At 72.7% G+C, this 55,775-nt stretch carries 54 protein-coding genes and 3 pseudogenes (2 of these 57 running past the window's edge); 33 read left to right on the forward strand and 24 right to left on the reverse strand.

Annotated features, from left to right (window positions below; genetic code table 11):
- The 4 genes and pseudogenes from IE252_RS10520 to IE252_RS10535 all read right to left on the reverse strand — a co-directional run.
- On the reverse strand, positions 1-334 hold the start of the coding sequence (locus tag IE252_RS10520) for a cytochrome P450 (RefSeq protein WP_190089085.1). It extends 905 nt beyond the left edge of the window; only the first 334 of its 1,239 coding nucleotides appear in the window; it begins with the start codon at positions 332-334; the stop codon falls past the left edge of the window.
- Positions 331-915 carry a cupin domain-containing protein gene (locus IE252_RS10525; RefSeq protein WP_190089086.1) on the reverse strand — a complete coding sequence of 195 codons (585 nt, stop codon included), beginning with the start codon at positions 913-915 and terminating at the stop codon, positions 331-333. Before IE252_RS10525 ends, IE252_RS10520 begins: the two co-directional genes overlap by 4 nt.
- A gap of 49 nt (positions 916-964) precedes the next feature.
- Positions 965-2,161, reverse strand: coding sequence for a cytochrome P450 (locus IE252_RS10530; protein ID WP_190089414.1), 1,197 nt, complete (start codon positions 2,159-2,161; stop codon positions 965-967).
- A 150-nt stretch (positions 2,162-2,311) separates the two neighbouring features.
- Positions 2,312-3,352: pseudogene (locus IE252_RS10535) on the reverse strand (type III polyketide synthase); the annotation flags it as partial.
- Between the two features lie 210 nt (positions 3,353-3,562).
- On the opposite strand from IE252_RS10535, the gene IE252_RS10540 reads away from it, so the two are divergent.
- The gene (locus IE252_RS10540; protein ID WP_190089087.1) at positions 3,563-4,354 is read left to right on the forward strand and encodes an SDR family NAD(P)-dependent oxidoreductase; all 792 of its coding nucleotides are present in this window, start codon (positions 3,563-3,565) and stop codon (positions 4,352-4,354) included.
- A 24-nt stretch (positions 4,355-4,378) separates the two neighbouring features.
- On the forward strand, positions 4,379-4,744 hold the full coding sequence (locus tag IE252_RS10545) for a cupin domain-containing protein (RefSeq protein ID WP_190089088.1): 366 nt from the start codon (positions 4,379-4,381) through the stop codon (positions 4,742-4,744).
- Here the strand turns inward: IE252_RS10545 and IE252_RS10550 are convergent.
- Together IE252_RS10550 and IE252_RS10555 are read right to left on the reverse strand one after the other, a co-directional pair.
- Complete coding sequence (locus tag IE252_RS10550; RefSeq protein WP_190089089.1) at positions 4,729-5,118, reverse strand: MerR family transcriptional regulator; 390 nt, start codon at positions 5,116-5,118, stop codon at positions 4,729-4,731. The two genes, IE252_RS10545 and IE252_RS10550, sit on opposite strands and share 16 nt — an antisense overlap.
- A 45-nt stretch (positions 5,119-5,163) precedes the next feature.
- Positions 5,164-5,736, reverse strand: a complete 573-nt coding sequence (locus tag IE252_RS10555; RefSeq protein ID WP_190089090.1) for a PadR family transcriptional regulator — start codon at positions 5,734-5,736, stop codon at positions 5,164-5,166.
- 132 nt (positions 5,737-5,868) lie between these two features.
- Between IE252_RS10555 and IE252_RS10560 the strand changes: the two genes are divergently transcribed.
- On the forward strand, positions 5,869-6,606 hold the full coding sequence (locus tag IE252_RS10560; RefSeq protein WP_190089091.1) for a 2OG-Fe(II) oxygenase: 738 nt from the start codon (positions 5,869-5,871) through the stop codon (positions 6,604-6,606).
- Between the two features lie 45 nt (positions 6,607-6,651).
- Here the strand turns inward: IE252_RS10560 and IE252_RS10565 are convergent, their stop codons facing one another.
- Positions 6,652-7,473: a VOC family protein gene (locus IE252_RS10565; RefSeq protein WP_190089092.1), complete on the reverse strand. Its 822-nt coding sequence runs from the start codon at positions 7,471-7,473 to the stop codon at positions 6,652-6,654.
- A gap of 365 nt (positions 7,474-7,838) precedes the next feature.
- On the opposite strand from IE252_RS10565, the gene IE252_RS10570 reads away from it, so the two are divergent.
- On the forward strand, positions 7,839-9,044 hold the full coding sequence (locus tag IE252_RS10570) for an alpha/beta hydrolase family protein (RefSeq protein WP_190089093.1): 1,206 nt from the start codon (positions 7,839-7,841) through the stop codon (positions 9,042-9,044).
- A 30-nt stretch (positions 9,045-9,074) separates the two neighbouring features.
- Here the strand turns inward: IE252_RS10570 and IE252_RS10575 are convergent, their stop codons facing one another.
- A complete protein-coding gene (locus IE252_RS10575; RefSeq protein ID WP_190089094.1) occupies positions 9,075-9,374 on the reverse strand; it encodes a DUF2087 domain-containing protein in 300 nt (99 codons plus the stop codon).
- A gap of 226 nt (positions 9,375-9,600) precedes the next feature.
- Between IE252_RS10575 and IE252_RS10580 the strand changes: the two genes are divergently transcribed.
- The gene (locus tag IE252_RS10580; protein ID WP_190089095.1) at positions 9,601-10,569 is read left to right on the forward strand and encodes an AraC-like ligand-binding domain-containing protein; all 969 of its coding nucleotides are present in this window, start codon (positions 9,601-9,603) and stop codon (positions 10,567-10,569) included.
- Here IE252_RS10580 and IE252_RS10585 read toward each other — a convergent pair.
- The gene (locus IE252_RS10585) at positions 10,529-11,905 is read right to left on the reverse strand and encodes an AMP-binding protein (protein ID WP_190089096.1); all 1,377 of its coding nucleotides are present in this window, start codon (positions 11,903-11,905) and stop codon (positions 10,529-10,531) included. The two genes, IE252_RS10580 and IE252_RS10585, sit on opposite strands and share 41 nt — an antisense overlap.
- 253 nt (positions 11,906-12,158) lie before the next feature.
- Between IE252_RS10585 and IE252_RS10590 the strand changes: the two genes are divergently transcribed.
- The 4 genes from IE252_RS10590 to IE252_RS10605 all read left to right on the forward strand — a co-directional run bounded on the left by IE252_RS10590 (position 12,159) and on the right by IE252_RS10605 (position 15,324).
- On the forward strand, positions 12,159-12,767 hold the full coding sequence (locus IE252_RS10590) for a formyltransferase family protein (RefSeq protein ID WP_190089097.1): 609 nt from the start codon (positions 12,159-12,161) through the stop codon (positions 12,765-12,767).
- 120 nt (positions 12,768-12,887) lie between these two features.
- A complete protein-coding gene (locus IE252_RS10595) occupies positions 12,888-13,301 on the forward strand; it encodes a hypothetical protein (RefSeq protein WP_190089098.1) in 414 nt (137 codons plus the stop codon).
- Positions 13,302-13,463: 162 nt separating this feature from the next.
- Complete coding sequence (locus IE252_RS10600) at positions 13,464-14,351, forward strand: peptidoglycan-binding protein (RefSeq protein ID WP_190089099.1); 888 nt, start codon at positions 13,464-13,466, stop codon at positions 14,349-14,351.
- 127 nt (positions 14,352-14,478) lie between these two features.
- On the forward strand, positions 14,479-15,324 hold the full coding sequence (locus tag IE252_RS10605; RefSeq protein WP_190089100.1) for an NmrA family NAD(P)-binding protein: 846 nt from the start codon (positions 14,479-14,481) through the stop codon (positions 15,322-15,324).
- 9 nt (positions 15,325-15,333) lie between these two features.
- Here IE252_RS10605 and IE252_RS10610 read toward each other — a convergent pair whose 3' ends face one another.
- Positions 15,334-16,386, reverse strand: coding sequence for a radical SAM protein (locus IE252_RS10610; RefSeq protein ID WP_190089101.1), 1,053 nt, complete (start codon positions 16,384-16,386; stop codon positions 15,334-15,336).
- A gap of 390 nt (positions 16,387-16,776) precedes the next feature.
- Between IE252_RS10610 and IE252_RS10615 the strand changes: the two genes are divergently transcribed.
- On the forward strand, positions 16,777-18,636 hold the full coding sequence (locus IE252_RS10615) for an ABC transporter ATP-binding protein (RefSeq protein WP_190089102.1): 1,860 nt from the start codon (positions 16,777-16,779) through the stop codon (positions 18,634-18,636).
- A 289-nt stretch (positions 18,637-18,925) separates the two neighbouring features.
- Positions 18,926-20,158, forward strand: a pseudogene (locus IE252_RS43130) (ATP-binding cassette domain-containing protein); the annotation flags it as partial.
- Positions 20,159-20,422: 264 nt separating this feature from the next.
- On the opposite strand, the gene IE252_RS43940 reads toward IE252_RS43130, so the two are convergent.
- The 3 genes from IE252_RS43940 to rpmB form a co-directional block, all read right to left on the reverse strand.
- Positions 20,423-22,966, reverse strand: coding sequence for a LuxR C-terminal-related transcriptional regulator (locus IE252_RS43940; protein WP_190089103.1), 2,544 nt, complete (start codon positions 22,964-22,966; stop codon positions 20,423-20,425).
- A gap of 200 nt (positions 22,967-23,166) precedes the next feature.
- A complete protein-coding gene (gene rpsN / locus IE252_RS10625) occupies positions 23,167-23,472 on the reverse strand; it encodes a 30S ribosomal protein S14 (RefSeq protein ID WP_190089104.1) in 306 nt (101 codons plus the stop codon).
- Positions 23,472-23,708, reverse strand: a complete 237-nt coding sequence (gene rpmB, locus IE252_RS10630; protein WP_190089105.1) for a 50S ribosomal protein L28 — start codon at positions 23,706-23,708, stop codon at positions 23,472-23,474. The genes rpsN and rpmB overlap by 1 nt, the downstream gene beginning before the upstream one ends.
- Before the next feature lie 85 nt (positions 23,709-23,793).
- Between rpmB and rpmG the strand changes: the two genes are divergently transcribed.
- The 8 genes from rpmG (at position 23,794) to IE252_RS10670 (ending at position 29,185) form a co-directional block, all read left to right on the forward strand.
- The gene (gene rpmG / locus IE252_RS10635) at positions 23,794-23,958 is read left to right on the forward strand and encodes a 50S ribosomal protein L33 (protein ID WP_033321692.1); all 165 of its coding nucleotides are present in this window, start codon (positions 23,794-23,796) and stop codon (positions 23,956-23,958) included.
- A gap of 5 nt (positions 23,959-23,963) precedes the next feature.
- On the forward strand, positions 23,964-24,215 hold the full coding sequence (locus IE252_RS10640) for a type B 50S ribosomal protein L31 (RefSeq protein WP_190089106.1): 252 nt from the start codon (positions 23,964-23,966) through the stop codon (positions 24,213-24,215).
- A complete protein-coding gene (locus tag IE252_RS10645) occupies positions 24,212-25,387 on the forward strand; it encodes a CobW family GTP-binding protein (protein ID WP_190089107.1) in 1,176 nt (391 codons plus the stop codon). Before IE252_RS10640 ends, IE252_RS10645 begins: the two co-directional genes overlap by 4 nt.
- A 29-nt stretch (positions 25,388-25,416) precedes the next feature.
- Entirely contained in the window at positions 25,417-25,659 is a 243-nt protein-coding gene (rpsR, locus tag IE252_RS10650; protein WP_190089108.1) for a 30S ribosomal protein S18, read from the forward strand.
- A 79-nt stretch (positions 25,660-25,738) separates the two neighbouring features.
- Entirely contained in the window at positions 25,739-26,458 is a 720-nt protein-coding gene (locus IE252_RS10655; protein ID WP_190089109.1) for a hypothetical protein, read from the forward strand.
- A complete protein-coding gene (locus IE252_RS10660; protein WP_190089110.1) occupies positions 26,455-26,976 on the forward strand; it encodes a SixA phosphatase family protein in 522 nt (173 codons plus the stop codon). The genes IE252_RS10655 and IE252_RS10660 overlap by 4 nt, the downstream gene beginning before the upstream one ends.
- 113 nt (positions 26,977-27,089) lie before the next feature.
- Positions 27,090-27,257, forward strand: a complete 168-nt coding sequence (locus IE252_RS10665) for a hypothetical protein (protein ID WP_190089111.1) — start codon at positions 27,090-27,092, stop codon at positions 27,255-27,257.
- A 290-nt stretch (positions 27,258-27,547) separates the two neighbouring features.
- Positions 27,548-29,185 (forward strand): phospholipase D-like domain-containing protein, encoded by a 1,638-nt coding sequence (locus tag IE252_RS10670; protein WP_229848197.1) that lies wholly within the window; start codon positions 27,548-27,550, stop codon positions 29,183-29,185.
- A gap of 35 nt (positions 29,186-29,220) precedes the next feature.
- On the opposite strand, the gene IE252_RS10675 is transcribed toward IE252_RS10670, so the two are convergent.
- Entirely contained in the window at positions 29,221-30,633 is a 1,413-nt protein-coding gene (locus IE252_RS10675; RefSeq protein WP_190089113.1) for a lipase maturation factor family protein, read from the reverse strand.
- Between the two features lie 188 nt (positions 30,634-30,821).
- Here IE252_RS10675 and IE252_RS10680 point away from each other — a divergent pair.
- Both IE252_RS10680 and IE252_RS10685 read left to right on the forward strand, forming a co-directional pair.
- Positions 30,822-31,945: pseudogene (locus IE252_RS10680) on the forward strand (DUF5954 family protein).
- A 257-nt stretch (positions 31,946-32,202) separates the two neighbouring features.
- Entirely contained in the window at positions 32,203-32,553 is a 351-nt protein-coding gene (locus tag IE252_RS10685; RefSeq protein WP_190089114.1) for a VOC family protein, read from the forward strand.
- On the opposite strand, the gene IE252_RS10690 is transcribed toward IE252_RS10685, so the two are convergent.
- From IE252_RS10690 to IE252_RS10700, 3 genes are all read right to left on the reverse strand, one after another.
- Positions 32,529-33,506 carry an ATP-binding cassette domain-containing protein gene (locus IE252_RS10690; protein WP_190089115.1) on the reverse strand — a complete coding sequence of 326 codons (978 nt, stop codon included), beginning with the start codon at positions 33,504-33,506 and terminating at the stop codon, positions 32,529-32,531. The genes IE252_RS10685 and IE252_RS10690 overlap by 25 nt on opposite strands.
- Positions 33,507-33,557: 51 nt before the next feature.
- On the reverse strand, positions 33,558-34,394 hold the full coding sequence (locus IE252_RS10695) for a DUF4097 family beta strand repeat-containing protein (RefSeq protein ID WP_190089116.1): 837 nt from the start codon (positions 34,392-34,394) through the stop codon (positions 33,558-33,560).
- 107 nt (positions 34,395-34,501) lie between these two features.
- Positions 34,502-35,050 carry a hypothetical protein gene (locus tag IE252_RS10700; RefSeq protein WP_190089117.1) on the reverse strand — a complete coding sequence of 183 codons (549 nt, stop codon included), beginning with the start codon at positions 35,048-35,050 and terminating at the stop codon, positions 34,502-34,504.
- A gap of 475 nt (positions 35,051-35,525) precedes the next feature.
- On the opposite strand from IE252_RS10700, the gene IE252_RS10705 reads away from it, so the two are divergent.
- Entirely contained in the window at positions 35,526-36,059 is a 534-nt protein-coding gene (locus IE252_RS10705) for a hypothetical protein (RefSeq protein ID WP_190089118.1), read from the forward strand.
- 103 nt (positions 36,060-36,162) lie between these two features.
- Here IE252_RS10705 and IE252_RS10710 read toward each other — a convergent pair whose 3' ends face one another.
- Positions 36,163-37,224 (reverse strand): sugar ABC transporter substrate-binding protein, encoded by a 1,062-nt coding sequence (locus IE252_RS10710; protein ID WP_190089415.1) that lies wholly within the window; start codon positions 37,222-37,224, stop codon positions 36,163-36,165.
- Between the two features lie 595 nt (positions 37,225-37,819).
- Here IE252_RS10710 and IE252_RS10715 point away from each other — a divergent pair.
- On the forward strand, positions 37,820-40,045 hold the full coding sequence (locus IE252_RS10715) for an RICIN domain-containing protein (protein ID WP_190089119.1): 2,226 nt from the start codon (positions 37,820-37,822) through the stop codon (positions 40,043-40,045).
- A 65-nt stretch (positions 40,046-40,110) separates the two neighbouring features.
- On the opposite strand, the gene IE252_RS10720 is transcribed toward IE252_RS10715, so the two are convergent.
- Positions 40,111-40,482 carry a hypothetical protein gene (locus tag IE252_RS10720; protein ID WP_190089120.1) on the reverse strand — a complete coding sequence of 124 codons (372 nt, stop codon included), beginning with the start codon at positions 40,480-40,482 and terminating at the stop codon, positions 40,111-40,113.
- Positions 40,483-40,711: 229 nt separating this feature from the next.
- Between IE252_RS10720 and IE252_RS10725 the strand changes: the two genes are divergently transcribed.
- On the forward strand, positions 40,712-41,734 hold the full coding sequence (locus IE252_RS10725) for a helix-turn-helix transcriptional regulator (RefSeq protein WP_190089121.1): 1,023 nt from the start codon (positions 40,712-40,714) through the stop codon (positions 41,732-41,734).
- Positions 41,735-41,753: 19 nt separating this feature from the next.
- Here IE252_RS10725 and IE252_RS10730 read toward each other — a convergent pair whose 3' ends face one another.
- Both IE252_RS10730 and IE252_RS10735 read right to left on the reverse strand, forming a co-directional pair.
- Positions 41,754-42,569, reverse strand: coding sequence for an SDR family NAD(P)-dependent oxidoreductase (locus IE252_RS10730; RefSeq protein ID WP_190089122.1), 816 nt, complete (start codon positions 42,567-42,569; stop codon positions 41,754-41,756).
- Between the two features lie 153 nt (positions 42,570-42,722).
- Complete coding sequence (locus tag IE252_RS10735; protein ID WP_190089123.1) at positions 42,723-43,346, reverse strand: histidine phosphatase family protein; 624 nt, start codon at positions 43,344-43,346, stop codon at positions 42,723-42,725.
- Positions 43,347-43,851: 505 nt separating this feature from the next.
- On the opposite strand from IE252_RS10735, the gene IE252_RS10740 reads away from it, so the two are divergent.
- Positions 43,852-44,616 carry a helix-turn-helix domain-containing protein gene (locus IE252_RS10740; RefSeq protein ID WP_190089124.1) on the forward strand — a complete coding sequence of 255 codons (765 nt, stop codon included), beginning with the start codon at positions 43,852-43,854 and terminating at the stop codon, positions 44,614-44,616.
- Positions 44,617-44,685: 69 nt separating this feature from the next.
- Here IE252_RS10740 and IE252_RS10745 read toward each other — a convergent pair whose 3' ends face one another.
- Both IE252_RS10745 and IE252_RS10750 read right to left on the reverse strand, forming a co-directional pair.
- Positions 44,686-45,561 carry an SCO4651 family lipoprotein gene (locus IE252_RS10745; protein ID WP_190089125.1) on the reverse strand — a complete coding sequence of 292 codons (876 nt, stop codon included), beginning with the start codon at positions 45,559-45,561 and terminating at the stop codon, positions 44,686-44,688.
- Between the two features lie 79 nt (positions 45,562-45,640).
- Complete coding sequence (locus tag IE252_RS10750; RefSeq protein WP_190089416.1) at positions 45,641-46,444, reverse strand: alpha/beta fold hydrolase; 804 nt, start codon at positions 46,442-46,444, stop codon at positions 45,641-45,643.
- Between the two features lie 130 nt (positions 46,445-46,574).
- On the opposite strand from IE252_RS10750, the gene IE252_RS10755 reads away from it, so the two are divergent.
- From IE252_RS10755 to IE252_RS10775, 5 genes are all read left to right on the forward strand, one after another.
- Complete coding sequence (locus IE252_RS10755; RefSeq protein WP_190089126.1) at positions 46,575-47,735, forward strand: serine hydrolase domain-containing protein; 1,161 nt, start codon at positions 46,575-46,577, stop codon at positions 47,733-47,735.
- Between the two features lie 56 nt (positions 47,736-47,791).
- Positions 47,792-48,571 (forward strand): class I SAM-dependent methyltransferase, encoded by a 780-nt coding sequence (locus IE252_RS10760; RefSeq protein ID WP_190089127.1) that lies wholly within the window; start codon positions 47,792-47,794, stop codon positions 48,569-48,571.
- Between the two features lie 73 nt (positions 48,572-48,644).
- Positions 48,645-48,893: a ribbon-helix-helix protein, CopG family gene (locus IE252_RS10765; protein ID WP_190089128.1), complete on the forward strand. Its 249-nt coding sequence runs from the start codon at positions 48,645-48,647 to the stop codon at positions 48,891-48,893.
- Between the two features lie 2 nt (positions 48,894-48,895).
- Positions 48,896-49,267, forward strand: coding sequence for a toxin Doc (locus tag IE252_RS10770; RefSeq protein ID WP_079126386.1), 372 nt, complete (start codon positions 48,896-48,898; stop codon positions 49,265-49,267).
- A 79-nt stretch (positions 49,268-49,346) separates the two neighbouring features.
- A complete protein-coding gene (locus IE252_RS10775) occupies positions 49,347-52,544 on the forward strand; it encodes an amidohydrolase family protein (RefSeq protein WP_190089129.1) in 3,198 nt (1,065 codons plus the stop codon).
- A 10-nt stretch (positions 52,545-52,554) separates the two neighbouring features.
- Here the strand turns inward: IE252_RS10775 and IE252_RS10780 are convergent, their stop codons facing one another.
- Complete coding sequence (locus IE252_RS10780) at positions 52,555-53,172, reverse strand: TetR/AcrR family transcriptional regulator (protein WP_190089130.1); 618 nt, start codon at positions 53,170-53,172, stop codon at positions 52,555-52,557.
- A gap of 116 nt (positions 53,173-53,288) precedes the next feature.
- Between IE252_RS10780 and IE252_RS10785 the strand changes: the two genes are divergently transcribed.
- The 3 genes in view from IE252_RS10785 to IE252_RS10795 are tightly spaced (each overlapping or abutting the next) and all read left to right on the forward strand, a layout consistent with a single transcriptional unit that may run on beyond the window.
- Entirely contained in the window at positions 53,289-54,485 is a 1,197-nt protein-coding gene (locus IE252_RS10785; protein ID WP_190089131.1) for an alpha/beta hydrolase family protein, read from the forward strand.
- A complete protein-coding gene (locus tag IE252_RS10790) occupies positions 54,485-55,657 on the forward strand; it encodes a thiolase family protein (protein ID WP_190089132.1) in 1,173 nt (390 codons plus the stop codon). The genes IE252_RS10785 and IE252_RS10790 overlap by 1 nt, the downstream gene beginning before the upstream one ends.
- Positions 55,657-55,775, forward strand: partial view of an AMP-binding protein gene (locus IE252_RS10795; RefSeq protein WP_190089133.1) — the start only. It continues 1,801 nt past the right edge of the window; only the first 119 of its 1,920 coding nucleotides appear in the window; the start codon lies at positions 55,657-55,659; the stop codon falls past the right edge of the window. Before IE252_RS10790 ends, IE252_RS10795 begins: the two co-directional genes overlap by 1 nt.

Raw genomic sequence — 55,775 nt, forward strand, 5'->3', positions numbered from 1 at the left:
GAAGGCGGGTGTGGTCGGGCGGATCGGTGCGGCCGATGCCTCCGGCGGGGGCCACGACGTGCGGGGTCATGCTGGTCACCGGCCGGTCGACGGTCAGCGCCCGGCTGAACCGGGGGTCCGAGGTGACCTCCTTGATGTCCTGGTACCGGGTCACCAGCCAGGCGTGGCCGTCCCCGAACCGCATCCGCACCAGCGCGACCGGCTCCTCGCGCAGCAGCCGGTGCAGCAGCGGGTCGAACTCCAGCGCGTCCAGGTGCTCCACCGGCCAGAAGTGCTCGGTGGCCTCGGCGGAGGTGCGCCGGCTCAGCTCGTCGACGCGTACGTCCTCGCTCATGACGTCACCCGCGCTTCCGCCATCGGGGCCTGTGCAGGAGGCGAGTGCCGCAGCGGCGTGAGCTGTTCGATGTCGTACCGGACGCGCAGCTCCTGCACGGCCGCCGGATCGATCCCGCCCCCGCTGTTGAGCAGTTCGAGCAGCTCCTCGAAGTACCGCTCGTGGTCCGGCGGAGGGGCGGCCTGGAAGAGCATCCGGGCGGGGCGGCCGGTCGGGTTCGCGAAGGCGTGCGGGCAGCCGGGCGGCACCAGGATCATCGTCCCCGCCGTCGCCCGGATGTGGCGCTGACCGGAGGGCGACTCCCACTCCCGCCAGTCGTCGAGGGTGCGGACCTTCGGCTCGAAGGCCATCACGTCCAGCTCGCCCTCCAGGAGGTAGAACAGCTCCTCGCTGCGGCTGTGGGCGTGCGCGCCGACGTCGAAGCCGGGCGGCACCACCACCTCGAAGGTGGACGCGACGGTCGAGTGCGCGCCGGTGACCTTGAAGGTCACCTGCTGGGCGGCGGTCTTGAGGGTCCGGCCGCCGCCGGGCGGGATCACCAGACCGTCGGTCGGGCGGGTGTACGGGTCGGGGTCGTCCACGGCTCTCTCCTCTCGGAACGGTCTTGTCAGAACGGGTCCTGACAGACCGTCACCACTTCACCGGCAGTTCCTTCGGCCCCCGGATCAGTGCCCCCCGCTCCCACACCACCTCCTCGTCCGGCACGGCGAGCGCCAGGTCCGGGAAGCGGTCCCACAGCGAGCGCAGCAGGATCTCGGACTCCATCCGGGCCAGCGTGGCGCCGGGGCAGTAGTGCGGGCCGTGCCCGAAGGCGACGTGCGGGTTGTGGGTCCGGTCGAAGTCGAGCTGCTCCGGATCCGCGAAGACCTCCGGGTCGCGGTTGGCCGTCAGATACGAGACGTAGACCGGGTCGCCCGCCGGGATCAGCACCCCGCCCACCTCGACGTCCTCCAGGGCGATCCGCGACAGGCCCACCGCGTTGCGGTGCGGGATGTAGCGCAGCAGCTCCTCCACGGCCTGCGGGACGAGCTCCGGCTCGGCGCGCAGCCGGGCGAGGTGGCCGGGCCGGGTGAGCAGCGCGTACACCATGTTCGCGCTGTTGTTGCGCACCGCGTGGGCGCCGCCGATCTGGATCAGCACGGCGAGCCCGACGGCCTCGTCCTGGTCGAGCACCCCGTTCTCCAGGGCGGCCGCGAGCACGCCCGCCAGGTCCTCCTCGGGCTCCGCCCGGCGCCGCTCGATGAGATCGCGGAAGTACGCGGCCATCTCCGCCTTGGCCTGCTCGCTGGCCTCGCGGCCGCGCGCGGCGGAGATGATGGTGTCCGACCAGTGGGCCATCCTGGACTGGTCCTCGTCCGGCACCCCCATCAGCGCGCACACCATGGCGAGCGGGAAGGGCCGGTTGAGGTGGGCCATCAGGTCGAGCGGCCCGCCCCGGCTCTCCATCCGGTCCAGCAGGCGGTCCACCACCCGCTGGGCGTGCTCGTGCAGGCGGCGCATCGACCGGGCGGTGAAGGCGCTGGCGACCACGCGCCGCATCCGGGTGTGGTCCGGCGGGTCCGCGAACCCGACGGCCCCGTCCATCGGGATGAAGTGCGGGGCCAGCCTGGTGACCTGGCGTCCCATCACGGCCTGGCGGCTGAAGCGCGGGTCGACGGAGACGAACCGCACGTCGTCGTAGCGGGTCGCCAGCCAGGCGTGGCCCTCGCCGTTGGGCAGCTTCACCCGGGCGACCGGCTCCTCGTGCAGCAGCCGCGCGAGCAGCGGGTCGAAGGCGAGGCCGGGCAGGTCCGGCGGTGCCCAGAAGTGGATCTGCGGTTCGGCCATGGCGTTCTCGCCTCCTGTCTGGGGGGTACGGGGGCAGGCGGCCGCGTCCGGCACGGCGGCCGCCTTCGGTACTGCTTCCATCGGCACAGAGGCCTTCTTCGGCGCGGCCGTCTTCTCCGGTACCGCGGTCTTCTTCGGTACGGCCGGGACCGTCCAGTGCCCGAGCGCCACCTCGGCGGTGATGCCCGGGCCGAACCCGGCGATCAGGCCCTTGGCCTGGTGCTCCACCCCGCCCTCGTCGAACAGCCGCCCGAGCGCGTCCAGGACGACGGCGCTGGCGATGTTCCCGTACTCGGTGAGCGTGGCGCGGCTGAACCGGAACGCCTCCGGCGGCACTCCGAGGTATTTGCAGAGGTCGTCCAGGATGCGCGGGCCGCCCGCGTGGACGATGTAGAAGTCCAGGGTGGACGCGTTCCAGCCGTGTTGGTCGGCGAGCCGGCCGAGGACGGGGGCCAGCGCCTCCATCGTGCCCGGGACCCGCTTGTCGAGCAGGAAGTGGAATCCGGTCTCCCGTACCGCGTACGCGATCCAGTCCTCGGTGTCCGGTACGAGGTGCGAGCCGTTGCGCTCCAGCCGGATCCCGGTGCCGCCCGAGCCCCGGACGACGGCGGCGGCCACGGCGTCGCCGAACAGGCCGTTGGACAGCAGCGTGCCGACGCCCAGGTCGGTCGGCTGATAGCTCAGCGAGCAGAACTCGCAGGCCACGATCAGTACGTTGGCCCCGGGATAGGCGGTGCAGAAGTCGTGCGCGCGGTTGATCGCGCTGCCGCCCGCAGCGCAGCCGAGCTGGGCGATCGGGACCTGGCGGGTCTCTGGCCGAAAACCCATGCTGTTGATCAACCAGGCCGTCAGGGACGGCATCATGAACCCCGTGCACGACACATAGACGATCAGATCGATGTCACGCGGCGACAGCTCGGCGGTCTCCAGCGCCTGCCGCACCACCCGCGGCACCCGTGCCTTGGCCTCCGCCTCGTACAGCTTGTTCCGCACCTCGAAGCCGGGGTGGCGCAGGGTTTCCTCAAGGGGCTGGACGATGTGCCGTTTGGCCACCCCGGTGTTCTCGATCAGGCGTAGCGCGAGCGCGAGCTGGGGATGGTCGGCGTGAACGCTGCGGACCAGGTCGAGCGTCTGCTCTGAGGTGATCACGTGCTCGGGCACGGCGACGGCAGGTCGGCACAAGACGGCCATGGGCGGAACATCCTGAGGAGGTAGACGGCGCCCGGTCTCGTGACGGGGGACGGGCGGGCTGCCGGACAGCCGTGTCGGATCATTCCAGACCTATGGGGGAAGACCTCTCGGATCTATCTGAAAGTACACAAAAGTGTCATTCGAGTGGCGGGCGTGACGCCGGACTGCCAGGGGCACGGGGCGCGCGAAGGGTTGTGAAGGGGAGTGGGCATGTCGTCGGCGTTACTGGACGGTCGGGTGGCTCTGGTCACGGGTGCGAGCCGGGGGATCGGCGCCGCCGTAGCGCGTGCGCTGGGGGAGCACGGGGCGGCCGTGGCCGTGAACTACCTGCGCAACGCCGAGGCGGCCGCGGGCGTGGTCGCCGACATCGAGAAGTCCGGCGGCCGGGCCGTGGCGGTGGCGGGCGACATGAGCGACCTGGAGCAGGTACGGGCCGTGGTGGCGGCGAGCACGGCCGCCCTCGGCGCGCCGGACGTGCTGGTCTGCAACGTCATGGTCGGCGCCGAGGCCGTCGCCGCCAGGGCTGGCGCGGCCGGGAGCTTCATCGACACCCCGCAGGGCATCGCCTCGGTGCGGGACGCGGTCGCCTCCCAGCTGGACGCGACGCTCGCCTGCTGCCACGCCGTCGTCCCCGCGATGCGGCGCAACGGCGGCGGCTCGATCGTCCTGATCGGCGCCTCCGCCACGCACAACCCCTATCCCGTACCCGTCGAGATCACGGCGGCCAAGAGCGCCCAGGACGCGGTCGGCCGGGCGCTGGCACGGGAGTTGGCCCCCGACAACATCCGGGTGAACACGGTCGCCCCCGGCTTCGTCCCCACCGACGCCAACGCGGGCCCGCACCAGGCGGCCCTGATCGCCCATGTCGCCGCCGGCACACCGCTGCCCGAGGCGATCGAGGCTTCGGACGTGGCCGACGCGGTCGTGGTCCTGGCCAGCGACCTGTCGAGGAAGGTCACGGGCACGTTCCTGCCGCTGGACGGCGGCCGCACGACGATCTGAGACGGTTGGTTAGGGTTCGACACCATGAACGACGACCAGGTGTACGTGGGCAACGCGGGCAAGGACGCCGCGCTCGACCGGGGGTGGCTGCTCGGCCACTTCAAGGACGCCGGGGATCCACGGCACAGCGAGGCCGTGGAGATCAAGTGGGGCGTCCATCCCCGTGGGGACGAGCGGGCGCTGTGGGTGACCGGCGAGGAGCGCACCGCGCTGCTGGTCCTGATCAGCGGCCGCTTCCGGGTGGAACTTCCGGGCCGCACCGTGACGTTGGTAGAGCAGGGCGACTACGTCGTGTGGGGCAAGGGGGTCGACCACTCCTGGCACGCGGAGGAGGAGTCCGTCGTCCTGACCGTCCGCTGGCCCTCGGTGCCGGGCTACCGGGCGCCCTGAGTCTCCGCAGTGTCGTTCTTGGGGCGTACCGCGTCGAGGTACTCGGCGACCGCGTCCCTGTTGCGGGTCAGGCACTGGATGCGGGCCGTCATGCGGTCGCGCTGGAGCTCGAGGGTGGTGATCATCTCCGGCGTCGCGTCGGAGAAGTGGATGACCCGGGGCTTGTCCAGGCACGGCAGGATCTGCTTGATGATCCTGGTGGGAAGCCCCGCGTCGAGCAGTCCTCTGATCTGCATGACCCGGTCCACGTAGAACTCGTCGTACTCGCGATAGCCGTTCGGCGTGCGCTCGGCGGCGATCAGACCCTGCTCCTCGTAGTACCGCAGCAGCCTCCGCGGCGTGCCGGTGCGCTCCGACAGCTCCCCGATCCGCATTCCGTTCGCCTCCCGATCCCGTGGCCCGCTGTGAGGCCCAGACCATCACATGGATGTCATGGTACGGCCGCCCCGCTGATCCAGGACCGCGAGTGTCCGTTCCGCCCAGCGGATGTTCTCCTCCTCGAACGCCCGGCCCCTCATCAGGGTCAGATAGGGACCGACGCGTTCGGCGCGCGCCAGGTACTCGTCCTCGGTGCGCCCGTCGAGCAGCCGGTCCCGCAGCCGTTCGTAGCGGGCCAGTTTGGCCCGGGCCCACTCCAGCCGCTCCGCGACCGCGCCCCGTACGGCTTCGGTGTCGCCCGCGTCCACGGCCTGCACCTTCACCAGGAGCTCGTCGCGGATCGCGCTGGGGCGGGGAGGCTCGGCGGTGAAGGAGCGCAGGGCCGCGTAGCCCGCGTCGGTGAGGGAGAACAGGCGCTTGTTGGGCCTGCGTTCCTGCTGGACGAGCCGCGCCTCGACCAGCCCCTCGGACTCCATCCGCTCCAGCTCCCGGTAGAGCTGCTGCGGGGTCGCCATCCAGAAGTTGGCGACGGACGCGTCGAATCCCTTGGCCAGGTCGTACCCGGAAGCCTCGCCCTCCAGGAGCGCGGCGAGAACGGCGTTGCGCAGTGCCATCGCGCCAAGCTATCACTTTCTTCACTAGGCAATTAGGTGAGTAATCGACGCGTGTAAGCATCCAGTACGCCGCCGCACCGCGGCGTCCGAATCCCGCCAGCGGCCCCGGTCGCGAAGCGCGACCCTCGCCCTATGAACACGAACGACGCCACGCATCTGGCGGGCCGCCCGGCCGACCGTGTCGCGGCGGTGGACTGGCCCGCGCTGGCCGAGGAGCTCGACGAGCACGGCAGTGCGCCCACCGGCCCGCTGCTCACCCCGGGCGAGTGCCGGGAGATCGCCGCGCTGTACGACGAGGACGCGTACTTCCGTACGACCGTGGACATGGCCCGACACCGCTTCGGCTCCGGCCAGTACCGCTACTTCACCCACGACCTGCCCGACGCCGTCGCCGAACTGCGCGCCGCTTTCTATCCGCGGCTGCTGCCCGTCGCGCGCGAGTGGGCCGCGAAGCTGGGGCGCCCGGCGCCGTGGCCGGACACGCTGGGGGAGTGGCTGCGGATGTGCCATGACGCCGGGCAGGCCAAGTCCGCCCAGATCCTGCTGCGTTGCGGGCCCGGCGACTGGAACGCCCTGCACCGCGACGTGTTCGGCGAGGCCGTCTTCCCGCTCCAGGTCGTCATCGGCCTCAACGCCCCCGGCACCGACTTCACCGGCGGGGAGTTCCTCATGACCGAGCAGCGGCCCCGAGCGCAGTCGCGGGGGTCGGCCGCCACCCTGCCGCAGGGCCACGGGCTCGTCTTCACCACGCGCGACCGGCCGGTGCGCTCGCGGCGCGGCTGGTCGGCGGGGCCGATGCGGCACGGGGTGAGCACGGTCCGCTCCGGGCGACGGCACACGCTGGGGCTCGTGTTCCACGATGCGCAGTGATGCCGGTGAGTCCGGCGGATCCGGCCTGACCGCCCGGGGCCCTGGTTACGCCTTCTGTTGCGCCACCGCGCGCGTGTCGATGGTGAACGTGGCGCCGTCGGGGTCGCGGATCGTCGCCCAGGGGCCGTTGGCGGCCGTGCCCTGGGCGATGACCATGCCGCCGCGGGCGCGGGCGGTGGCCGTCTTGGCGGGCACGTCCGTGGTGACGAAGTGGACCTCCCAATGCGGCCTGATGGTGGGGTCCGGCGCCGCTTCCAGGGCGCCGGAGCTGAGGCGCGCCACGATGTGGCCGCCGTGCCGCAGGACGACCTCCTCGGCCTCGTACTGGACGTCGCAGCAGCCCGGCCGGTCGGCCGCCCAGTCCAGGACCTCGCCGTAGAAGATCGCCGCTTCGAAGGCGTTGCGGGTGCGCAACTCCAGCCAGGCCGGCTCGCGGTCGCGCCAGGACTCCCAGTCGTCGACGAGCTTGCCCTGCCAGATGCCGAAGACCGCGCCGTCCCGGTCGGCGGCGAGCGCGCCGCGCCCCGTCTGGAAGGCGACCGGGCCCACGGCGACCGTGGCGCTGCGCTCGCGGATGCGCGCGGAGGTCGCGTCGGCGTCCTCGACCGCGAAGTACGGCGTCCAGGCCACGGCCACCTGGAGCGCGGGCGCCAGCGCTCCTATCCCGGCCACGGGCTCGCCGTCGTCGAGCGCCACCCGGAACTGCTCGCCGAGCCGCCCGGTGCGGAACGTCCAGCCGAAGACGGCCCCGTAGAAGTCGAGCGCGGGCTCCAGCTCGCGCGCCATGAGGCTCACCCAGCACGGTGCCCCGAGCACCGCCGCACTCGACGAGGCCTTGGAATCCGGGACCGTGGTTGTCCTGTCCATCGCTGATGCCGATCGCTATCGCTTGGCGGCTTCCTGCGTCACCATTTTCCCGCAAAACGGGCACCCCGCACCCAGCCGCTTTGATGGTGTGCCGTTACGCAGTGTAGTGGCTACGCTGCGTATGGTGCCGCTCACCGTATCGGAGGCCGTCTCCGGGCGGGCCGGAGGGGGTCCGGCCGTCCGTCGGCACCCGAAACACCTTCCGTCGTCCCACGGCCCGCCGCAACCGGTCCCGGAGGCCCGGTGATCGCGCGAGCCCACCTCCGGGTGGAGACGCGGGGCAGCCCACGGGTGGACACGGCGGCCCGCGAATAGCGACCCGAGGACGACGCGCCCGCCCGGCCCCACGCTCTACCGTCGAGAGCATGATCGGACGCACTCGGGCGGTCACGGCCGTCGCGCTCTCCTTCGCTCTCGCGCTGCCTGTCGTGGCCGCGAGTACCGCTTCCGCTGCGCCCCAGCCATCGGCGTTAGCCGCGGCGGCGCCGCCGGTATCGGCCGCACCGGCCGACGTCGCCGCCAGTCCCCTGCAACTACCAAGCCCCACAGGTGAGTACGGGGTGGGCAGCTCCGTGTTCCACCTGGTCGACCGGTCGCGTACGGACCCGTGGAAGCCCGGTGCGGGCGCCCGCGAGCTGATGCTCACGCTGCACTATCCGGCGGCGCGGCCCGGTCCGGGACGCCCGACGCCGTACGCCACCACTGCGGAGACGGGCCTTCTGGTGAAGGGCCTCGGCATCGAAGCGGCCGTCCCGGCGGCGCAGTTGAGCGCCACCCGGACCCACAGCCGTCCCGACGCGCGCCCTGCGCGGGGAAGTCACCCCCTGATCGTGCTCTCGCCCGGCTTCAGCGTGTCCCGGTACACCCTGACCAATCTCGCCGAGGACCTCGCCAGCAGGGGCTATCTGGTCGCCTCGCTGGACCACGCGTACGAGTCGTTCGGCATCTCCGTCCCCGGCGGCCGGACCCTGACCTGTCTGGCCTGCGACGCGCTGGGCGACGGCGGTGTGTCGGGGAGCGTCGTTACCGCGACGCGCGCGGGGGACGTCTCCTTCGTCCTCGACCGGCTCACCGGCCGCCATCCGATATGGCGGTACGCCGACATGATCGACAAGAAGCGCATCGGCATGGCCGGCCACTCCATAGGCGGCGCGAGCGCGGCCAGCACGATGCTGGCGGACCGGCGGGTCGGGGCCGGGATCAACATGGACGGGGCGTTCTGGGACACCCTGCCCTCCACAGGGCTCGGCGGGCGCCCCTTCATGATGCTCGGCACGGACGAGCACCGGCCGGGCGGCCACGACAAGACCTGGGACAGGGAGTGGCCGACGCTCGGCGGCTGGAAGCGCTGGCTGACGGTGGCCGGGTCGGAGCACTTCACCTTCTCCGACAGCCCCGCCATCGAGGAGCACTTCGGGCTGCCGCAGCCGCCGCTGCCCGCGCGGCGGGCCATCGACATCACGCGTACGTATGTGGCCGCGTTCTTCGACGAGCACCTGCGGGGGATACCGCAGCCGGTGCTCGCGGGGCCGACGGCCGGGAACCCGGAGGTGAGGTTCGAGAACCCCTGAAGTGTCGGGGGCCGGTCGGCCGCCGAGCGGTTACGCCGCCCGCTGGTAGCTGGCCCCGTCCCGGGTGCGCGTCAGCAGGCCCGCCGTGATCAGGTAGCGGCGCAGCGCCGGGTAGTCGTCGTGGACCGTGAGCAGCGCGTCGTTGACCTCGCCCTCGGTGTACTGCCGCCCCGGCTCGAACAGCGTGTCCTTGAGGTGGACGAGCAACTGCTCACGGCGGGCCGCCTTGCGGGGGATCGCCGTCAGCCGGCCGTGCGAGAAGAGCGTGGTCACGGCTCGGGAGCTGCTGGTGATGTGCTGGGCGGTGGCGCCGGCGGAGTTCTCTGACATGGCGCGAAGCCTTACCCATGGGTCGGCCGCGGGGCAACGGAATTTGGCCCGCGCCGAGCCGGGGCGGCCGTCGCGGCGCTCCGCGCGGCACTCGCGCGGAGCGCCGGTTCCGGGCGGAAGGCGGCAGGTGAACGGCGGTGGATGGCCGATCATGTGCTCGACGTCAAGAGAACGCGTGTGCCATGCTCGCGCCACATCGGACATCTGGCACAACGGGGGGTGTGGGATGGGTCTGACGAGCGAGTTCACCACCGCCGTGGTGCCGGCGGCCGAGCGGTTCGCGCTGTGGACGGAGCTGGCCGCCCAGTCCCATGTGCGCAACTGGCTGCGCAGCGAGTCGGCCGAGGACTTCCAGGCCTGGCTGCGCGTCCTCGACCTGGGCGATGTGCGGGTGTCGACGCTGACGTACCCGAGCGTGGAGATCCTTCGCACGCCCAAGCTGATCCGACAGGACGACCCCGAGGTCTACCAGGTCAACGTCCTCAGGTCGGGCAGCGGTCACGCCGCGCAGAACGGGCGGCTGGCCGCCGTGCGGGCCGGAGAGCTGGTCCTGGTGGACAGCAGCCGCCCTTTCGAGGGCGGGTTCGACGGCGAGTTCTCGTCGATGACGGTGGTGCAACTGCCCCGCGCCCGGCTGCCGCTGCCCCAGGACGTGGTCCAGCAGGTCACCGCGACCCCGATCGCGGCGGACCGGGGGATGGGCGGGGTGTTCGGGCGCTGGCTCGCCGACCTCGACGCCCGGGCCGACGAGTGCGCGCCCGGCGACATCCCGGCGCTGGCCTCGGTGACGGTGGACCTGCTCGCCGCCGTGCTCGGACGCCGTATGGCCGTCGAGAACGAGATGACCCCCGAGTCGCGCAAGCACGCGCTGCGCGTGGAGGTCTGCGACTTCATCAACCGGCACTTGAGCGACCCCTCCCTCTCGCCCGCGACCGTCGCCGCCGCCCACCGGATATCCCTGCGCCACCTCCACCAGATCTTCGACTCGCGCGGCACCACGGTCGCCGCGTGGATCCGGGCCCGGCGGCTGGAGTGCTGCCGCCGGGACCTGGCCGACCCGGCCCTGCGCCGCCGCCCGGTGTACGCGATCGGCGCCCGCTGGGGTTTCATCGAGCCGTCCCACTTCAGCCGCGCCTTCCGCGCGGCGTACGGGATCAGCCCGCGTGACTACCGTGAGGCAGCCCGGAACCGCTGACCGGCTCGTCCGTCCGGGAGTGGCGGTAGAGGAAGCCGTACTCGTCGGCCCAGCAGGCGTCGCCCGTGAAGGTCCAGCCGTTGCGCACGGTGTCCTGCTGGCGCTCGTCGTCGAGATAGCGGCAGCCCGTGGGGCCCTTGACGGCCAGCGCGCCGACCTGGCCGTACGGCAGGGGACGCCCGGTCTCGTCGACGATCGCGGTGAGGTAGCCGGGGACGGCCCGCCCGATCGCGCCGGGACGGGACCAGGCCTCCTCGCCGCGCATCGAGACGAAGATGTGGAGCAGCTCGGTGGAGCTGAGCCCGTCGATCACGCTGTTGCCGGTCCGCTGCTTCCACCGGCGGCGCGTCTCGGTCGGCAGCGCCTCCCCGGACGAGACGCACTCGCGCAGCGAGGCCAGGTCGTACGGGGTGGGATCGGCGCAGATCGCCTGGTAGCGGGCGGGGCCGCTGAAGCAGACCGTGGCGCGGAACTCGCCTATGGCGCGGGCGATTTGGCGCGGCGAAGAGGTGTCGAGCAGCACCGTCGAGGCGCCGACGTGCAGGGGGAAGAGGAGCAGTCCGCCAAGGCCGTAGGTGTCCGCGAGCGAGGGCGTGCCGATGAAGCGGTCGTCGGCGGTGGCCCGTAGGACGTGCCGGGGGAAGGAGTTGCACGCGGCCATCACATCGCGGTGCGAGTGCACCGTGGCCTTGGGCATTCCCGTGCTGCCGGAGGTGAAGGCGATCAGACAGGGGTCGGTCGCGGCCGTGTCGACCGGGAGTGACCAGTCGGGCTTGTCCTCCATGGCCCGCTCAAGCCCGCCCTCGGCGCCCACCCCGCCACGGAAGAACATCGTCCGGGGCACCCGCCCGGTCGACTCCAGCTCGGACCGCAGGCCGGACTCGCACAGGGCGTGGGTGACCCGGGCCTTGTCGATCACCAAGGCGAGCTCCTCGGCCCGCAGCGTGGGCTCGGTCGCCACGACCACCCCGCCCGCCCGCACCACCGCGAGCCAGATCGCCGCCAGCATCGGTGTGTTGGCACCGCGCAGCAGCACCCGGTTGCCCGGCACCAGGCCCATGTCCTCGGTCAGGACGTGCACGATCCGCGCCACGACGGCGGTGAGCTGCTCATACGTCCAGCGCACGCCGTGCGGGGACAGCACGGCGGGCCGCTGTGCCCGGTCCAACGAACCGCCCCCCTCCAGGAGTTCCCACCCGCAGTTCAGCCGCGCGGGGAAACGCAACGAGGGCATGCCGAGGAGCAGATCGGGCTGGAGCGGCCCGGGTGGTAGGTGGTCCCGTACGAAGGTGTCCGCGTGGGCGGATCCGTGATCTGCTTGCGATGGGGTGTTCAACTGCCTGCCCCCTCCTGGTCGGCTTGTGCCTCATTCAACGAGGGCCGACTAGAGATGTCCTTGACGATCCGTGCGCGCCCCTTGTCGGATCGTGCACACAGCGACGATCGGGGCCGGTGGGACGGGGGTTGCCGAAGTCGCGGAGAAGCGGGGCGCGTCCGCCGGGCGCCCGCTCCCGAGCGCTCTTGACGACCCGGCACCCCGTCAGCACCCTGGCTCATGCCGGGGAGGCGGGCCCGAGCGAGGGGGACGCGTGGGACTTCATCGCGCGCGACGGGGCGATCCGTCGTTGCTGCTGGTCACGGACAGGTCGGCGTGGGGCGAACTGGTCGGGCGGTTCGCCCGGGCGAGCGGCGCGGCCGTCGCGCACATGCTGTGGGAGCACGGCGACCCGGTCGCCCACGACCCGCTCGGCGGCTGGGAGGGCGACTGGATAGTCGGTTTCCAGGCCGACTACGTCCTGTCCGGCCAGGAGCTGAAGCGCGCCCGCCGCGGCGCCCTCAACTTCCGTCCCGGGCCGCCCGACATCCGGGGCGTGGGGATGTACGAGGTGGCGCTGGCGCGGTCGGCGGACACCTTCGGGGTGACCTGCCACCACATGGTCGAGCGGGTGGACGCGGGGCCGATCGTCGAGGTGGAGCGCTTCCCCGTCGCGGAGGACGCCACCGGCGCCGCGCTGTGCGAGGAGGCCGCCGCCCGGGCCTATCTGCAGTTCCTGCGGCTCATGCCCCTCGTCGTGAACGGCGCCGAACTGCCGGTGTCGACGGAGGAGTGGCGCGGCCCGCTGCACACCTGGGCGCAGCTGCGCCGCCGCTCGTGGCCGGATGCGGGCGTACGGAGTGTGCGGAGCGTGAAGGGATAAACCACGCTTTCCGTTAGATCTCATAGCAGTGGAGAATCGATTGCTCACGGAGAGTGACCACTAGGGTGATCTTGACGCGCGTGCTGTGCGCGTCGGTTGCTCTTCGAAAGGGTTGTCTCCATGCGCCTCCGCACCGCTGCCGCCACCGTCACGGCCGGCACCTTCGTACTCCTGCTCACCGTCTCGGGCACGGCCAACGCCGCGACCGGCGACTTCTCGTACAAGTACGTCGGCCTGGACGGGCAGCCGCAGTCGGACGCGCTGCACGATCCGGATTCCGGGGAGTGCGTCACGCTCGCGGAGGTCGCGGACCCGGGCGCCTCCGAACCCGCCTTCGCCCCGCACAACAACACCGACGAATTCGCGATGGTGTTCACCGGGCCCGGTGCGACACGGCAACTCCGGCCCGCGGCCCGGCAGACGGGCCTGCGGCTGCCCGGCCTCGCGATGTGGATGGGGCCGCCGGTAATGCCCTTGCCAAGGAGACCCACCGAATCGTTTCGGCAGGGTCGTTGCGCGCAACACTGTTCATGACAGGCCAACTCCGCCTCGACCCCCGGCTGGTCGACGGAGAGTCATGGAACACCTCGGCGGGACGTGCCCGTGGGGGGCCTTCGGCTTCGACGTCATCAGCCGGCCCCCCACCCGTTCCCCCCACGGGCCCCGCACGACCGGGGCTCCGCTCTGGAGGCTTCGATGCCCGACCTCTGGCTGCCCGGCGCACAACGCATCGACGTGGGAGACCACGCCCCCACCGACAGCACCTACCCCGCCAAGGCGATCGCCCACATCACCTGGGACAAGAACGCCACCGCCGCCCATCCCCAGGACCAGGTGCCGTACGGGAACCTGCAGGACTGGTTCGGCCGCAACCCCGACGGCAAGACGTCCGCCCCCCATATCCTCTGGTCGCCCTTCACCGGCGCGTTCACCCAGTTCTTCCCGGCGAACTCGCGCTCCAAGTCGCTGGTCGACTTATCCGGCGGCACCCGCACCAACAGAGCGGGCTCGGTCGTCATCCAGATCGAGTCGCACTTCTTCCCGTACTGCCGGGTCAACGGCAAGGTCTACGCCAGGCTCGTCGACACCCCCTGCGCCGGCTGGGCGACGCTGAACGCCTGGGTGCGCTCCTGGGGCGTGCCCGACACCTGGCCCATGGGGCGGCCGGTCGACTTCACCTCGCGCCGCGACGAGCACGTGTGGGAGACACAAGGGGGCTGGTACGGACACCAGCAGGTGCCGGAGAACACCCATCAGGACCCCGGCTCCTGGCCCCAGTTCACCGGGGCGCCGCCGAAGGCGAAGGTCTCGCTGGTCCATGTCGTCGCCGCGGCCAGGCGCGACCCCGGCCTCCCGCAGGGCGGCACCACCTACAAGGCGGAGGTCCTGGTCGTGGAGCGCGCCCTGCAAGCGGAGGGGCTGCTCAGCGCCACCTGGGTGGACGGCTCGTTCGGCACCAAGACGAAGACGGCGTACGCCGCCTGGCAGCGGCGGTGCGGCTATTCGGGCCCGGACGCGGACGGGATCCCCGGCCGCGACTCGCTCACCCGGCTCGGCGCCCGCCACGGCTTCACGGTCGTCTGACACCGCCCAACCGCAGGGCTCACAGGTCCCGGCGGCCGATCGCGACCTCGGTGACGACCGCCGGGACCAGCGCCCATGCCCGAGGGCGGCTGCGGAATATCCCGTGCACCGACCGGTTGAGCTGATCATGAACAGGATTCTGGTGACCGGCGCGACCGGCAACGTGGGCAGTCAGGTGGTCGCGCAACTCGTGGCAGAGGGCATCGGAGTACGGGCGTTGACGCGTCGGCCGCAACCGGCCGGGGTGCTGAACGGCGTCGAGGTCGCGACGGGGGACCTGGCGGAGCCGGAGTCGTTGGAGGCGGCGCTGGCGGGGATCGAGACGGTGTTCCTGATCTGGCCGTTCCTCACCACGGAGGGTGCGCCCACCGCCCTGGAGGCGATCGGGCGGCAGGCGCGCAGGGTCGTGTACCTCTCGTCGTCGGGCGTGCGCGAGGACGTCGACCGGCAGAGCGATCCCATCAACCAACTGCACGCCGACATGGAGGCGTTGATCGAGGGGTCCGGGCTTGAGCGGGCCGTCCTGCGGTCGAACACCATCGCCTCCAACACGCTCGGCTGGGCCGGGCAGATCCGGGACACCGGGGTGGTGCGCGGCCCGGACATCGCGCCCACCGCCGTGGTCCACGAGCGCGATGTCGCGGCGGTGGCGGTGCGGGCGCTGGCCGATCCCCGGCAGGTGGCGGTGAAGCACGTCCTGACCGGCCCGGAGGTCGTGAGCAGGGCCGAGCAGGTACGGGCGATCAGCGAGGCGATCGGGCGTCCGCTGCGGTTCGAGGAGGTGCCCGTGGAGGACGCCCGGGAGCAGATGCTCGCGGACGGACGGCCGCCCGCCCTGGTGGAGGCCCTGCTGGCGAGCGCCGCGAAGCGGTCGCGGTCGGACCTGGTCACCGGCACGGTGGAGGAGATCACCGGGAAGCCCGCGCGTACGTTCCGCACCTGGGCGGACGACCACGCCGACGACTTCCGCTGACTGTCGCTCTCACAACCGCCCACCGGCCGCCGGTACATGGACCGGGCGGGCCTCGATGCGCTCGCGCACCTCGGGCGAGCCGAACCGCAGGTCGATGCGGCGCACCGCCTCGGCCCAGTCGGCGCGCGTGCGGATGGCGTTGAGGCAGTCGACCACGAACGGGTCGTCCCAGCGCGCCCGGGACCGCCGCCACAGGACCAGCGGGTCCTCGGTGAGCAGGCTGCCCACCGTGCCCTCGTAGATCGGCATGGCGCGCACCTCGCCGTCCGGCTCGATCTCCATCGGGCGGAAGCTCGGGGTGCGCGCGAGGAACTCCGGGTTCATCTGCACCTCGAAGTTCTCGGTGGTCTCCACGGCGACCGACGCGGGGGCGGCCGCCTGGAGCCGGCGCCGGGTCTCGGGCGCGATCAGCTCGGCCACCTGCTCGTCCCGCAGCAGCTCGTGCTCGACGAACGAGGGGCGGCTGGCCAGCCCCGTCGGCACCACCGCCCCGAAGTACAGGGTCTCCAGGTGCGGGAAGCGGGGTGCCACCTCCGCGCACATCCGGTCCATCTCGTCGAAGTTGCTGCGGATGACGACGTAGTCGATGCCGAAGCGCGGGGCCGGGAGGCCCGCCGCGAGCCTGCGCCCCACCTCCGCGTCGATCCGGGCCAGTGCGCCGGTCGCCCGCTCGAAGGAACGCGCGCGCCCCCGTATCCGGTCGTGGGTCGCGGCCGTCGCCCCGTCGAGGCTCACCACGATCTTGGACACCGTCCCGGCCAGCGCCTCGACCGTCGCCGCCGGCACCGCCCAGCCGCTGGTGTAGACGAAGACCACCAACCCGGCGTCCGCGAAGTACCGGGCGACGTCCACGATCCGCTTGATGGTCAGCGGCTCGCCGCCGCACAGGGTGATCTGCTGCGGCTCAAGGGAGAGGATCGCGTCCGCGACCCGCATCATCTCGTCGTGGCTGAGGTTCTTCGCCGGGCGCCGCCCCGACTCCGTATAGCAGTGGTAGCAGCGCAGCGGGCAGGCGAACGTGACGTCCCAGATGATGGCGTTGGGGTTCTCGACGGTGTCCATGGGCGTACCTCCAGGCCGCGGGGGCGACACACGTCGCCGGATCCGCACGCTACGAACGCCCGGCCCGCCGGTCTTCCGTGGCGAAGTACGCAATGAGCGCGGGCGCGTACGTACGCACCCGGGATACCTACGGAACCCGCGCGCCCCCAACTCCGTACCGGCGGCTTTGAGTTACGTAGTCGAATACGGATCTCCTCGGCCCGGTCCAGCGGCTAGCTTCCTCTCCTGTGACCCAGAGCACGGAGGAGGTGAGCCTCATGATGTATCCGCCCCCGACCGTCGGTACCGGTCGCTAACGCGAAGGCGGTGGCCGCTTCCGTCCCGGAGCGGCCACCGCACCCGTCGGCCGGGAAGGCCGGCGAACCCCGTCCGGCGGAGGTGAACCGGTTCATGAAGGTCGACAGCAGAGGCACCAACGAGAGCAAGAAGAAGAACAGTGACCGGGCCGGCAGTGATGTCCTGCTGCTGGTGCGGCAGTTGCCCCGGGCCGCCAAGGGGCTGACCTTCGCGCTCGCCGTGCTCGTCGTCGGGCAGGCCGCGGGCAGTGCGCTGCTGCCGCTGGCCACCGGGCGGCTGGTGGCGGCGCTGACGGACGCCTCCAAGTCGATGCACGGCGTGACCGTCGGACTCGTGCTGCTCGGCGTGGTGCTCTTCCTCGACGTCGTGCTCGACCCGATCCGTACGATGCTCGCCTGGCGCCTCGGTACCGCGCTCGACGGGGCGACGGCCCAGACCACGGTCGACGGAGCCCTGCGCCCGGCCCAGATCGGCCACCTGGACGACGCGGACGTGGCCGACCGCATCGAGCGCGCCCGGGCCGTCGGCCTCGGCGCGCACCCCCCGGGGCAGGCGGTCACCGCGCTCGCCGGGCTGGTACCGCTGCGGCTGACCGGACTGGTGTCGGCCGTGCTGCTCGGCTGGGCCGGGCAGTGGTGGATGCCGGTCGTCCTGGGCTCCGCCTGGGTGGTCACCGGGCGCTGGCAGGAGAAGGAGATCGGACGGTCGGTCTCCGCGCACGCGGGCGAGACCGCGCAACTGCGCCGCGCCGCCTATCTGCGCGAGGTCGCCATCACGGCGCCCGCCGCCAAGGAGGTGCGCCTGTTCGGCCTGCGCTCCTGGCTGGTCGAGCGGTTCACCACGGCCTGGTGGGACGGCATGGTGCAGATGCGCCGCGCCAGGGTCAGCCCGCGCCGCCACACCCTGGCGATCCTGCTGCTGCTCGCCGCGCACCTCGCGGTCGTCCTCCCGCTGGTCCACCAGGCCACCCACGGCGAGCGGTCGGTGGAGCAACTGACCGTCGCCCTGCAGGCGTTGCTCGGGCTGTTCGCGCTCGGCTTCAGCGGGGACCTCCAGTGGATGTTGCACACGGCGAGCGCCGCGATCCCGGCCGCGCTGGCGGTCGGCGAGCTGGAGACGGCCGGGGAGGCGGTGCGGCTCGGTGCGGCCGGGCTGCCGCGGGGGGAGATCCGCTTCGAGAAGGTCGGCTTCGCCTACCCGGGCGGCCGCGGCCGGGTCCTCGACGGCCTCGACCTGGTCCTCCCGGCCGGCTCCTCGCTGGCGATCGTCGGGGACAACGGCGCGGGCAAGAGCACCCTCACCAAGCTCCTCGCCGGGCTCTATCTGCCCGACAGCGGCCGCATCACCGTCGACGGCCAGGACCTGCGCGCCCACGACCCCGAGGCCTGGCGCCGCCAACTCGCCGTGGTCTTCCAGGACTTCGTGCGCTACCCGTTCTCCGTACGCGACAACGTCGGCTTCGGCCGGATCGAGACGACCGCTGATGACGAGGCGCTCACCGAGACCACCCGGCTCGGCGGCTTCCTCGGGGTGGAAGCTGAACTGCCCGGCGGCTGGGACACCTTGCTCAGCGGTGCCTACACCGACGGCACCGAGCTGTCCGGCGGGCAGTGGCAGCGCCTCGCGCTGAGCCGGGCCCTGTACGCGGTCCGGCACGGCGCCCGCGTGCTCGTCCTCGACGAACCCACCGCTCACCTCGACGTCCAGGCGGAACACGAGCTGTACGCCCGCTTCCTGGACATCACCGCCGGGCTGACCACCGTCCTCGTCTCGCACCGCTTCGCCACCGTCCGCCTCGCGGACCGCATCGCCGTCGTCCAGGACGGCCGGATCGGGGAGTACGGCACGCACGACGAACTGCTCGCCGCCGACGGCCGGTACGCACGGATGTTCCGCGTGCAGTCGCAGCCCTTCATGGAGCAGGGCGTACGGGAAGGAAGCAGCCGTGCGTAAGAGCCTCGCAGCCATCCGCCTCCTGATCGGGACCGCGGTCAAGGCTGACCCCCGGCGCGCCCTGGTCGTCCTGACCCTCTCCCCGCTGCTCAACGTGGTGGCGGCGCTCCAAGCCATGGGCCTCCAGTGGATGGTCGACGGCGCCAGCGGCCACAACCGCACCGAGGCGGTGCGCGGCGGGCTGCTGCTGCTCGGCGTCACCGTCTTCGTGCACCAGGCCGCCGCGATCGCCACCGATCTGCGGCTGGTGCTCCAGCACCGCGTCGGCCTCGAATTCGACCGCAGGCTGATGGACCTGTGCTCGGCCCCGCCGCACATCGGGCACTACCAGGACCCCGAGTTCCTCGACAGCGCCGAGGTGGTGCGCCAGCGGCGCGGGGAGTTCGGCACCGCGCTGGCCGCGCTGGTGGAGAACGCGAACCTGGTGGCCCGGTTCCTGGGCGCGCTCATCCTCCTCGCGGGCGCACATCCGCTGCTCGCGCTGCTGCCGTTGACGATCGTGCCGCTGGCCGCCGCCAACCGTTGGCAGGCACGGCTCGTGGCCGGGGCCGAGCGGGCGGGCGCCGAGGCCGACCGCCGCCGCCGGGCCGTGTTCTCCCTGGCCACCGATCCGGCACCGGCCCGCGAGGTGCGGCTGTACCGGCTCGCCGGTGAGCTCTCGACGCGCCACCGGGACGCCTTCCTCGCGGCGAGCGGCCCGCGCGAGGCGGCCCGGGCCAAGGGCGCGGTCGCGGTCGCGGCGGGATGGCTGGTCTTCGCGGCGGCGCTCATCGGAGGGCTCTACCTCATCTCGCGCGCGGTGGTCGACGGAACCGGTTCGGCGGGCCAGGCGGTGCTGGTCCTGCTGCTCAGTACGCGGCTGGTCGGCGCGACCACCGGCCTCGGCTGGCTGATCGGTTGGCTGCGCCGCTCGCTCGACACGGTCGCGCTGTATCTGCGGCTGGTCGACTACGCGGGGGAGAGCGGGGCGCGGCAGGACACCGCGCGGCCGGGCCACGTACGGGAATCCGGAGGCGAACTCGTCCTGGACGGCGTCTCGTTCACGTACCCCGGCCGTACGGAACCGGCGCTCGGGCCCGTCGACCTGACCCTGCCCGCCGGGACCACCGTCGCGGTGGTCGGCGACAACGGGGCGGGCAAGTCCACGCTGATCGCGCTGCTGGCCGGGCTGCAACCGGTGTCGGCCGGGCGGATCACCTTCGGCGGCCAGGACCTGGCGGGGATGTCCGCGCAGGAGTGGTCGGCGCGGATCACGGCGTGCTTCCAGGACTTCTGCCGGTTCGAGCTGCTCGCCCGGGAGGCGGTCGGGCTCGGTGAGCTCGGGGCGCTGGACGACGAGGCGGCGGTGTGGGCCGCCCTGGAGTCGGCGGGGGCGGCCGACGTGGTGGCGGGGCTGGGCCGGGGGCTTGACACCCAGCTCGGCCGGACGTTCCCCGACGGCACGGACCTGTCGGCCGGGCAGTGGCAGAAGCTGGCGCTGGCCCGCGCCCGGATGCGCACCCGGCCCGCCCTCGTCCTCCTCGACGAGCCCGCCGCCAGCCTCGACCCGGACAGCGAGGCCGAGTTGCTCGGCAGGTATCTGCGGGCGGGCGCGTCCGGCCCGGCGACGATCACCGTGATCGTGTCGCACCGGTTCACCACCGTGCGCGAAGCGGACCTGATCGTCGTCCTGGACGGCGGCCGGATCGTCGAACAGGGCACGCACACCGACCTGTTGGCGCGCGGCGGCCGCTACGCGGACATGTACGCGCTCCACGCCGCCGCCTACACCTCGGCCCCCGCCGCCTCAGCCGCGCAACACGGGCGGCAGGTCGCGGCGGGAGTGCACGCCGAGCTTGCGGTAGATCCGGGTGAGGTGGCTCTCGACGGTACGGACGGACACCGCGAGCCGGTGGGAGATCGCCCGGTCGGACAGACCACCGGCGGCCAGTGAGGCGATCTCCACCTCGCGGGTGGTGAGCGCGACCGGCTGGGCGGGCGGCGGAGCCACCCCGAGCCGCTCGCGCAGCCGGCCCACCAGCACCACGGCGTCGCCCCGGCGGCTGCCGCCCTGCTGCTGGAGCGTGGCGGCCGCGCGCTCCGCGAGCCGCCACGCCTGGGTGCTGAGGCCGAGCGCGTCGAGGCGTACGGCGTGGTCGAGCAGTTCCGTACCGGCGCCTCGGGCCAGAGCGAGCACGGCCTCCGCGCCCGTGACGAGGCGGGGCGCGTCGACGTGGCGGACGACCTCGGCCAGCCGGTCGAGGACGGCGGGCGGCGGTCCTGCGGGGCCCAGCCACGCCGCGTAGGTCAGGTACTCGGCCTCCACCGCCCAGCACCCGGCCTCCCGTGCCGCGTCCACGGCGGCCCGCATCGAGACCGCCGCGCCCGCCGTGTCGCCGCGCGCGGCCGCGATCACCGCGGCCGCCCGGTGCACTTGGCCGGGAACCACCGCCACCCGGTCCGACCAGCAGGGGGCGATGGCCTGCTCGGCGCAGTCGGGGCGCTGCTCCTCGGCCAGGCAGATGGCGAGCCAGCTGGAGGCCTCGGTCAGGAACAGGCGGGGGCCGCCCGCCTGTTGGACCACCGCCTCGCGCAGCCGTGCCATCGCGTCCGTACGAAGGCCGCGCACCCACTGGAGGTAGCCGCCGAGCAACGCCCCCTCCCCGCCGGGCGGCAGGCCCTGGACCGGGCGGCGGCCGATGGGTCTGCGCAGGTCGGAGGCGGGCCACAGCTGTGCGAAGGCGCGCAGCGAGGGGGCGAGGTCGGGCAGGTAGGACGGCAGGGCCCGGTCCGGGGACGGGTCCTCGGCCAGCGTCGCGGCGTCCGCCGTACGGCCGGTGAGCGCGAGGGAGGCGGCGAGCGCCAGCCGGGCGGCGGCGACTCCGGGGCCGTGGGAGGCCTGGTGCAGGACCCGCTCGGCGAGCCGCGCCGCCGCGCCGGTGCGGCCGCCGAAGAGCAGGACCAGGGAGTGGACGCCGTCCAGCGCGGCCTGGGCGCTGGGCGCCGTCGCCTCGGCGCGCAGGGCGACGAGTTCGTCGGCGGCGCCCGCCGGGTCGCGGTCCGCCCAGCAGCGGTGGGCGGCGAGGGCCGTGGCGAGGCGCAGCCGGCCGCTGGGTGTGGTCGCCGCCTCACGCGTTCGCTCGAGCACCTTGCGGGCCTGCGCGGTGTCCCCCAGCTCGACCAGCGCGTGCGCCAGCGGTACGGCGGCGGCGCTGGAGCGTTCGAGCGCCCGGCGTGCGAAGCGGCAGGCCAGCTCGGGGTCCTGGCGGCAAACCGTTTCCGCGGCCCGGATCAGCAGCGCCGAGTCGACCGGGCCATGGGCGTCGAGCTGCCACCGGGCTCGGGTCACCGGGTCGGGGCCACTCGGGGTGCAGGCGTCGAGCAGGGCCGCGGCGAGCCGTCGGCGCCGCAGCCGGGGCAGCCGGTGGCGCAGCGCCGCACCCAGCATCGGCTGGCCGAGCCGGACCAGGATCTGCCCGCCGAGCTCCACCGTGCACAGCAGGCCCTGCTCCTCCAGGCTCTCCACGACGTCCGGGGCGACCGCCTCCAGTACGGGCAGGGAGAGCGGCTCGCCCAGGGCGACCGCCGCCAGCGCGTCCTGGTGGCGCGGGTCGAGGCCGCGCAGCTCGCGCTCGAAGAGTTCGGCCAGCCGGGGCGGCACGCTCAGCGGGCCCCGCCACCACCACAGGCCGCCCGCGCTGACCAGGCGGCGCGTGGCGCGGCCGTGGCGGACCAGTTCGGTGAGGAAGAGCGGATTCCCGCCGGTCCACTGGTAGAGCAGGTCGACCGTGGGGTGGGCGGCGGCGCCTTCCATCAGCGCGTGCACGAGGCGGCCCGTGTCGGCGGGGCCGAACGGCGCGATGTCGAAGCGCTCCAGATAGCTGTCCTTCCAGAGCGCGACGACGGCGTCGGAGGCGGGCAGTCCCGACTGCGCGGAGACGACGAGGCGCAGGTTCCCGTCACCGGCCAGGCTCAGTGTCAGAGCGGCGGAGGCGTCGTCGAGGTGGTGGACGTCGTCGATGACCAGCACCGGGGTGCGCCGGCCCGCGCGGCGGGCGAGCTCGGCGCCCAGCAGACCGTACGCCTGGCCGTGGTCGAGGCGGCCGCCGACGCCGAGCAGCCCGCGGAAGACCCCGAACGGAACCTGGCGGCTCGCCTCGGTGGCGGCTGTCCAGACGACTTCGAAGCGGGAGGCGCCGAGCTGTGCGGTGACGGCCGTGAGCAGGGCCGTCCTGCCGACCCCGGCGGGTCCGACGACCGCGGCCCCTTTCCTGGCCAGGACGGCCCCCAGCACCTGTTTCCGCTCCTGCTCCCTGGCGACGAACGTCCCCGGTACCAGGTCGTACGGCATCGTTCCCCCCGCGCAGGCCATCGGGCTTCCCGCGTACAACAAGCTCCCGCATGGAGCGGGGATACCGCGTTTTCCGGCTTCCCTTTGGCCGGAACTGTGTCAGGAAGGTCGGATTCCGGTCCCTCCCGCTTGCCGGAGGGTCACGCTGTGTACACCTGGATCCGGCCCTCGGCGGCTGCCCGCCGAGGGCCGGTCCCGGGTCACCAGCTCGACTTGCGCACCCCGGGCAGGAGTCCGGCGTGGGCCTGCGCGCGGACGTTGATCCGGGAGAGGCCGAACGTACGCAGATGGCCGCGGGGGCGGCCGTCGATCGAGTCCCGGTTGCGGACGCGGGTGGCACTAGCGTCACGGGGCTGGCGGGCCAGCTCGGCTCGGGCCGCTTCGCGCTCCTCGTCGGAGCTGCGGGGGTCGCGGACGATCGCCTTCAGGGCGGCCCGCCGGACCGCGTACCGGGCCACGACCACACGGCGCCGCTCGTTCTTGGCGATCTTGCTCTTCTTGGCCATCAGACCTTGGCTCCACGGGCCCGGATGCGAGCCACGGCCCGCTCGATGCCGATGGTGTCGACGGTCTTGACGCCCTTGGCGCTGAGGGTGAGGCGCACATGGCGGCGCTCGCTGGGCAGCCAGTACCGCTTGTGCTGGATGTTCGGGTCGAACCGGCGCCGGGTGCGGCGGTGGGAGTGCGAGACGGCGTTGCCGAACCCGGGCTCGCGGCCGGTGAGTTGGCAGTGGGCGGACATGGGAGAGGGGCTCCTTCGTGGCCGACGGTGTTCCGTACGTCACCACCTTAACGGTAATGAAAACCATTTCGGTATAGTGGTCGTCATGGCACGCAACGAACTGCGCCCGGTGATCAAGCTGCGCTCGACCGCAGGCACCGGCTTCACCTACGTCACCCGCAAGAACCGCCGTAACGATCCCGACCGGCTCACGCTGCGCAAGTACGACCCGGTCGTAGGCCGTCACGTCGACTTCCGAGAGGAGCGCTGAGCCCCATGAAGCCCGGTATCCACCCCCCGTACGGTCCGGTCGTCTTCCGCGACCGCGCCGCCGGATTCGCCTTCCTGACCAGGTCCACCGCCACCAGCGAGAAGACCATCGACTGGGACGACGGCCACACCTACCCCGTCATCGACGTGGAGGTCTCCTCCGCGAGCCACCCCTTCTACACCGGCACCGCGCGCGTCCTGGACACCGCCGGCCGCGTGGAGCGCTTCCAGCGCCGCTACGGAGGTACGTCCCGGTGAGCCCCGCACACCCGCGGCTGCCCGTCGTCCTGGTCGCCGGGCTGCACGCGGCCGTGCGCCGGGCGGCCGTGGACGAGCTGCTGCTCGCGTCGCCCGGTGCCCAGGTCCTGCACCACGACCTGAGCACCGCGCGCGACGGCGTGGTGCGGGCGAGCGTGTGGGGCGCGGCCGGCACGACCCGTACGCACGAGACGCCGCTGGTCAACGACTGCGCGTGCTGTGCCCTGCGCGAGGACCTGGTGCCCGAGCTGCTCCGCCTCGCCGACAGCGGCACCTGCTCGCTGGCGGTGGTGGAGCTGTGGGACTCCGTGGAGCCCAAGGTGATGGCCGAGGTCGTCGTCGGCACCCCGGTCGGCGACCGGCACTGCGGCGCGGTGCTCGACGTCGTGGGCGTCGTCACCGCCGTCGACCCCGAGCTGCTCCTGTCGAGCCTGGGCTGCGGCGACGACCTCGCCGAGCACGGGCTCGCGGCGGCGCCGAGCGACGAGCGCACGGTCGCGGACACCCTGGCCCGCCAGCTGGAGTACGCGAACGTGCTCGCCCTCGCCGCGTCCGAGTTCCCCGACCCGGCCGACCTCGCCCTGCTCGGCCAACTCCACTCCACCGCCCGGCGGGTGACCGTGGGGGAGGGCGGCCTCGCGGCCGCCGCGCGGGGCGGGTTCGACGTACGGGCGGCGGCCGAACGCCAGCATCCCGCATGTGCGCTGCTGCCCCAGGAGGCTGACGAGCACGGGGTCGCCACCGTGGTGTGGCACCGCACCCGGCCCTTTCACCCGGCCCGGCTCCACGCCGCCCTGGAGGACCTGACCTGCGCGGCCGCGCGCAGCCGGGGCCGGTTCTGGCTCGCCGACCGGCCGGACACGCTGCTGATGTGGGACGCGGCCGGGGGCGCGCTCTGCGTGGAGGAGGCGGGGCCCTGGCTCGCCGCACTGCCCGACGCCGCCTGGGAGTTGGTGCCCCCGGCCCGCCGGGTCGCCGCCGCCCTGGACTGGCACCCCGACCACGGCGACCGCGCCCAGCACCTCACCTTCACCTCGCCCGGCCTCGACCGCGACGGGCTGCTTCGGGCCCTGGAGGGCTGTCTGCTCACCGACGCCGAGTACGCGGCGGGCCCCGAGTCCTGGCAGCACCTGCCGCACGCCTTCGACGACCTGCTCGCCCCCGTCCGCTGAACGGGGCACGACCTCTTACGGAGTACGACATGCGTTCCCGCCACCTCACCGACAAGAAGCAGGCCAAGCGCCCCAACCCGCTGGACGCGGCGGGCATCACCTACATCGACTACAAGGACACCGACCTGCTGCGGAAGTTCCTCTCCGACCGAGGCAAGATCCGCAGCCGCCGCGTCACCCGGGTCACCGCCCAGCAGCAGCGCGAACTCGCCCGCGCGATCAAGAACGCCCGGGAGATGGCCCTGATCCCGTACGCCTCGACGGCCCGCTGACCGCCCAGCGGTGCGATCGTTTTCGGGCACGTGGCGCGAGTCCCTGCCACTAGGCGGGTGAGCGCCTAGTCTCGGGGGTGTGCTGCGAATCGTCGATCATCTCGTCGGCCGGGGGCCGCTGCGGATCTGTGCCCATGTGCCGGAGGCCGACGGGCCGGGTGACCTCACCGGGCTGCGGGTGCTCCTGACCGGCGATGTCCTCGCGCGCGTCGTCGAGCTGCGCGGCCGGGCCGTCCTGACGGGGCGGACCGGCCCGCGCGTCCCGGGCGTCGCCGCCACCGGCATCCACCCCGCCGACGCCGAGGGCACGCCGGAGGAGCTCGCCGACGCCCTGGGCGGGCCACCGGCCCTGCAACTGAGCGGCCGTGCGTACGAGGGCGGGGGCGGCGCGTTCGTACAGATCGCTGAGGCGCGGGCGAGCGGGAGCGCGGACCTGGAAGGGGACGCGCTCGCCGTGCGTCTGTTGCTGCTCGACCGTCCGTACCACGAGCCCGTCACGGTCACGGCCGAAGACGTCGAGGGCGCCGAACGGCTCCTCGCGCAGTGGCGGAGTGCCGTGGCGGGCTGGGCCGAGGAGCCGTCCAAGCCGCTCGTCGCCGAGCTGGAGCGCACGGCCCGCGCCGGGCTGGAGGACAGCCTGGACACCGCCGCCGTGCTGCGGCTCCTGCGCGGACTCGCGGCGGACGCCGATGTTCCGGCGGGCGCCAAGTTCGAGACGTTCGCCCGGCTCGACCGCGTCCTCGGGCTGGAGCTGACCCGCGAGATCGGCAAGGCGCCCGCCGCCGGGGCGCGGGCGTGAACCCGCTGCGGCGGCTGGTCGTCCTGCGGCACGCCAAGTCGGCGTGGCCCGAGGGTGTCTCCGACCACGCCCGGCCGCTGGGGCGGCGCGGGCTGCGCGACGCACCGGCCGCCGGGCGGTGGCTGAGCGCGGCGGACTGCCTGCCCGACCTCGTCCTGTGCTCCACCGCCCGCCGCGCCCGCGAGACCTGGGAGCTCGCGGCGGCCGAGCTGGGCAGCCCGCCGCCGGTCCGCCACGACCCGCGGCTCTACGCGGCCGAGGCCCGCGACCTCCTCGACGCCGTGCGCGAGGGACCCGCCGACGTCGAGACGCTGCTCCTGGTCGGCCACAACCCCGGCGTCCAGGACCTGACCCTGCTGCTCACCGGGGAGGCCCTCGGCGAGAGCCTGGACCGGGCCGGGAGCAAGTTCCCCACCGCGGCGCTCGCCGTGCTCACCTGGCGCGGCTCCTGGTCGGACCTCGCACCCGGCGCCGCCCTGCTCACCGACTTCGCGGTGCCGCGCGGACCCCGTCCCTGAGCACCGCCCCGGGACCGGCCATCGGAGTGACGAATCGTTTCGCTGCGCCGCTGGAGCGGGGGCGGCGTGATGGAGTTGCCGCATCCGGCAGGCTCCTGAGAGGGCGGAGTGCGATGCAGTACGGCTGTCCCGGCTGTGACGCCCTGCGCGCCGAGGCGCGTCGGCCGGGCGCCGACCTCGCCGACCTGCTGCACCGCGTACAGCTCCATGAACTCGACCCCCACCCGTCCCCGGCGGCCACCCCGCCGAAGGAGGAGAAGGGTCGCACGCGGCGCCCTTGAGCGATCCGGGCCCGGCGCCGGGGATGCTCAGACGTCCCCGGGACGGCCTGCACGGGTGGTGGCGCGCGTCGCGGTGGACGGGCCACGACAGGGCGCCCTCATCGGCCTCGCCGCGCGGCGACCGGCGGTTCTCGGCCATCGGCGGGGCACCGCGTGCCCGGGCGGGTCCGACCGCTTCCGACCGATTGGTAACCTCAGTCGTTGATCTTGGTGGGTGGTCCCGTTGGTCCGACTCGCCCACCCCGCGCGGGCGTTCGCGAACGCCCTCCCCGACCAGAATGCGAAAAGAATTGGCACACCGTCAGCTTCGCCGCCGCACCCGCCTCGCCGGTCACCTGGTGGCCTGCTCCACCGTGCTCGCGGTCCTGCCCGCCGCCCCGGCGCTCGCGGACTCCGGCGACACCCCGCCCGCCCCGGGCGCGACCTCGCACCTCGACGCGGTCGAACAGGCCCTGCGCCAGGTCTCGCCGGGCCTGGAGGGCACCGTCTGGGAGCGCACCGCGGGCAACCGGCTCGACGCCTCGGCCGCCGACCCCTCGGACTGGCTGCTCCAGACCCCCGGTTGCTGGGGTGACGACAAGTGCGCCGAGCGGCCCGGGACCAAGCGGCTGCTCGCCAAGATGACCGAGAACATCTCCAAGGCCAGGAACACGGTCGACATATCCACGCTCGCGCCGTTCCCCAACGGCGCGTTCGAGGACGCGATCGTCGAGGGCCTCAAGGCCTCGGCCGCCGCGGGCAACAAGCTCAAGGTGCGGATCCTCGTCGGCGCCGCGCCGATCTACCACCTCAACGTGGTCCCGTCGAAGTACCGCGACGAGCTCGTCGGCAGGCTGGGCGAGGCGGCCAAGAACATCACGCTCAACGTGGCGTCGATGACCACCTCGAAGACCGCGTTCTCGTGGAACCACTCCAAGCTGCTGGTCATCGACAACAGGACGGCCGTCACCGGCGGCATCAACGGCTGGAAGGACGACTACGTCGACACCGCCCACCCGGTGTCCGACGTCGACCTCGCGCTGACCGGACCGGCCGCCGGTTCCGCGGGCAAGTACCTCGACACGCTGTGGGCCTGGACCTGCCAGAACAAGTCCAACATCGCCAGCGTCTGGTTCGCCTCCTCCAACGGCGCCGGCTGCATGCCGTCCCTCGCGCAGGACGCGCCCGCCCCGGCCCCGGCCGACGGCAACGTCCCCGTGATCGCCGTCGGCGGCCTCGGCGTCGGCATCAAGAACAACGACCCCGCCTCGAAGTTCAACCCGACGCTGCCCACCGCCGCCGACACCAAGTGCGTCGTCGGGCTGCACGACAACACCAACGCCGACCGCGACTACGACACGGTCAACCCCGAGGAGAGCGCCCTGCGCGCCCTCGTGGCCAGCGCGCGCGACCACATCGAGATCTCCCAGCAGGACCTCAACGCCACCTGTCCGCCGCTGCCGCGCTACGACATCCGGCTCTACGACGCGCTCGCCGCGAAGATGGCCGCCGGCGTGAAGGTGCGGATCGTCGTCAGCGACCCCGCCAACCGCGGCGCGGTCGGCAGCGGCGGCTACTCGCAGATCAAGTCGCTCTCCGAGATCAGCGACACCCTGCGCGACCGCCTCGCCCTGCTGACCGGCGACAAGGGCACCGCCCGCGCCAAGATGTGCTCCAGCCTCCAGCTGGCCACCTTCCGCAGCTCGGACAGCCCGAAGTGGGCCGACGGCCACCCGTACGCCCAGCACCACAAGCTGGTCTCCGTCGACGACTCGGCCTTCTACATCGGCTCCAAGAACCTGTACCCGTCGTGGCTGCAGGACTTCGGATACGTGGTGGAGAGCCCCGAGGCCGCCGCCCAGCTGAAGGCGAAGCTGCTCGCCCCGCAGTGGAAGTACTCGCAGGCGACCGCCACGTTCGACTACGAGCGCGGGGTCTGCCAGGCCTGATCCCCCTGCCGGACGGCCCGTCCCACCCGCTGTTCCTACGCGTCGAGGCGCGTGGGCGGCAGGAAGTCGCGTACGTACGTCCGCTTCCAGCACGCCCCGGTAGTCCGCAGCTCGCGCCACGTCGTGTACTGGTAGCGGAACAGCCGGGCGCGGATGTAGCGGGGCGGGCTGTCGGGCGGGAACGGGGAGTGTCTGAGCAGGCGCAGGGTGTCGCGGTCGTTGTCGAGGAGGCGCTCCACCAGGGGCCCGAACCACGGCCGCGCGTAGCCCGGGGAGAGACCGGCGAACCACATCAGCCAGTCGAGCCGCAGATGGTACGGCGCGAACTGGCGCGGCCAGTGCCGCGGATCCCCGGGCTTGCCCTTGAACTCGTACTCCCGCCAGTCGGCGTCGGCCAGCGGCAGCGGGTCCGCCGTGCCCTCGATGACGACTTCGAGCCGCAGCCGGCTGACGCTGCCGAACGCGCCGTACGTGTTGACCAGGTGCAGCGGGTCGAAGGAGTAGTTCATGATCTGGCGGCGGGAGAGCAGGTTGCGCGCCGGGCGGTAGCTCAGGGCGAGCAGGAACGCGGCGACGCCGAGGACCACGACCTCGTACCAGAGCGGGGTGGCCGCGTAGTGCCGGGTGCCGGCGGCCGGGGAGAAGTCGACGGCGCTGACGGCGAGCACGACCGTCGTCCAGTTCAGCCAGGAGAAGTTGCCCGACAGGATCAGCCACAGCTGGGTGAGGATCATCAGCGAGGCGGCCGCCGTGGCGACGGGCTGCGGGGTGAACAGCAGGACCGGCACGGCCAGTTGCGTGACGTGGTTGGCGGCCACCTCCACGCGGTGGAAGGGCCTGGGCAGATGGTGGAAGAACCAGCTCAGCGGGCCCGGCATGGGCTGGGTCTCGTGGTGGTAGTAGAGGCAGGTCAGCTTGCGCCAGCACGCGTCGCCGCGCATCTTGATGAGCCCCGCCCCGAACTCGACGCGGAACAGCACCCAGCGCATCAGGAACAGCACGACGATCGGCGGCGCCACCTCGTCGTTGCCCAGGAACACCGCGAGGAACCCCACCTCCAGGAGCAGCGACTCCCAGCCGAACGAGTACCAGGTCTGGCCCACGTTCACGATCGACAGGTACAGCGCCCACGGCAGCAGCCACAGGAGCATCGCCGCCCACAGCGGCACCCTGGCGTCGACCCCGGCCAGCAGACCCGCCGAGACCAGGACGCCCGCCCAGGCCCAGCCCGCGAAGAACCGGTCCGAGTAGCGGAAGTGGAAGACGCTCGGCGCCCGGCGGAACGGCACCCGCTCGACGAACCAGGGGACCGGGAGCATGCCGCGCTCGCCGATCAGCGCCCGGAACTGCAGGGCCGCGCCCAGGAACGCGACGAGGTAGATCGCGGCGAGCCCCCGCTGGAAGACCAGCCGGCTCAGCCAGTAGTCGGGCGCGACGAACCACTCCACGGTTTCATTGTGACGCTGAGTGACGCGGGTGGCCTGCGGGGCGGGCGGGTCCGTGGCGGACCTCAAGGGCGGAGCTCCAGTGGCGGGTCCTCGTCGGCGGTCGCGCGTGTCAACTCACCGTCACCCACAATGAGTTGATTTCACACTTTGCCCCGCACCGCCGTTCCCGGCTCGGGCACAGTCGGTGCATGAACGGTTACGAGGACCAGGTGCCGGCCTTCCTGACGTTCCGTGTGACACCGCAGGAAGGGACGATCGCCGCGTTCGCCGAGCAGGAGGCGTGGCAGGCCCGCAAGCGGTACCCGGAGATCCTGGGGGTGGGCGTTCCGGAGTTCTACCACGCCAGGGAGTGCGAGACGGGCGGCTGGGAGCTGCCCGAGTTCAGCAGCGACACCCCGCGGGGCGCCCGGGACGGGCTGGGCTCACGCTTCAGGAGGCGGGCGCAGGACGCCTCGGGCGCCGGGCAGGACAAGGAGCATCGCAAGTGGCTGGCGGCGGCCGCGCGGATGGACCGGGAGGTCGTCGACGAGGTGCGCGTCCTCGGGGAGCGGTTCAGGATCGTCCGGGCCTCGCGCTTCATCCGTATGGGGCCCAGCGGGCCGGAGCCGCCGCGCCCGTCCGACCCGGACCCGGGCGAGGCGGGCGAGTCGCACCGGGTGCCCTCGCGCACCAACGGCTTCGTGATCGACCCGTACACCGGAACCGGCCTGGCCGACGGCATCCTCAAGCTGGACCTGGTGCGTTTGTCGGCTCCGCGCCCGGCGCGCCCCGCGAGGTCACGGACGACGCCTGGCGGGCCGCCGAGCGGTACCCCGGCGGGGTGCTGCTGCCCGCCGTCTTCATGGTCTCCGAGCGGGAGGACGGGAAGTGGCGGGCCCGCGACCCCGAGGCCGCGTACGCGACGCCCCAGGGCGCCCGGGACTCCCTGGCCGCCTGGCTGCGGGTGATGGCGCCGTTCACGCTGAAGCTGGACGACGCCACCCGCGCGGTGTACGCGGAGGCGGCCGACCGGCTCGACGACAAGCGCCGCAACGCGCTGAGCGTCGCCGAGCGGCGCTTCCGGGTGACCCGCGTCGAACGGCTCGTACGGATCGGCCCCGACGGGCCCGAGGGCCCGCGCCCCTCCGACTTCGACCCCGACCTCCCCGTCGACGTCCAGGTGCGCCGCCTCAAGGAACAGGGGCTGTGGAAGGAGGAGGACGAGCCGATCGTGCTCGACGAACGGACCCAGGAGCTCTCCCGCCTGATGGAGCAGGAAATGGCACGCGCCGCGGCGGCGAAGGAACGCACACGCCGTTCCGAGGACGGCTGAGGGAGGGTGCGGGCGGCGGCCTCGCGCCGCACGGCCGCGTCCGGGACCGTGGCCGATCGGTAGGCCCTCATCGCGCCGCTTCCGGGCCGTCGCGTCGGCCCCTCCGTCATCCGTGCGCTCCAGCGGCGCTCGACCGCCGCCGCGTCCGGACCGGGTAGGTTCCGGCCGGGCCGCGCGTGTCGACGAGGGGCCCGTGGCCCGGCTGCGAGGATGCCGGGGACAAGCCGGTGCGGACGGAACGACCAAGCGAGGGCAGCATGTTCAGTGGCGCGCACGCCATCTTCTACAGCACGGACGCCGATGCCGACCGGGCCTTCATCCGGGACGTGCTGGGCTTTCCCGGGGTGGACGCGGGCCAGGGCTGGCTCATCTTCCGGCTCCCGCCCGCCGAGCTGGCCGTCCATCCCACCACGGACGAGCCCAAACACGAGCTGTACCTGATGTGCGACGACATCACCGCTCAGGTGGAGGAGTTCGCGGCGAAGGGCGTCGAGCTCACGCGGCCGATCAGCGACCAGCCCTGGGGCCGTCTCGCGGCGGTCCGCCTGCCCAGCGGGGGCGAGCTCGCCTTCTACGAACCCCGTCACCCGGTCGCCCACAGCCTCTGAGGACACGGCCGCCCGGTGAGGGTGTGGAAGACGTCGTCGAGGCCGGGCAGGTGCGTCGTCAGGGCCTCGGCCTCCACGGACGCGGCCTCCAGGACGTCCAGGACGGCCCGCAGGGTGGGCACGCTGCCGTCGCTGGGGAGGTCCAGGGTGAGCGCCTCGCTGTCGCACGAGCCCGCGCCGAAGCGGCGGGCGGCCGTGTCCAGGTCGTGGGCGTCGGCGAAGCGCAGCCGGATGCGGCCGCCGGGGATGCGCCGCTTCAGCTCCTCGGCGCTGCCCTCGGCGACCAGCCTGCCCTGGTCCATGACCGCGATGCGGTCCGCCAGTCGGTCCGCCTCGTCCAGGTGCTGCGTCGCCAGGAAGACGGTGACGCCGTCGTCGTCGACCAGATCGCGGACGATCTCCCACACGGTGCGGCGGCTGCGCGGGTCCAGGGCGGTCGTGGGCTCGTCCAGGAACAGGACGCGCGGCTCTCCGACCAGGGTCATCGCCAGGTCGAGCCTGCGCCGCATGCCGCCGGAGAGCGTGCGTGCGGGCTTGCGGGCGGCTTCGGTGAGGTCGAAGCGGACCAGCAGGTCGCGGGCGCGCGCCCGGCCTTCCCGGCGGCCGAGGTGGTGCAGGTCCGCCATGAGGACCAGGTTCTCCTCCGTGGTGAGCAGGTTGTCCACCGCCGAGAACTGACCGGTCACCCCTATCGCCGCCCGTACGTCGTGGGCCTCCCGGAGCAGGTCGTGGCCCGCGACGCGCACCTCGCCCGCGTCGGGTGTCACCAGGGTGGAGAGGATCTCCACGGTGGTGGTCTTGCCGGCGCCGTTGCGCCCGAGCAGCGCGAAGACCGTGCCCTTGGCGACGCTCAGGTCGATGCCGTCGAGCACCGGCTTGCCGCCGTACGACTTGCGCAGCCCGGTGGCGGTGATCGCCGTCGAGAGCCCCGCCCGGGCGGTGGCTGCGGCCATGACGTTCGTGCCCCCCTCGGTGTGGTGGGCCGGGTACGGCCCGGCCGACGGTCAGGCGCGGCGGATCACGATGTCGCCGAGCCCGGTCCGCGCGCGCACCTCGACCGTGTGCTCCTCCGCGCCGGGCCCGTCGGCGGTGCTGAGGGAGTTGCGGACGATGCCCATCCGGGTGTTCACGTCGAGCCAGGCGGCGGTGGACTCGCGGATCCCGACTTCCAGGTCTCCTATCCCCGTCATCAGCACGATCTGGCCGCGCCTGACGTCGGCGACCCGGATGCCGCCGTTCGCGGCCTTGGCGTCGACTCCGGCGTGGGCGACGCCGAGCGAGATGCGGCCGTTGGACGCGTTGGCCCGTACGTCACCGGTGACTTCGCCGATGGTGGTCTCGCCGTTGACGTTCTTCACCGTGGCGGTGCCCGCCACCTCACCGATCTCCACCCGGCCGGACCCGGCGACGTCGACGTCCCCGCTCGCGCTGCCCAGCCGGATGTCGCCGTGGCCGGTCTTCAGCTGGACGGCCGCCCCGTGCTCGACCTGGATGTCACCGGCCGAGGCCTTGAGGGCGCAGTCGCCGAGCAGGCCCTCGGTGACGAAGTCCCCGACCGGCGCGGTCCCTTGGAGCCGGGAGCCGGCCGGGAGCTCGATGCTGATGTCGAGCGACCCGCTCCGGCTGAACAGGGAGCGCTTCTTGGGGCCCTTGACCACCAGCTTGCCGCCCGCGTACGTCACCTGCGTCTGCTGGGCGGTCCGTACGTCGGCCTCGGCGGCGCCGTCGCGGGGGAGCACCTCGACGACCGTGTCGGTGCGCTTGCCCGCGCTGATCCGGGCCGTGCCGATGTCGAATTCGAGGATCACGGAGATCGGTTGGGGCGTGTCGAAGCGTGGCATGGCTGTCCCGTCCTCTTGGCTCTGGTGTGGTCCCGCCGGTCGGGGCGGGCGAAGGATGAAGATGAAGTGGTTGCCGCCCGATCGCACCCCCACTTCCGGCGGAGCGCTCAGCGCACCCAGCCCGTGAAGCCCTGGCCGCCCCGGTGGCGGCTGCGGGTGGGGCCTGGGCCCGGGCCGGAGCCGCCGTCGCCGGGCTCCAGGGCCGTGGCCACGGCCCGGACCAGCCACGCGTTGACCGAGAGGCCCTCCTGTCCCGCCGCGTCCTCCACGCGCGCCTTGAGGTGCGCGGGCAGCCGGAAGTTGATCCGCGCAGTGCCGCCGTCGTCGCCGTCCGCCGGAGCCGGGGCCAAGGGCGCCCGCACCCCGCCGGGCGCGCTCTCCCGCCGCTCGCTCTGTTCGTACGCCTCCAGACCCGGTGGCGTGCTGACCACGAACTCGGGGTCGAGCCCCCGCAGCCGTACGTCGACCGAGCCCGGGGCGAGCTCCCGGGTGATCTCGTCCGTGGCCGCGGACAGCGCGTTGAGCAGCGTGAGCCGGACGGCCGACTCCAGCGGGGTGGTCAGTCGCTCCGCCAGCGCACGGGCTTCGTCCCCGCCCGCGTCCGCGGCGATCGCGAGCTCATGGCGGAGGTTGTCGACGTAGGGCGTAAGGTCCATGACGCCAGAGTGGCACCACTGTGGCGCCACAGCAAGTCCCTCGAAGGGGTGAATGGCGCCGGAAATGGCGCCAGTGCTGGCATGGAGGGTGGCGCAGGAGTGACGCCATGCCTGTCCGGGCGTCCGTCGCCGCAGGTCGGAACGGGGGGCCAAGGAAGGCGGCCAGGCTCGAACGGGGATGCGGACAGACGCGGGGAGAAGCGGCCCGGCCCGCCTCGACCGGTTCGGGGCGAGCGGCGACGGCGCCCAGGCACCGCCGCACGCCCCGGGCGCCTCCTTCGGCGCACAATTCCCGGTCGGCTGGGGGGTCCCCGATTCATACGATGCCCTTACCCTTGGGCGGGTAGCCTCGGTAAAGAGAAGCCAAAGAGGTGCGTGAGGCCACAGTCGTCCTCACGCACCACAGCGAAAGGCACGGCTTATGGCCCTCACCTTTGCGCACAGGGTCAGCGCTCGGCGTGCGTCCCTGCAGGATGTGAACGCGATAGTCCGCCTGCTCTCCGGCGATCACGGGCTGCCGCCCGAGACCGCCGCTCTCGTCTCGGCCTCACAGGCCCAACTCCGGCTCATCCTCGCGCACTTCGGTCTGGAGACCGGCAAGGTGTGGGTCGCCGAAACGGGCTCCGGAGCGCCCGAGGCGGCGGCGGTGTGGATCCCGCCGGGCGTCTCCATCGACGAGGAGGAGCACAGAGCCCTGCTGCGGCTGCACGGGCTCCGGCCGACCCTGATGCCCGCGCGCGACCACGACGGACGGATACCGGGCGAGGAGGACCACTGGCTGCTCGCGGCCGTCGGTATCGCCCCGACCGCGCACCCGGCGGCCCTCGAAGCCGTCCTGGATCCGGTTCTGCGCATCGTGGACGACGCGTCCCTGCCGGCCTACGCGACGGCTCCCGCGTCCTTCCAGGCCGAACTGCTGGCGCCGTTCGGCTTCGAGCCGTGCGGCTCCGGCGCGGCGCGCCCGGAGCCCCGGCTGCGCCGCCCGCCCAAGGGGGCGTTCGGCGGCTGAGGCCCGGAGCCTCGCAACGACGGAAGAAGACCTCTGCCCGGCCCGCGTCACGCGGGCCGGGCAGAGGTCTTTACGGTCGTGAGGTGCGGCTGCGGCCGTTACATCAGCCCGTCAGCCCGGCGGACTTGCACGCGGCCTTGTACTTGGCCGTGCAGATCTCGTCGATCGTGTAGAGGCCGTCGCTGACGACGGTGGAGCGGATGTTCTCCTTGATCACGGCGACGACCGGGACGAGCGCGGTGGGGATGTCGCTCTTGGTCGGGCTGTTGGTCTTGGAGTTGGCGATGGAGATGAGGCTCTGCCCCTTGGCCAGCGCGACCGCCATCTGCGCGGCGATCGGGCTCTCCTCCGCGTACGGCTTGTAGACGCTCATGTACTGCTCACCCGCCACGATGCGCTGGACCCCGGCGAGTTCGGTGTCCTGGCCGGTGATCGGCGGCAGCTTGGAGACACCAGCGGCCTTGAGGGCCTCGATGACGCCGCCGGCCATGCCGTCGTTGGCGGAGTAGACACCGATGATCTTGTTCTTGCCGAGGGCCGAGATCGCGGTGCGCATGTTGGCCGCGGCGTTCTCCGGCTTCCACTCCTTGGTGTCGTACTCCTTCCCGATGTTCACCTTGCCGTCCAGCTCGGCGTGCGCGCCCTTCTTGAACTGGGCGGCGTTCGGGTCGGTGCGGGCGCCGTTCATCATCACGATCTGGCCGTCCTTGGCCTTCTCGCCGAGGTTGTCCAGCAGGGCCCTGGCCTGCACATGGCCGACGTCCTCGTTGTCGAACGAGACGTACGCGTCGACCGGGCCCTCGGCGAGCCGGTCGAAGGCGACGACCGGGATGCCCGCGGTCTTGGCCCGCTCCACGGCGCCGCCGATGGCCTTGGAGTCCACCGCGTCGATGATGAGCGCGTCGACCTTCTTGGCGATCATGTCGTCGACCTGCTGGTTCTGCCGCGCCGCGTCCTGCTCCGCGTTCGCGTAGACGACCTGGCCCTTGCCGCTGGTCAGCTCGCCGACCATCTTCTCGATCAGCGGTTTGTCCGACTTCTCGTAGCGAGCAGCCTGCTTCTCCGGCAGCAGTAGACCTATCTTGAGGTCCTTCTTCTTGGCGGCCCCGTCGGACCCGTCGCCGGACTTGCTCCCGCCGCCGCATGCGGCGAGGGTGACGGCCATCGCGACGACACCCACGGTCATCGCTCCACGGCCGGTACGCGTGCTCACTTAAAAACAACCTCCCTGACATGGCCGCATAAATTTCGGCCGAGGTGGCTGGAAGCCAACCCTGCCCTTGCGATGCCGTCAAGAAGTTAGCCCTTAACGAGATGACAACGGAATTTTCGGATACGGGCCGGACGGGCTTAATCTGCCCCGCAATACGGGGTGAATCGGGCTTACGGCTGCTTTTTGCTTCTCTGGACAATTGCTGATGGTTCGTCAATTTGACGAGAAGTGGAATTGCGCTCTCGCAGCTCAGACGGGTGGAGCGGGTTCGTAAGCCCCTATGCGGTCTGCTCGCCGATCATCCCTTCAAGGAATGCGTAGTGTTGACGGAAAGCGCGCAATATGCGTTCACTTATTGAACGCAAGCTCTCCAGGATGGCGCTGAATTGGTCTACACCTTAGAGGGATCCTCTTATTTCACTGCGTGACTTAAGTGGTGAGCTAACAGCTTGTCAAGCCCTTGGTTCGGACCAGGCGTTCGAGGTCTGAACCCTTGACGTGTCCATGGAGGACCCCTAACTTCACGCCTTGAAGAAAGGGTGAGGCCATGACCATTCCCGCAACCCCCACTCCGCCCGACCGTCGGAGCGCGCGTGGCAGAACCGCCTCACTGGTGGCCGTCGGCGCGCTCGTCGCCTCCGTGACCACCGGTGCCCTTACCGCCCCCAGGGCCGAAGCCGCGCCCCTGCCGACCGGGTGGGTCACCGTGTCCGCCCAGCACAGCGGCAAGTGCGTGGACGCGGCCTCGGCCGGTACCGCCGACGGCACCGCCGTCCAGCAGTACGCCTGCAACGCGACCACCGCACAGCAGTGGCGGTTCGAGGCCACCGCCGACGGCTATGTGAGAGTCGACAACCGCAACGACGCCACCAAGACCTGGGACGTCACCGACGTCTCCGCCGCCGACGGCGCGCCGATCCAGCTCTGGACGTACGGCGGCGGCGCCAACCAGCAGTGGAAGCCCGTCGAGGAGGCCGCCGGGACGTACCACTTCGTCAACCGCAACAGCGGCAAGTGCCTCGACGTCCCGGGCGCCTCGACGGCCGACGGGGCGCGCCTGCAGCAGTACGCGTGCAACGGCAGCGCGGCCCAGTCCTTCAACGTGAGCCCCGTCGACTCCCAGCCGCCGAGCGGCGGCAACCCCGACCTCGGCCCCAACGTGTCGGTTTTCGACCCGTCGATGTCCTCGGCCACCATCCAGAGCAGGCTCAACCAGGTCTTCGGCCAGCAGGAGTCCAACCAGTTCGGCGCCCAGCGCTACGCCCTGCTCTTCAAGCCGGGCAGCTACAACGTGGACGCCAATGTCGGCTTCTACACCCAGGTGGCCGGGCTCGGTCTGTCGCCGGACGCGGTGACCATCAACGGCGCCGTGCACGCCGAGGCCGACTGGTTCCAGGGCAACGCCACCCAGAACTTCTGGCGCTCCGCCGAGAACCTGTCGGTCAACCCGGGCGGCGGCAGCGACCGGTGGGCCGTCTCGCAGGCCGCCCCGTACCGCCGTATGCACGTACGCGGAAACCTCCAGCTGGACGACGGCGGCTGGTCGAGCGGCGGGTTCATGGCCGACTCCAAGATCGACGGCCAGGTGCGCTCCGGTTCGCAGCAGCAGTGGCTCTCGCGCAACAGCCAGTGGGGCAGCTGGAACGGCTCGAACTGGAACATGGTCTTCGTCGGCGACACCAACGCCCCGGCCAACACCTTCCCCAGCCCCCCCTACACCACGGTCGCGCAGAGCGCCGTGATCCGTGAGAAGCCGTTCCTGTACGTGGACGCGGCGGGCGCGTACAAGGTGTTCGTGCCCGCGCTGCGCACCGCGGCCCAGGGCACGACCTGGGCGAACGGCACGCCCGCGGGCACCTCGCTGCCCATCGACCAGTTCTACGTCGTCAAGCCCGGCGCCACGGCGGCGGACATCAACGGCGCGCTGGCCCAGGGCAAGAACCTGCTGTTCACACCGGGCGTCTACCACCTGAACCAGACCCTCGCGGTGAACCGCCCGGACACCGTGGTGCTCGGCCTGGGCCTGGCCACCCTGGTCCCGGACAACGGCATCACCGCGATGAACGTCGCGGACGTCGACGGGGTGAAGGTCGCCGGACTGCTCATCGACGCCGGGTCCACCAACTCCGCGCTCCTGATGCGGGTGGGCACCCCGGGCGCGACCGCCCGGCACACCGCCGACCCGACCTCGCTGCACGACGTCTTCTTCCGCATCGGCGGCGCGGGCGTCGGCAGGGCCACCCAGAGCCTGGTGGTCGACAGCTCGGACGTCATCGGCGACCACATGTGGCTGTGGCGCGCCGACCACGGCAGCGGCGTCGGCTGGACCAGCAACACGGCCGCGAACGGGCTGGTCGTCAACGGCACCGACGTGACGATGTACGGCCTGTTCGTCGAGCACTACCAGCAGCACCAGGTGATCTGGAACGGCAACGGCGGCCGTACGTACTTCTTCCAGAACGAGATGCCGTACGACCCGCCGAACCAGTCCGCGTGGATGAACGGTGCGACCCGGGGCTACGACGCGTACAAGGTCGCGAGCTCGGTGACCAGCCACGAGGCGTGGGGGCTCGGCAGCTACTGCTTCTTCAACGCCAACCCGTCGGTGGTGGCCGAGCGCGCCTTCGAGGCGCCGAGCGCGGCGGGCGTCCGCTTCCACGACATGGTGACGGTCTCGCTCGGCGGCACCGGAACGATCAACCACGTCATCAACAACAACGGAGGGACCGCCAATTCCTCCAACAACGTGGTGAACCTGGTCTCGGGGCCCTGAACCCGGGCGGCGGCACGGCCATGACTGGCCGTGCCGCCGCCCTCTTTTCTGAGGGGGGTCCGATGTCAGATGTGCTCGGCCGGGTTCGCCGGCAGGATGAAGTTCCAGCTGCCGGGGCCGTGGTGCTGGCCGTCGGGCGAGTTCCTGGAGGGGCAGGCGCCGTTGGTCGGGGCGCCGTTCCACCAGAGGCCGAAGCAGTAATTGCAGAATCTCCAGTTGTTCTGGTAGGCGGTTACCTCGTCCGGGATCGGCAGCCCCATGGCGGCCCTCGCTTCGTTGTGGGCGGCGGCGCCGGGCGGCACCGCCGGTGCGGACTTGGTGCCGTGGTGCGGGGCGGCTTGCGCCGCGGGCGCGCCGAGCGCCATCGCCCCGGCGGCCAGGGCCGCACCACCGGCGGCCCTGATGACGCCTCGGCGCGTCTGAGACTGATCGGTCACGGCCTTCTCCTTCATGTCCTGGAGCACCTGGAAACACGGGGAACAGTGGCGCGGTTCATGGGGAGCGGTGCGGCGCACTCGGCTCAACGACTGTGCTCCGGCCGTGGATTGTCCGGAATCCCAAGAACTGGGGGTTGACGTGCGGCCCGTCGAGCGCATTTTGGCCAAGTGACCATGGACGGGCGGAAATTGCCGCGATCGCACGACGGCCACGGGCTACGCTCGTGGGGTGACCGGGGGAGTTGAAGCGATCTTTCGGGCCCTGTCGGCCGAAGCGGCGGACGCGGTGACCGTGCCGGATCTCGGCCGGGCGCTCTCGGACGAGCTGGGGCGGATCGTGCCGCACGACGGGTACATGCTGGCCGGGCTCGACCCGCTGAACAGAGCCAGCTGTCTGTTCACCGAGGAACACGACTACAGCGAGGCGGCCGCGCGCCGGATGGCGCTCGACGACGCCGCCGGAGCCGAGCGCCACCCCTTCGAACGGCTCGTCGCGGGCCCCGCCAAGACCGGTGTGGTCAGAGCCGGATACCGCCACCGCGTGCGGCTGCACAACGTCAGCGTCCCCGAGGGCTTCGGCGGCGAGATGCGCATCGGGCTCACCCACGCGCGCGTCGCCTGGGGCGGCCTCATCCTCGTACGGGAGAGGGGCGGCAGGCCCTTCTCGACAGCCGAGGCGGCCCATGCGCAGACGCTCGCCGAGCCGCTCGCCGCCGCGCTGAAACGGTTCGTTGCCCGTGCGCCGCTGCGGCCGTCGCGCTACAGCCTCTCGCCCGGCGTCGCGGTCGTCGGCGCCGACGACAAGGTCGCCTCCGCGACGCCCTCGGCGCACGAGTGGATGCGGCTGCTGGCCCCCGTCGCCTCCTCGGTGGACGAGCGGGACCTGACCGCCACCGTCTGGAACATCGCCCACCTCGCCCGGCGCGCGGGCGGGCAGGCGCTGAGCCGCGTCCCCACCCGGGACGGCTGGATCGCGCTCCACGGCCAACTGCTCGAAGGCCCGGAGCCGGGCGCGGTGGCCGTCACGATCCAACCGGCCCCGGGGCGCCTGCTGCTGCCCGCCGTCTCCGTCTGGTACGGGATCACCACCAGGGAGCGGACCGTCATGCAGGAAGTGCTCCAGGGCCTGCCCACCAAGCACATCGCCCGGCGGCTCGACCTGTCGCCGCACACGGTCAACGACCACCTCAAGGCGATCTACCGCAAGACGGGCGTCAACAGCCGCGAGGAGCTCCTCACCGGCCTTGCCTGACGAGACGCCAAGCCTGCTCTCAGCCGGTCGTGTCCTCGCGGCGCTCGACGTGGAACCCGAAGGGCACGGTCCCGAGGTCGAGCGCCGTCGCCCCGCCGTCGATGGTCAGCGTCGCGCCGTTGACGAACGAGGCCGCGGGGGAGAGCAGCCACGCGATGGCCTCGGCGACCTCGCGCGGCTCGCCCGGGCGCTGGGCGGGCAGCAGCCGGGTGGCGGTCTCGTACGCCGCGTCGACGTCCGCGAGGCCCGCCTCCTCGGCGAACCGTGCCATGCGCCGGTCGGCCATCTCCGTGCGCACCCAGCTCGGGCACACCGTGTTGGCGCGCAGCCCCTTCGGCCCGTAGTCGACCGCGAGGGAGCGGCACAGCTGGAGCAGCGCGGCCTTCGAGGTGGCGTACGCGGCGTTGCCGACACCGTTGCGCAGCGCGGACACCGAGGCGACCGCGACCACGGACCCGCGGGCTTCGACCAGCTGCGGCAGCGCGCTGCGCAGCAGCAGGAACGGGCCGGTGAGGTTGGTGCGCATCACCAGGTCCCAGTCCTGCACCGAGGTGTCGCCGACGGCCCCGCTGCGCCCGGTCCCGGCGTTCAGCACCAGGCCGTCCAGGCGGCCGTACGCCGCGAGCGTGGCGTCCACCAGGCCCTGCACGGCCTCCGGGTCGCCGATGTCGCAGGGGTGGGCGAGCGCGCCGGTCTCCTCGGCGATCTCGCGCAGGGGCTCGGGGCGGCGCCCGGACACGACGACCGTGTGTCCGGCGCCGGTGAGCAGCCGTGCGGTGGCAGCGCCGATTCCCGTACCGCCTCCGGTGACGATGACAACCTGTCGCTCAGCCATGCCCGTTCAGCCTCCGTGGTCGTGTGCGGTCGCGTTCGACCAGCACCTCGATCGAACGCCTCCAACGATCATAGGCAGACGGTGTCGGCGCCCCGGGCCGACCTGCGCGCACTCGCCGTCGGCGACGGCGCGCTGAGCCTCGCGGGACACCGCTCAGACGCGGAACTCCGGCGGGAAGCCGGTCCAGCGCAGTTCCGCGGGCAGATGCCCCATGTCGTTGAAGAAGACGACGGAGGCGGGGCGGTCGGGCGCGTACCGGATCACCGTCAGGGCCGCGTTGGCGTGCTGGAGCCCCTGCCAGCGCCACTTCGGGCCGTCGAGCGCGGCCCGCACCAGCCAGCCGATCAGGAAGTTGTGGGTGACGACCAGCTCGTGGCGCGGCTCGTCGCCGTCCACGGGCCGGGCGAACCGCTCCAGCGCGGCGGGCGCCAGCTTCCGCCCCAGCTCGCTCATCTCGGCCGGGAACTGCGCGAGCCGGTCGAGCATCGAATCGGCGTACTCGGGCGGGAGTTCCTCCTTGCGAGGCACGTACGGGATGTAGTCCCCGGCCAGCTCCGACGGCTCCATGGGGACGCCGTCGAGCTCGCCGTGGATCAGGTGCGCGGTCTCGGCCGCACGCGCGAGCGGGCTGTGGAGCACCGCGGCGAGCGGGCTCTCCCGGAGCCGGCGGCCGAGCAGGACGGCCTGGCGGCGCCCGTTCTCCGTCAGTCCGCTCTCGTCGGGCAGTGCCTCGCCGTGGCGTGCGAGGTAGAGGTAGCGGGCAGCCGTTCCGGCCATGGAGGGGTCCTCCCGTGTGCAGAGGGTGATCGTGCGGATGCCCGGAGGGACGCCGAGGCTCGCCGTCCGGTTCCGCTTGTCGTCCCCGGTCCGCTTTCCTGTTGTCACCCGCCACCCCCGTGAGCGGGTGACAACAGGAAAGCGGACCGGCCCGTGCCGGCCTCGCCGGGCCCGTCGTACCGCCGCTCGACTGGTCTGAGACCAGGGGCATATGCGCCCGGCATCGAGCGATGGCCGATATTCGGCCAGGGGTTCGTCCGTTCCTGGCCTTCACCACCTCTGCCATCACAGACTGCCTCCGAGGCCGACCGCTGGTCTTGTAAGAAGGCGCACTGCCTTGCCGGATTCCGGTCGGCGGAACACGCGCATGGTGAGGAGAGGGTTGCAGGTGGAGGCCAAAGCATCCTTGATTACCGAAGACCGAGGGGAGAATGTGGAACGAGCGGCACCTGACTGGTTGCGGGGTCAGGTGGTCAAGTACCGGGGGCGGCGCACACCGGGAGGGATGCCCGCCAGGCTGACCCTGCCGGCCGCCACGGTGACGCTGATCGTCGGCTGGGGCGACCCGCTGCACCTGTTCGGCCCCGGCGAGAGCGGGGCGGCGGGCGACACGTGGTACTCGCTGGTCGGAGGTCTGCGGACGTCACCCGTCCTCGGCGGCTACCGGGGCTCCGGACAGGCCGTCGAAGTGGATTTCACGCCGCTCGGCGCCTATATGTGCCTGGGCATATCCATGCACAACCTGGCGAACGAGACCGTGCACCCGGACGAGTTGCTGGGCAAGAGGTGGACGGAGCGGCTGACCCAGCGGCTCGCCGAGGCACCCGACTGGGAGGCGCGCTGGATGGTCCTCGACGACGCCCTGGCGAGCCTGCTGGCCGACGGCCCCGTGCCGTCGCCCGTGGTGGCCGAGGCGTGGAGCAGACTGAGCGCGCGCCACGGCGGGATGACGCTGGGTGAACTGGCCGGGGTCACCGGCCGCGGCAGCCGACGGCTGCAGGTGCTCTTCCGGGAGCAGATCGGGCTGCCGATACAGTCCGTCGCCCGGATCCTGCGGTTCCAGCGCGCGCTGACGCTGCCGTACGGCTCGCACGGGTCGCTCGCCGAACTCGCGGCGGCGTGCGGCTACTACGACCAGGCGCATCTGAACCGCGACTTCAAGGCGCTGGCGGGCCTGACCCCCGCGCAGCTGTGCGGACTCGCGAACCAGACCCCGCTGGACGGCACGGCGGCCGTCGAAGGGAGCCGCACCAGCGTCTTCAACCGCTGACCGCATTCCCTACGCGACGACAGGGGGGTGCCGCCGGGCCACGGCGGCACCCCTCACGCGCGCGTAGTCCTACGACCGCTGCGAGATGCCGTCGATGAACTCCTTCCAGGTGGCCACGGTGTTCGCCGGAGGCGGTGTGATCGCCGGCACCGCGCCGAAGTCCGAGTACTCCTCGACGACCAGCTCCGGCCCCTTCGAACCCCGGCCCTCCTCCCGCGACTTGAGGACGAGCCCGTCCTTGCCGACCCACAGGTCGATGACGACCGAGCTCATGCCCTGCCGCCGGGTGCTCGCGACATAGCTGTCGCGGACGCCCTTGTCGATGGCGGGTCCGTTGTACGCGGCCAGCTCGTCCACGACGACCGTGCCCCGGTAGTGGTCGGCCGGACGCCCGCCGACCCGCTCCTCGCCCACGCGCCGGGTGGACGGGGACGCGGCGAGCGCGCCCGCGAACTCGGGCACGTATCCCGCCGCCCGCGACTCGCCGGAGCCCTTGTCGCGGCCCGCGTACGCGGTGTCGTCCATCGTGTACCAGCTCTTGCCGGGCACCTCGTCCGTGTGGACGTAGGTCTTCCCGCCGAGCGAGATCACCTGGCTGAAGCCGCTCGGATTGGCCGAGGACGGCTTGGTCCACGACTTGATGACGCTCGCGGACGGCGCCTTCTGGAACAGCATCTCGGAGTGGCCCGAGCCCGGCGCCCCCGTCTGGAGCGTCTTGTACGAGGCCTGCTCGCCGGTCTTCCTGGCCGCGGCCGTCAACGCGGCGCGGACGTCCGCCCCTTTGCCGGAGCCCTTCGCGGCTCCTTTGTCGTCGCCCGGTTCGGGCGCGCCCGTGCCGCCCTCCGGCCCCTCGTGCTCGGACTCGCCGCTTCCGCACCCCGCCAGCATCACCGCGAGCGCCGCCCCCGCGGTCGCCAGCGCGATGCCCTTGCCCCAAACGCGCACAGGTCGCATTCCTTCCCCGTTCGTGAAAAATCCTCGTGATCTTAGCTGTCTGTGCAGGTGGGAGGGGTGGGCGAGGACGTCAGGGCAGAATGCGCGGGGCGCCGCCGAAGAACTCCGCCAGGACCGGGGCGAGCGCCCGCGCCGAGAACTCGTGCGTCTGGCCGGGGAGGGAGAGCGCACGACCGTCCGGCACGGCCCCGGCGATCGCGCCGGCCGGGGCGCGCAGCCACTCCGGGCTCGCCCCGCCGCACAGCGCGAGCACCGGGACGGTCACCGAGGCCAGCCGCTCCACGGGAAGCGCGGCATCGCCGAGCACGGCGTGCTCGTACGCGAGGGTGTGGGCCAGCGCCTCCATGCCCGGCCACAAGGGGGCGAGTCGGAACTGCTCGATCGCGGGCGGGGGCACGCCGATCCTGGTCAGGAACAACTCCACGGCGTCCGCCCGCCGTTCGGCGGCCAGGAGGGCGGCGAGCTGCTCGCCGTACCGGAGGTTGCCCGCCCGCCGCTCGGCCTCCAGGGCGTAGGGCGGCTCGTACACGGCGACGGCCGTCACCGGCAGCCCGCTCGCCGCGGCCTCCAGCGCCAGGGCGCCGCCCGAGGAGAGCCCGTGGAGCAGGGCGCTGCCGCCCGCCGCCGCGACGACCGCGGCCAGGTCCTCGACCTCGCGGGCGACCGCGTACGGGAGTGTGTTCCCGCTGGCGCCACGGCCTCGGCGGTCGTAGTTGAACACGGTGAAACGCGGGGCGAGGAGACCGGCGAGCTCCCGGTGCGTCTCCCGGGTGCAGAAGGCGCCGCCGACGAGGATCACCGGCGGCCCCTCCCCGGCGCACTCGTAGGCGAGGGGCGTTCCGTCCGGCGACCAGGCCGTGTTCGTGTGGTCCATCACGGATAGACGTCGGAGGAACGCGCGATTCATCGGTACTCCGTCGGGTGGGGGACCGATGAGTTTGCGCGCCGCCGTCGGTCTTCCTTCCGGCTTCGCGTACCGACTGGCGACTTCCGAAGGTGGGCCGATGAGCGATCTGCACGACATCCTCAAGAAGCACGTGGGCGGCGACGCCTGTGCGCCGGGGGCGGTGGGCCTGGTGGCCCGGGGCGGCCGGGTGGAGGTGGCGGCCGTCGGGCACACCGACGACGAGGGCGGCACGACCATGGCCCGGGACTCGATCTTCCGGATCGCGTCGCTGACCAAGCCGATCGTCTCCGCGGCGGTGATGACGCTGGTCGAGGACGGCAGGCTCGCGCTGGACGCGCCGGTGGCGCGGTGGCTGCCGGAGCTGGCCGCGCCCAGCGTGGTCCGTACGCCGGAGAGCACCGTCGACGACGTGGTCCCGGCCGTCCGCCCCATCACGGTGTTCGACCTGCTCACCTACCGCGCCGGATACGGCTTCCCGGCCGACTTCTCGCTCCCGGCCGTCGCCCCGCTCTTCACCGAGCTGCTCCAGGGGCCGCCGCAGCCGCAGTCCGTCGCCGCGCCGGACGCGTGGATGGCGGCGCTCGCCCGGATCCCGCTGCTGTACCAGCCGGGCGAGGCCTGGCTGTACAACGCGTGCTCGGACATCCAGGGCGTACTGATCGCCCGGGCCGTCGGGCGGCCGCTGCCCGAGTTCCTGGCCGAGCGGATCTTCGAGCCGCTGGGCATGAACGACACCGGGTTCGCGGTCCCGGCCGCCGACCTCGGCCGCTTCACCGGCTACTACCGGGCCGGGGCCCCGGACTCCGGCGGCCTGGAGCTGGTGGACGCGCAGGGCGGGCAGTGGAGCACCCCGCCCGCGTTCCCGTCCGGGGCGGGCGGGCTCGTCTCGACCGTCGATGATCTGTACTCCTTCGCCCGGATGCTGCTCGCGGGCGGCACGCTCGACGGCCACCGCGTCCTGTCGCCCGACTCCGTACGGCAGATGACGACCGACCACCTCACCCCCGCCCAGCGCGAGGCGAGCACGCTGTTCCTGGAGGGGCAGGGCTGGGGCTTCGGCGGCTCGGTCGACGTCGGGACGGCCGAGCCGTGGAACGTGCCGGGCCGGTTCGGTTGGCTGGGCGGCACCGGCACGGCGGCGCACATCGTCCCGTCCACGGGGACGGCTACGATCCTGCTCACGCAACTGGAGCTGACCGGGCCGACTCCGCCGCCCGCCTCGATGCAGGATTTCTGGCGGTACGCGGCGAACGCCTGATCCCGTACGGGACTTGGCCCCTGGGCGCGTCCGCCGCCACCCACTAGGTTCGGATCATGAAGGAACGCAGAGCGGACGGCAGCGCGGGAGACGCGGACTACGGCACGATAGGCGTCGGTTACGCCGACCACCGGCGCCCCGAGCCCCGTATCGAGGAGTTCCTCTCCCGGGCGCTGGGGGACGCGCGCACGGTGGTGAACGTGGGCGCGGGGGCGGGTTCGTACGAGTCCACCGCGCGCGAGGTGACGCGCGTCGAGCCGTCCGCGTCGATGCGCGCCCAGCGGCCCGCGCATCTGCCGCCCGCGATCGACGCGGTGGCCGAGCATCTGCCCTTCGGCGACGACGCCTTCGACGCGGCCATGACCACGTTCAGCGTGCACCAGTGGAGCGACGTGGAGGCGGGGCTGCGGGAGATGCGGCGGGTGGCGCGCGGGCCGGTCGTCGTGCTGACCTGCGACCCCGAGCTGGTGCGCGACTTCTGGCTGTACGCGTACGCGCCCGAGGTCCTCGACACCGAGGCCCGCCGCTACCCGGCGATCGCGGACCTCGCCGACGCGCTGGGTGGCCGGGTGACGGTGCGGCCGGTGCCGATCCCGGTGGACTGCACCGACGGCTTCAACGAGGCGTACTACGCGCGCCCGGAGACGCTGCTCGACCCCGGCGCCCGGCAGGCGTGCTCCGCCTGGAGCTTCGTGGACGAGCCGGTGCGCGAGCGGTTCGTCCGCGACCTGCGGCGCGACCTGGAGAGCGGCGCGTGGGACGCGCGCTTCGGCGCGCTGCGCGAGCAGCTTTCCTACGAGGGCTCGTTGGTCGTGGTCCGCTCGGTGCCCGAGTGACCCGATGCGGCGGCCGCGAGACCGTTTCGACGGAGGCTGTTCCGCGCTGTACGGCCTGCTGTACGGTCGAAGCATGTCCAAGTCAGTGACGATCCGGGTCGACGACCAGCTGCACGCGCTGCTGAAGGAGCGCGCGGCGGCCGAGGGGTCGACGGTGACGGCGCTCATCACTCAGGCCGCGTACGAGGCGGTGCGCGATCCACGGCTGGAAGGCGCGGCCGAGGTCTTCCGCTCGTTCATCGCCGAACAGGGCGACGCCTTCGACGCGGCGTTCCCCGACGACGCCCCCGACCAGCGGGACTCCTCGGGGCGGGCCGCCTGACGGTGGAGTTCCACATCGACATCCGCTGGCTGCTCGAACGCCAGACGGAAGTGCTGCCCAAGCAGCCCACGGTCCACGACTTCTCCAGCCTGGTGGCCGCCGTCGGCCGCCACCGCGTCAACACGCCCCGGGTCGAGGCGACCGTCGACAACTCCTGGCGGGCGGGTGCGCTGATGCACGCGATCATCCGGCTGCGCCCCCTGCCCGCCCGCAACGCGCTCTTCGGCGCGGCGGTGGTCGTCGCGTACATGAACGCGGCGGGCGAGGGCCTGGACGCCCCGTACGGCGCCCTCATCGACCTGGCCCGCGACATAGACGCGGGCCACACCGACGCGTACGACGCGGCCGACCGGATACGGTCCTGGCGCATCTGACTCCGTGCTTCGGCACGACCCGTTTGGCCGGAATGGCGCGGTTGCCCACGTGCTGCGTGGTGCGCCAGCGTGTGGGGGCATGGATCGTGACTCCAGCGGCGTCGCCGCGAGCTCCCTCTCCCGTCGTCAACTGCTCGCCGCCGCCGGTGCGGCGGGGGCCGTCACCGCCGTCGGGACGGTCCCGGCGGCGGCCCGCCGGCGCGAGGGGCTCTCGCTGTCGTTCAGCGCGGCCACCAACGGCTCCGCCAGCCTCGCGCCCGCGGGGGACACGGTGGTCGCCGAGGTCCAGAGCGTGCTGTGGTCGCTGCCCCGGCACGGCGGCAAGGCCGTGCCGCTCACCCCGGCGGGCCTGGAACCCGGTCGGCCCGTGCACGCTCCGGATGGCTCACTCGTCGCCTTCTGCGCCTACGAGGGCGGCGGCTATCACGTGTGGACCGTGCGGCCGGACGGCTCGGACGTGCGGCGGCGCACCGACGGGCCCTGGGACGACCGGGGACCGGCCTGGTCGCCCGACGGGACCCGGATCGCGTTCGCGTCCGAGCGCGCGGGCGACCCGGTGGCGGGCAGCGCGTACCGCGTCCACGTACTCGACCTGCGGACCGGGCGGCTCACGCAGCACACCGGGCTGCCCGGCCAGGAAGGCCCGCTCCAGGACGGTGCCTGGGAGGACTTCGACCCCACCTGGTCGCCGGACGGGGCGCGGATCCTGTTCGTCCGCGCGAAGGTCGTCACCACCCCCACGGGGCTCGGCTTGGAGGCGCGGACCGTCGCCGCCGTCGCGGCCGAGGGGGCCGGGCCCGTCGCCGTCGTCCACACCGAGAGCGAAGCCGCGCAGGTCATGTGCCCCGCGCTCGCGCCGGACGGCCGTCGGCTCGCCCATCTGCGCACCACCGCCGCGCCGAACGGCTCCTGCACGCTCGTCGTCGACGGCAAGCCGGTCGCCGTCGCCGGGGACGTCGCGCCGGTGCCCCCGCGCTGGACGGCGGCCGGGGAACTGCTGCTGACCGTCGACGGGCGCTTCACGCTCGTACGGCCCGAGAGGCCGGGGGAGGCGGAGACGATCCCGTTCGAGGGCGCGCTGCCCGTGGAGCGGCCGCGCTACCGGGTCAAGGAGTACGACCTCGGCGAGGGGCGGGTACGGCCGGTGCGGGGCGTCCATCTGCCCGCGCTCTCGCCCGACGGGCGCCACATCGCGTTCGCCGCCCTCAACACCCTGTGGCTGGCGGACACTTCGGGCTCCCGGCCGCCCCGGCGGCTGCGCGAGTCGGCGCCGACGCGCTATCTGCTCGGGCCGGTCTGGACGCGCGACGGGCGGGCGCTGCTGTACGCCGACGACCGCGACGGGCTGCTCGGCGTCTACCGTCGAGATCTGGCCACCGGCGAGGAGCGCGCGCTGGCGACCGGCGGCCGTGTGCACCCGGCGCTCTCGCCCGACGGGAAGCGGCTCGCCTGCCTGGACATGACCGGCCGCCTCCTCGTACGCGACCTGGCCTCCGGCACCGAACGCGTGCTTGCGGCGCCCCTCGGCGGCGGCGGGCTGCCCGGCCGCCCCAGCTGGTCGCCCGACGGCCGCCGCATCGCGCTCTGCGACCGCAACCGCCTCAACGCGCGCTTCCGGGAGGGCTACAATCTCATCCGGGTCGTCGACGCGGAGACCGGCACCGCCCGCCTCCACGCGGTCGCGCCGCACGTCTGCGTCTCCGACCGGTACGACTCGGGGCCCGTCTGGTCGCCCGACGGGCGCTGGATGGCGGTGATCGTCGAGTCCGCGCTCTGCCTGCTGCCCGTCGCCCCCGACGGCACCCCGCAGGGCCCGCCGCGCACCCTGACCGACGAACCCGCCGACCATCCGTCCTGGTCCGGGGACTCGAAGGCGCTGCTGTACCTGTCCGGTTCGCGCCTGCGGCTCATCGGCGTCGACGGCGGCCCCGCACGCACGATCCGGGTCCGGCTCGAAGCCCGCCGGCCCGCGCCCGCCGACACGGTGGTGCACGCCGGGCGGCTGTGGGACGGCACCGGCGAACAGGTCCGCGGCGACGTCGACATCGTCGTACGGGACGGGCGTATCGCGTCCGTCGAGCCGCACCGCGGCGGCCGTGGCGCGCTGCGGCGGATCGACGCCTCGGAGCGGACGGTCGTGCCCGGACTGTGGGACACGCACACCCACCCGTGGCAGAGCTCCTACGGCGGCCGGCAGACCGTCGGCCAGCTCACCTATGGGATCACCACGGCCGTCTCGCTCGGCGGATTCGCGTACGAACAGGCCCGGATCCGCGAGGCGGTGGCCGCCGGGCAGCTCGCCGGGCCCCGGCTGCTCACCACGGGGGAGCTGCTCGACGGGTCCCGGGTGGCGTACAGCATGGGGCGCGCCCACCGCACCAGGGAGGGGCTGCGACGGTCGCTGGAGCGGGGCGCCGCGCTCGACTGGGACTTCGTCAAGACCTATGTCCGCGCGCCCGGTTGGGTGATGGAGGAGGCGGCCCGGTTCGCGCACGAGCGGCTCGGGGTGCGTGCCGGAAGCCATCTGCTCTCGCCCGGCGTGCAGCTGGGCCAGGATCTGACGACCCATCTGCAAGCCACCCAGCGCGCCGAGTTCGGGCACGCCACCACCGCTTCGGGACGCGCGTACGAGGACGTGGTGGAGGTCTACTCCGCGCGCGGCGTCAACTTCGCGCTCATCGCCACGCCGTTCACCTCGTCGCCGCTGATCGGAGCCGATCCCGGGCTGGCGGCGGACCCCCGGGTCACCGTGGTGATGCCGCCGTGGGACTCCGCGCTGCTGCGGCAGTCTGCGGGGGTGCCGCCCACGGCGGCCCAACTGGCCACACTGCGCCGGGAGACCGACGTCTACCGGCGGGTGCTCGCCGCCGGTGGCCTGGTCGCGCTCGGTACGGACGCGCCGATCGTGCCCGTCGGGCTCTCCCTGCACCTGGGCCTGCGCGCACTGCACCAGGGCGGGCTCTCCCCGGCGGCGGCCCTGCGCACCGCGACCGTGCTCCCGGCCCGCCTCTTCGGCGTCGAGCGGCACCTCGGCACCGTGGAGGCGGGAAAGCTCGCCGACCTGACCGTGGTGGACGGCGACCCGTTCGAGGACTTCGCCGCGATGGTACGGACGGTCTCGGTGCTGCGGGGCGGAGTGCCGTACGAGACGAAGGAGTTGGTGGCGGCGTTCGAGCAGCCGGAGCGGCACGCGGACGCCGACCACGAGTGGCTCTCGGTGGGGCGGCTGATGCGGCGCGGCGGGTGCTGCGACATGGAGGCCGCGCTGCCCGGGTGAGCGACCGCGGTCAGCGGCTGGCGGCGACCGCCGCGACGACGGCGTGGGTCAGCCGTCTGACATAGGTGGCGTCCGTCGGCCCGCCCGCCGCCAGCATGCGGAAGTACAGCGGCGCGCCGAACAGGTCGGTGGCCAGGCCGGTGTCGATGTCGGGCGGCAGCTCGCCCCGTACCGTCGCGCGGTCCAGGAGCGTCGCGACCGCCGCGCGGCGCGGGCCCAGGACGGCGTGGTGGAGCGCGTCGCGGAGCGAGGCGCTGCGGGCCGACTCGGCAAGCAGGTCGGGGATGATCCGGCCCACCAGCGGGTGCCGCAGCGCCCGCAGGGTCTCGTGGAGGAACCGCTCGACGTCGCCGTGCAGCGACCCGGAGTCCGTCGTCGTGGGGATGTGCGCGGCGGCCGCCTGGGAGACCAGCTCGACGACCATGGCCTCCTTGGACGGCCAGCGGCGGTAGAGCGCCGCCTTGCCGACGCCCGCGCGGCGGGTCACGGCCTCCATCGACATCCGCGCGTACCCGGACTCCGCCAGCTCCTCGAACATCGCCCGGCGGATCGTCTCGGTCACGGACTCGCGCAGTACGCCGGCACCGGCGGGCGGACGCCGCAGTTCGCTGTCACGGAGGCTGGCCATGATCGGAGACTAACACGGAACGGAACGGTTGCGTTCCGTGAGGCGGCGGGTGTACGTTCGCGCCCTACGAGCCGGAACGGTGCCGTTCCGTTCAGTGGTTCGGCGGGAGGCCCGCGGTGAAGTTCCTCTTCGACGACAAGGCGTTCTCCTTCCAGGCGCTGCGCACGGCCGGGCACGCCGCCTGCGGCGGCGCGGACCTCGGCGAGGTGCTCGTCACCTGCGAGGACGTTCCCGACGGCAACGAGGCCGCCTGGTGCCGCGCCTGGTCGGCCACCGCCGCCCGGCTGCACCGCGCGGGCGACGACGCACTGGCCGCCGGGCACCGGGTGAGCGCGCGCGAGGCGCTGCTGAGGGCCTCCAACTACTACCGCGCGGCCGACTTCTTCCGCCTCGACGACCGCGACCACGACCGCGAGTCGGACCGGCTCGCCCTGCACTCGCGCGAGACGTTCGCCCGCGCCGCCGCACTGTTCGACACCCCGGTCGTCCCGCAGCGCATCCCGTACGAGGGCACGACCCTGCCCGGCTACCTCTTCCTCGCCGGACCCACGGACGAGCCCCGGCCGACCGTGATCCACCACGGCGGGTACGACTCCACGCTCGAGGAGCTGTACTTCATGGTCGGCGCGGGCGCCCTGCGGCGCGGTTACCACGTGCTCGCCTTCGAGGGGCCCGGCCAGCAGTCGGTGCGCCGCGAACAGGGCCTGGCCTTCCGGCCGGACTGGGAGGCGGTGGTCACCCCCGTGGTGGACCACGCGCTCACCCTGCCCGGGGTCGACGCCGACCGGCTCGTCCTCTTCGGCACCAGCTTCGGCGGCCTCCTCGGCGCCCGCGCCGCCGCCTTCGACCGGCGCTTCGCGGCCTGCGTCCTGCACAACGGCATCTACGACTTCTACCGGCTGCCCCTGACGGTCATCCCGGCGCACCTGGCCGAATGGGTCGCCGAGAGCCGCGACGAGGTGGCCGGGCCCGCCCTGGCGGTGGCCATGTCCCACAGCACCCAGCTGCGGTGGTTCCTGCGCCACGGCATGTGGGCGTTCGGGGCGAAGACCCCGGCCGAGGCCCTGCGCGCCTGCATGCCGTACAACCTCGACGGCGTGGCCGAGCACATCACCTGCCCGACCCTGGTCCTGGACGCCGAGAACGACGTGGTCGCGCGCGGTGAGGCGCAGCGGGTGCACGCCGCGCTGCGCGCCGAGAAGGACCTCATCCGGTTCGCCGCCGCCGACGGCTCCGGCGAGCACTGCCAGGAGGGCGCGGCCCTCCACTTCCACCAGCGGGTGTTCGACTGGCTCGACGAGCGGGGGATCTGATGCTGTCCGACATCGCCGTCGTCCACGGGGCGCGCACGCCCGTAGGACGGTTCAAGGGAGCACTGCGGTCGGTCCCGGCGCACCGGCTCGGCGCCCTGGTGATCCAGGAGGCGCTGCTGCGGGCGGACATCGACCTGCACGCCGTCGACGAGGTCGTCCTGGGGTGCGTCGGCCAGGTGGGGCCTGACGCGTTCAACGCGCGGCGCGCGGCGCTGGCCGCCGGGCTTCCGGTCGAGGTGCGCGCGTACAACGTCAACCGGCTGTGCGGATCGGGCCTGCAGGCCGTCTGGTCGGCGGCGCAGACGCTCGCCCTCGGTGAGGCGCAGGTCATGGTGGCCGGCGGCAACGAGTCGATGACCCGTCAGCCGCTGCTCGACTACAGCGAGCGCGCCGCCGACGAGCTCCCCGGAGAGCCCCGGATCGACGGTACGTTCTCGCTGGTCACCGACCCCTTCGCGCACGGCCCGATGGGGCTGTCGGGTGAGGCCGTGGCCGCGCGGTTCGCCATCTCCCGGGCCCGCCAGGACAGTTGGGCCGCCCGGAGCCAGCAGCGGGCCGCCGAGGCCCTGGCGCGGGGGTGGTTCGCCGAGCAGATCGTTCCCGTGCTCACCCCGGACGGCACGGTCGAGCGTGACGAACACCCGCGCCCGGGCACCACCGTGGAACGGCTCGCCCAGCTCGACCCGGCGTTCGCCCCCGACGGCACGGTCACCGCCGGGAACTCGGCCGGGCTCAACGACGGGGCCGCCGCCGTGGTGCTGACGCGCGTCCCGGACCTGCGCCCGGGGACCGTCCCGCTGTGTCTGCTGCGCGATGTGGTGGTCACCGCGCTGGAGCCGGAGATCATGGGCTTCGCGCCCGCCGGCGCCATCAGGAAGCTGCTGCGGCGCACCGGGCTCGACCTCGACGACATCGCGGTGGTCGAGCTCAACGAGGCGTTCGCCGCGCAGGTCCTCGCCGTACTCGACGACCTCAAACTGGACCCCGACCGGGTCAACCCGAACGGCGGGGCGATCGCGCTCGGCCACCCGATCGGCGCGACGGGCACGATCCTGCTGCTCAAGGCCGCCCACGAACTGCGCCGCACCGGCGGGCGGTTCGCCGTCGTCGCCCTGTGCATCGGCGGCGGCCAGGGCATCGCCGCGCTCATCGAGAACCCGGAGGCCCGCTGATGGGCGAGTACGCCTGGTACCCCGGCCGGGAGCTGACCGAGCACAGCAACGTCGCCCGGTTCTGCCGGGCCCACGGCCTGGACGGCTACCGCGAGTTGCAGCGCCGCTCCATCGCGGA

Origin of the sequence: Streptomyces melanogenes, assembly GCF_014649795.1 — a bacterium.
GTDB classification, from domain to species: Bacteria; Actinomycetota; Actinomycetes; order Streptomycetales; family Streptomycetaceae; genus Streptomyces; species Streptomyces noboritoensis.

Bases quoted from the DNA above. Each gene is read 5' to 3' on its own strand.
- IE252_RS10530 (WP_190089414.1), bottom strand. From the start codon at position 2,161: ATGGCCGAACCGCAGATCCACTTCTGGGCACCGCCGGACCTGCCCGGC.
- IE252_RS10540 (WP_190089087.1), top strand. From the start codon at position 3,563: ATGTCGTCGGCGTTACTGGACGGTCGGGTGGCTCTGGTCACGGGTGCG.
- IE252_RS10545 (WP_190089088.1), top strand. From the start codon at position 4,379: ATGAACGACGACCAGGTGTACGTGGGCAACGCGGGCAAGGACGCCGCG.
- IE252_RS10550 (WP_190089089.1), bottom strand. From the start codon at position 5,118: ATGCGGATCGGGGAGCTGTCGGAGCGCACCGGCACGCCGCGGAGGCTG.
- IE252_RS10555 (WP_190089090.1), bottom strand. From the start codon at position 5,736: ATGGCACTGCGCAACGCCGTTCTCGCCGCGCTCCTGGAGGGCGAGGCT.
- IE252_RS10560 (WP_190089091.1), top strand. From the start codon at position 5,869: ATGAACACGAACGACGCCACGCATCTGGCGGGCCGCCCGGCCGACCGT.
- IE252_RS10565 (WP_190089092.1), bottom strand. From the start codon at position 7,473: ATGGACAGGACAACCACGGTCCCGGATTCCAAGGCCTCGTCGAGTGCG.
- IE252_RS10570 (WP_190089093.1), top strand. From the start codon at position 7,839: ATGATCGGACGCACTCGGGCGGTCACGGCCGTCGCGCTCTCCTTCGCT.
- IE252_RS10575 (WP_190089094.1), bottom strand. From the start codon at position 9,374: ATGTCAGAGAACTCCGCCGGCGCCACCGCCCAGCACATCACCAGCAGC.
- IE252_RS10580 (WP_190089095.1), top strand. From the start codon at position 9,601: ATGGGTCTGACGAGCGAGTTCACCACCGCCGTGGTGCCGGCGGCCGAG.
- IE252_RS10595 (WP_190089098.1), top strand. From the start codon at position 12,888: ATGCGCCTCCGCACCGCTGCCGCCACCGTCACGGCCGGCACCTTCGTA.
- IE252_RS10600 (WP_190089099.1), top strand. From the start codon at position 13,464: ATGCCCGACCTCTGGCTGCCCGGCGCACAACGCATCGACGTGGGAGAC.
- IE252_RS10605 (WP_190089100.1), top strand. From the start codon at position 14,479: ATGAACAGGATTCTGGTGACCGGCGCGACCGGCAACGTGGGCAGTCAG.
- IE252_RS10610 (WP_190089101.1), bottom strand. From the start codon at position 16,386: ATGGACACCGTCGAGAACCCCAACGCCATCATCTGGGACGTCACGTTC.
- IE252_RS10615 (WP_190089102.1), top strand. From the start codon at position 16,777: ATGAAGGTCGACAGCAGAGGCACCAACGAGAGCAAGAAGAAGAACAGT.
- IE252_RS43940 (WP_190089103.1), bottom strand. From the start codon at position 22,966: ATGCCGTACGACCTGGTACCGGGGACGTTCGTCGCCAGGGAGCAGGAG.
- rpsN (WP_190089104.1), bottom strand. From the start codon at position 23,472: ATGGCCAAGAAGAGCAAGATCGCCAAGAACGAGCGGCGCCGTGTGGTC.
- rpmB (WP_190089105.1), bottom strand. From the start codon at position 23,708: ATGTCCGCCCACTGCCAACTCACCGGCCGCGAGCCCGGGTTCGGCAAC.
- rpmG (WP_033321692.1), top strand. From the start codon at position 23,794: ATGGCACGCAACGAACTGCGCCCGGTGATCAAGCTGCGCTCGACCGCA.
- IE252_RS10640 (WP_190089106.1), top strand. From the start codon at position 23,964: ATGAAGCCCGGTATCCACCCCCCGTACGGTCCGGTCGTCTTCCGCGAC.
- rpsR (WP_190089108.1), top strand. From the start codon at position 25,417: ATGCGTTCCCGCCACCTCACCGACAAGAAGCAGGCCAAGCGCCCCAAC.
- IE252_RS10665 (WP_190089111.1), top strand. From the start codon at position 27,090: ATGCAGTACGGCTGTCCCGGCTGTGACGCCCTGCGCGCCGAGGCGCGT.
- IE252_RS10685 (WP_190089114.1), top strand. From the start codon at position 32,203: ATGTTCAGTGGCGCGCACGCCATCTTCTACAGCACGGACGCCGATGCC.
- IE252_RS10690 (WP_190089115.1), bottom strand. From the start codon at position 33,506: ATGGCCGCAGCCACCGCCCGGGCGGGGCTCTCGACGGCGATCACCGCC.
- IE252_RS10695 (WP_190089116.1), bottom strand. From the start codon at position 34,394: ATGCCACGCTTCGACACGCCCCAACCGATCTCCGTGATCCTCGAATTC.
- IE252_RS10700 (WP_190089117.1), bottom strand. From the start codon at position 35,050: ATGGACCTTACGCCCTACGTCGACAACCTCCGCCATGAGCTCGCGATC.
- IE252_RS10710 (WP_190089415.1), bottom strand. From the start codon at position 37,224: ATGGCCGTCACCCTCGCCGCATGCGGCGGCGGGAGCAAGTCCGGCGAC.
- IE252_RS10715 (WP_190089119.1), top strand. From the start codon at position 37,820: ATGACCATTCCCGCAACCCCCACTCCGCCCGACCGTCGGAGCGCGCGT.
- IE252_RS10730 (WP_190089122.1), bottom strand. From the start codon at position 42,569: ATGGCTGAGCGACAGGTTGTCATCGTCACCGGAGGCGGTACGGGAATC.
- IE252_RS10735 (WP_190089123.1), bottom strand. From the start codon at position 43,346: ATGGCCGGAACGGCTGCCCGCTACCTCTACCTCGCACGCCACGGCGAG.
- IE252_RS10740 (WP_190089124.1), top strand. From the start codon at position 43,852: ATGCCCGCCAGGCTGACCCTGCCGGCCGCCACGGTGACGCTGATCGTC.
- IE252_RS10750 (WP_190089416.1), bottom strand. From the start codon at position 46,444: ATGGACCACACGAACACGGCCTGGTCGCCGGACGGAACGCCCCTCGCC.
- IE252_RS10755 (WP_190089126.1), top strand. From the start codon at position 46,575: ATGAGCGATCTGCACGACATCCTCAAGAAGCACGTGGGCGGCGACGCC.
- IE252_RS10760 (WP_190089127.1), top strand. From the start codon at position 47,792: ATGAAGGAACGCAGAGCGGACGGCAGCGCGGGAGACGCGGACTACGGC.
- IE252_RS10765 (WP_190089128.1), top strand. From the start codon at position 48,645: ATGTCCAAGTCAGTGACGATCCGGGTCGACGACCAGCTGCACGCGCTG.
- IE252_RS10775 (WP_190089129.1), top strand. From the start codon at position 49,347: ATGGATCGTGACTCCAGCGGCGTCGCCGCGAGCTCCCTCTCCCGTCGT.
- IE252_RS10780 (WP_190089130.1), bottom strand. From the start codon at position 53,172: ATGGCCAGCCTCCGTGACAGCGAACTGCGGCGTCCGCCCGCCGGTGCC.
- IE252_RS10790 (WP_190089132.1), top strand. From the start codon at position 54,485: ATGCTGTCCGACATCGCCGTCGTCCACGGGGCGCGCACGCCCGTAGGA.